50 protein-coding genes (1 of these 50 cut by a window edge) are annotated in these 57,671 nt (G+C 55.4%); 24 read left to right on the top strand and 26 right to left on the bottom strand.

The window, feature by feature from the left end; translation table 11 throughout:
• Positions 1-566: the final stretch of a dihydroxyacetone kinase operon transcriptional regulator DhaR gene (gene dhaR / locus CTZ24_RS17140; protein ID WP_208724163.1), read on the top strand. The gene continues 1,420 nt to the left of window position 1, outside the view; only the last 566 of its 1,986 coding nucleotides appear in the window; the start codon falls outside the window, past its left edge; the stop codon is at positions 564-566.
• 87 nt (positions 567-653) lie between these two features.
• Here dhaR and zwf read toward each other — a convergent pair whose 3' ends face one another.
• Complete coding sequence (gene zwf, locus CTZ24_RS17135; protein ID WP_208724162.1) at positions 654-2,129, bottom strand: glucose-6-phosphate dehydrogenase; 1,476 nt, start codon at positions 2,127-2,129, stop codon at positions 654-656.
• Between the two features lie 365 nt (positions 2,130-2,494).
• Here zwf and CTZ24_RS17130 point away from each other — a divergent pair, with 365 nt between their 5' ends.
• The 4 genes from CTZ24_RS17130 to CTZ24_RS17115 all read left to right on the top strand — a co-directional run bounded on the left by CTZ24_RS17130 (position 2,495) and on the right by CTZ24_RS17115 (position 7,683).
• Complete coding sequence (locus CTZ24_RS17130) at positions 2,495-3,373, top strand: MurR/RpiR family transcriptional regulator (RefSeq protein WP_200864652.1); 879 nt, start codon at positions 2,495-2,497, stop codon at positions 3,371-3,373.
• Positions 3,374-3,479: 106 nt separating this feature from the next.
• Complete coding sequence (gene pyk / locus CTZ24_RS17125; RefSeq protein ID WP_021182967.1) at positions 3,480-4,922, top strand: pyruvate kinase; 1,443 nt, start codon at positions 3,480-3,482, stop codon at positions 4,920-4,922.
• An 86-nt stretch (positions 4,923-5,008) separates the two neighbouring features.
• Positions 5,009-6,241 carry an MFS transporter gene (locus CTZ24_RS17120; RefSeq protein WP_208724161.1) on the top strand — a complete coding sequence of 411 codons (1,233 nt, stop codon included), beginning with the start codon at positions 5,009-5,011 and terminating at the stop codon, positions 6,239-6,241.
• Between the two features lie 503 nt (positions 6,242-6,744).
• Positions 6,745-7,683, top strand: a complete 939-nt coding sequence (locus CTZ24_RS17115; RefSeq protein ID WP_208724160.1) for an omptin family outer membrane protease — start codon at positions 6,745-6,747, stop codon at positions 7,681-7,683.
• Positions 7,684-7,725: 42 nt separating this feature from the next.
• Here the strand turns inward: CTZ24_RS17115 and lpxM are convergent, their stop codons facing one another.
• From lpxM to znuA, 3 genes are all read right to left on the bottom strand, one after another.
• On the bottom strand, positions 7,726-8,700 hold the full coding sequence (gene lpxM / locus CTZ24_RS17110) for a lauroyl-Kdo(2)-lipid IV(A) myristoyltransferase (RefSeq protein WP_208724159.1): 975 nt from the start codon (positions 8,698-8,700) through the stop codon (positions 7,726-7,728).
• A gap of 126 nt (positions 8,701-8,826) precedes the next feature.
• Complete coding sequence (mepM, locus tag CTZ24_RS17105) at positions 8,827-10,161, bottom strand: murein DD-endopeptidase MepM (protein ID WP_208724158.1); 1,335 nt, start codon at positions 10,159-10,161, stop codon at positions 8,827-8,829.
• Between the two features lie 14 nt (positions 10,162-10,175).
• Positions 10,176-11,144, bottom strand: a complete 969-nt coding sequence (znuA, locus tag CTZ24_RS17100; RefSeq protein WP_208724157.1) for a zinc ABC transporter substrate-binding protein ZnuA — start codon at positions 11,142-11,144, stop codon at positions 10,176-10,178.
• 77 nt (positions 11,145-11,221) lie between these two features.
• Here znuA and znuC point away from each other — a divergent pair, with 77 nt between their 5' ends.
• Both znuC and znuB read left to right on the top strand, forming a co-directional pair.
• Positions 11,222-11,977 (top strand): zinc ABC transporter ATP-binding protein ZnuC, encoded by a 756-nt coding sequence (gene znuC / locus CTZ24_RS17095; protein WP_036624966.1) that lies wholly within the window; start codon positions 11,222-11,224, stop codon positions 11,975-11,977.
• On the top strand, positions 11,974-12,759 hold the full coding sequence (gene znuB, locus CTZ24_RS17090; protein WP_208724156.1) for a zinc ABC transporter permease subunit ZnuB: 786 nt from the start codon (positions 11,974-11,976) through the stop codon (positions 12,757-12,759). Before znuC ends, znuB begins: the two co-directional genes overlap by 4 nt.
• Positions 12,760-12,766: 7 nt before the next feature.
• Here znuB and ruvB read toward each other — a convergent pair whose 3' ends face one another.
• The 6 genes from ruvB to aspS form a co-directional block, all read right to left on the bottom strand.
• A complete protein-coding gene (gene ruvB, locus CTZ24_RS17085) occupies positions 12,767-13,771 on the bottom strand; it encodes a Holliday junction branch migration DNA helicase RuvB (protein WP_021182958.1) in 1,005 nt (334 codons plus the stop codon).
• An 8-nt stretch (positions 13,772-13,779) separates the two neighbouring features.
• The gene (gene ruvA, locus CTZ24_RS17080; protein ID WP_013509467.1) at positions 13,780-14,394 is read right to left on the bottom strand and encodes a Holliday junction branch migration protein RuvA; all 615 of its coding nucleotides are present in this window, start codon (positions 14,392-14,394) and stop codon (positions 13,780-13,782) included.
• Between the two features lie 91 nt (positions 14,395-14,485).
• Positions 14,486-15,013 carry a crossover junction endodeoxyribonuclease RuvC gene (gene ruvC, locus CTZ24_RS17075; protein WP_084875399.1) on the bottom strand — a complete coding sequence of 176 codons (528 nt, stop codon included), beginning with the start codon at positions 15,011-15,013 and terminating at the stop codon, positions 14,486-14,488.
• Between the two features lie 37 nt (positions 15,014-15,050).
• The gene (locus tag CTZ24_RS17070; protein WP_021182956.1) at positions 15,051-15,794 is read right to left on the bottom strand and encodes a YebC/PmpR family DNA-binding transcriptional regulator; all 744 of its coding nucleotides are present in this window, start codon (positions 15,792-15,794) and stop codon (positions 15,051-15,053) included.
• Positions 15,795-15,955: 161 nt separating this feature from the next.
• The gene (nudB, locus tag CTZ24_RS17065; protein WP_021182954.1) at positions 15,956-16,387 is read right to left on the bottom strand and encodes a dihydroneopterin triphosphate diphosphatase; all 432 of its coding nucleotides are present in this window, start codon (positions 16,385-16,387) and stop codon (positions 15,956-15,958) included.
• A complete protein-coding gene (gene aspS, locus CTZ24_RS17060) occupies positions 16,387-18,168 on the bottom strand; it encodes an aspartate--tRNA ligase (RefSeq protein WP_036624961.1) in 1,782 nt (593 codons plus the stop codon). The genes nudB and aspS overlap by 1 nt, the downstream gene beginning before the upstream one ends.
• Positions 18,169-18,389: 221 nt before the next feature.
• Between aspS and CTZ24_RS17055 the strand changes: the two genes are divergently transcribed.
• The 3 genes from CTZ24_RS17055 to cmoB all read left to right on the top strand — a co-directional run bounded on the left by CTZ24_RS17055 (position 18,390) and on the right by cmoB (position 20,997).
• Positions 18,390-19,211 carry a DUF72 domain-containing protein gene (locus CTZ24_RS17055; protein WP_208724155.1) on the top strand — a complete coding sequence of 274 codons (822 nt, stop codon included), beginning with the start codon at positions 18,390-18,392 and terminating at the stop codon, positions 19,209-19,211.
• A gap of 92 nt (positions 19,212-19,303) precedes the next feature.
• Positions 19,304-20,032 carry a carboxy-S-adenosyl-L-methionine synthase CmoA gene (gene cmoA / locus CTZ24_RS17050; RefSeq protein ID WP_013509473.1) on the top strand — a complete coding sequence of 243 codons (729 nt, stop codon included), beginning with the start codon at positions 19,304-19,306 and terminating at the stop codon, positions 20,030-20,032.
• Positions 20,029-20,997: a tRNA 5-methoxyuridine(34)/uridine 5-oxyacetic acid(34) synthase CmoB gene (gene cmoB, locus CTZ24_RS17045; protein ID WP_208724154.1), complete on the top strand. Its 969-nt coding sequence runs from the start codon at positions 20,029-20,031 to the stop codon at positions 20,995-20,997. Before cmoA ends, cmoB begins: the two co-directional genes overlap by 4 nt.
• Positions 20,998-21,000: 3 nt before the next feature.
• On the opposite strand, the gene CTZ24_RS17040 is transcribed toward cmoB, so the two are convergent.
• Positions 21,001-21,621, bottom strand: coding sequence for a LysE family translocator (locus tag CTZ24_RS17040; protein ID WP_208724153.1), 621 nt, complete (start codon positions 21,619-21,621; stop codon positions 21,001-21,003).
• 175 nt (positions 21,622-21,796) lie between these two features.
• Here CTZ24_RS17040 and CTZ24_RS17035 point away from each other — a divergent pair, with 175 nt between their 5' ends.
• A complete protein-coding gene (locus CTZ24_RS17035) occupies positions 21,797-22,894 on the top strand; it encodes a glycerol dehydrogenase (RefSeq protein ID WP_208724152.1) in 1,098 nt (365 codons plus the stop codon).
• 38 nt (positions 22,895-22,932) lie between these two features.
• On the opposite strand, the gene CTZ24_RS17030 is transcribed toward CTZ24_RS17035, so the two are convergent.
• Positions 22,933-23,781 carry a hypothetical protein gene (locus CTZ24_RS17030; RefSeq protein WP_208724151.1) on the bottom strand — a complete coding sequence of 283 codons (849 nt, stop codon included), beginning with the start codon at positions 23,779-23,781 and terminating at the stop codon, positions 22,933-22,935.
• A gap of 524 nt (positions 23,782-24,305) precedes the next feature.
• On the opposite strand from CTZ24_RS17030, the gene CTZ24_RS17025 reads away from it, so the two are divergent.
• Positions 24,306-24,494 (top strand): hypothetical protein, encoded by a 189-nt coding sequence (locus tag CTZ24_RS17025; protein WP_021182947.1) that lies wholly within the window; start codon positions 24,306-24,308, stop codon positions 24,492-24,494.
• A 91-nt stretch (positions 24,495-24,585) separates the two neighbouring features.
• Here CTZ24_RS17025 and cutC read toward each other — a convergent pair whose 3' ends face one another.
• Positions 24,586-25,338 (bottom strand): copper homeostasis protein CutC, encoded by a 753-nt coding sequence (gene cutC / locus CTZ24_RS17020; RefSeq protein WP_021182946.1) that lies wholly within the window; start codon positions 25,336-25,338, stop codon positions 24,586-24,588.
• 86 nt (positions 25,339-25,424) lie between these two features.
• On the opposite strand from cutC, the gene CTZ24_RS17015 reads away from it, so the two are divergent.
• Complete coding sequence (locus CTZ24_RS17015) at positions 25,425-26,570, top strand: MalY/PatB family protein (protein ID WP_208724150.1); 1,146 nt, start codon at positions 25,425-25,427, stop codon at positions 26,568-26,570.
• On the opposite strand, the gene CTZ24_RS17010 is transcribed toward CTZ24_RS17015, so the two are convergent.
• Positions 26,567-27,127, bottom strand: a complete 561-nt coding sequence (locus CTZ24_RS17010) for a VOC family protein (protein WP_208724149.1) — start codon at positions 27,125-27,127, stop codon at positions 26,567-26,569. The two genes, CTZ24_RS17015 and CTZ24_RS17010, sit on opposite strands and share 4 nt — an antisense overlap.
• A gap of 314 nt (positions 27,128-27,441) precedes the next feature.
• Here CTZ24_RS17010 and CTZ24_RS26855 point away from each other — a divergent pair, with 314 nt between their 5' ends.
• Together CTZ24_RS26855 and argS are read left to right on the top strand one after the other, a co-directional pair.
• Positions 27,442-27,564 (top strand): hypothetical protein, encoded by a 123-nt coding sequence (locus CTZ24_RS26855; RefSeq protein ID WP_013509482.1) that lies wholly within the window; start codon positions 27,442-27,444, stop codon positions 27,562-27,564.
• Between the two features lie 180 nt (positions 27,565-27,744).
• Positions 27,745-29,475 carry an arginine--tRNA ligase gene (gene argS / locus CTZ24_RS17005; protein ID WP_021182943.1) on the top strand — a complete coding sequence of 577 codons (1,731 nt, stop codon included), beginning with the start codon at positions 27,745-27,747 and terminating at the stop codon, positions 29,473-29,475.
• A 36-nt stretch (positions 29,476-29,511) separates the two neighbouring features.
• Here the strand turns inward: argS and flhE are convergent, their stop codons facing one another.
• The 10 genes from flhE to CTZ24_RS16955 form a co-directional block, all read right to left on the bottom strand.
• Positions 29,512-29,907 (bottom strand): flagellar protein FlhE, encoded by a 396-nt coding sequence (gene flhE, locus CTZ24_RS17000; protein WP_208724148.1) that lies wholly within the window; start codon positions 29,905-29,907, stop codon positions 29,512-29,514.
• A gap of 1 nt (position 29,908) precedes the next feature.
• Positions 29,909-31,996 carry a flagellar biosynthesis protein FlhA gene (gene flhA, locus CTZ24_RS16995; RefSeq protein WP_021182941.1) on the bottom strand — a complete coding sequence of 696 codons (2,088 nt, stop codon included), beginning with the start codon at positions 31,994-31,996 and terminating at the stop codon, positions 29,909-29,911.
• Complete coding sequence (gene flhB / locus CTZ24_RS16990) at positions 31,989-33,143, bottom strand: flagellar biosynthesis protein FlhB (RefSeq protein ID WP_021182940.1); 1,155 nt, start codon at positions 33,141-33,143, stop codon at positions 31,989-31,991. Before flhB ends, flhA begins: the two co-directional genes overlap by 8 nt.
• 187 nt (positions 33,144-33,330) lie before the next feature.
• On the bottom strand, positions 33,331-34,146 hold the full coding sequence (gene cobA, locus CTZ24_RS16985) for a uroporphyrinogen-III C-methyltransferase (RefSeq protein ID WP_208724147.1): 816 nt from the start codon (positions 34,144-34,146) through the stop codon (positions 33,331-33,333).
• 11 nt (positions 34,147-34,157) lie between these two features.
• Positions 34,158-36,761 carry a nitrate reductase gene (locus CTZ24_RS16980; RefSeq protein ID WP_208724146.1) on the bottom strand — a complete coding sequence of 868 codons (2,604 nt, stop codon included), beginning with the start codon at positions 36,759-36,761 and terminating at the stop codon, positions 34,158-34,160.
• On the bottom strand, positions 36,758-40,822 hold the full coding sequence (gene nirB / locus CTZ24_RS16975; RefSeq protein ID WP_437180260.1) for a nitrite reductase large subunit NirB: 4,065 nt from the start codon (positions 40,820-40,822) through the stop codon (positions 36,758-36,760). Before nirB ends, CTZ24_RS16980 begins: the two co-directional genes overlap by 4 nt.
• A gap of 10 nt (positions 40,823-40,832) precedes the next feature.
• The gene (locus CTZ24_RS16970) at positions 40,833-41,621 is read right to left on the bottom strand and encodes an ABC transporter ATP-binding protein (protein WP_208724144.1); all 789 of its coding nucleotides are present in this window, start codon (positions 41,619-41,621) and stop codon (positions 40,833-40,835) included.
• Between the two features lie 12 nt (positions 41,622-41,633).
• Complete coding sequence (ntrB, locus tag CTZ24_RS16965; RefSeq protein ID WP_208724143.1) at positions 41,634-42,509, bottom strand: nitrate ABC transporter permease; 876 nt, start codon at positions 42,507-42,509, stop codon at positions 41,634-41,636.
• An 11-nt stretch (positions 42,510-42,520) separates the two neighbouring features.
• Positions 42,521-43,771, bottom strand: coding sequence for a CmpA/NrtA family ABC transporter substrate-binding protein (locus CTZ24_RS16960; protein ID WP_208724142.1), 1,251 nt, complete (start codon positions 43,769-43,771; stop codon positions 42,521-42,523).
• A gap of 264 nt (positions 43,772-44,035) precedes the next feature.
• On the bottom strand, positions 44,036-45,256 hold the full coding sequence (locus tag CTZ24_RS16955) for a nitrate regulatory protein (protein ID WP_208724141.1): 1,221 nt from the start codon (positions 45,254-45,256) through the stop codon (positions 44,036-44,038).
• A 493-nt stretch (positions 45,257-45,749) separates the two neighbouring features.
• On the opposite strand from CTZ24_RS16955, the gene CTZ24_RS16950 reads away from it, so the two are divergent.
• The 8 genes from CTZ24_RS16950 to CTZ24_RS16915 all read left to right on the top strand — a co-directional run bounded on the left by CTZ24_RS16950 (position 45,750) and on the right by CTZ24_RS16915 (position 54,732).
• Positions 45,750-46,241 carry an SH3 domain-containing protein gene (locus tag CTZ24_RS16950; RefSeq protein WP_200864649.1) on the top strand — a complete coding sequence of 164 codons (492 nt, stop codon included), beginning with the start codon at positions 45,750-45,752 and terminating at the stop codon, positions 46,239-46,241.
• 85 nt (positions 46,242-46,326) lie between these two features.
• Positions 46,327-47,541 (top strand): type IVB secretion system protein IcmH/DotU, encoded by a 1,215-nt coding sequence (gene icmH / locus CTZ24_RS16945; protein WP_021182931.1) that lies wholly within the window; start codon positions 46,327-46,329, stop codon positions 47,539-47,541.
• On the top strand, positions 47,541-49,655 hold the full coding sequence (gene tssM, locus CTZ24_RS16940) for a type VI secretion system membrane subunit TssM (RefSeq protein WP_036625092.1): 2,115 nt from the start codon (positions 47,541-47,543) through the stop codon (positions 49,653-49,655). The genes icmH and tssM overlap by 1 nt, the downstream gene beginning before the upstream one ends.
• Positions 49,656-49,668: 13 nt before the next feature.
• Positions 49,669-50,367: a type VI secretion system-associated protein TagF gene (tagF, locus tag CTZ24_RS16935; RefSeq protein WP_208725578.1), complete on the top strand. Its 699-nt coding sequence runs from the start codon at positions 49,669-49,671 to the stop codon at positions 50,365-50,367.
• Between the two features lie 35 nt (positions 50,368-50,402).
• Entirely contained in the window at positions 50,403-51,521 is a 1,119-nt protein-coding gene (gene tagH, locus CTZ24_RS16930; RefSeq protein WP_021182928.1) for a type VI secretion system-associated FHA domain protein TagH, read from the top strand.
• Positions 51,518-52,294 carry a PP2C family protein-serine/threonine phosphatase gene (locus CTZ24_RS16925; protein WP_021182927.1) on the top strand — a complete coding sequence of 259 codons (777 nt, stop codon included), beginning with the start codon at positions 51,518-51,520 and terminating at the stop codon, positions 52,292-52,294. Before tagH ends, CTZ24_RS16925 begins: the two co-directional genes overlap by 4 nt.
• A 14-nt stretch (positions 52,295-52,308) precedes the next feature.
• On the top strand, positions 52,309-53,259 hold the full coding sequence (locus CTZ24_RS16920; RefSeq protein ID WP_021182926.1) for a hypothetical protein: 951 nt from the start codon (positions 52,309-52,311) through the stop codon (positions 53,257-53,259).
• A gap of 60 nt (positions 53,260-53,319) precedes the next feature.
• The gene (locus CTZ24_RS16915) at positions 53,320-54,732 is read left to right on the top strand and encodes a serine/threonine protein kinase (RefSeq protein ID WP_208724140.1); all 1,413 of its coding nucleotides are present in this window, start codon (positions 53,320-53,322) and stop codon (positions 54,730-54,732) included.
• Here the strand turns inward: CTZ24_RS16915 and CTZ24_RS16910 are convergent.
• Positions 54,729-55,406: a gamma-glutamylcyclotransferase gene (locus CTZ24_RS16910; RefSeq protein ID WP_208724139.1), complete on the bottom strand. Its 678-nt coding sequence runs from the start codon at positions 55,404-55,406 to the stop codon at positions 54,729-54,731. The genes CTZ24_RS16915 and CTZ24_RS16910 overlap by 4 nt on opposite strands.
• A 237-nt stretch (positions 55,407-55,643) precedes the next feature.
• On the bottom strand, positions 55,644-55,874 hold the full coding sequence (gene chaB / locus CTZ24_RS16905; protein ID WP_021182922.1) for a putative cation transport regulator ChaB: 231 nt from the start codon (positions 55,872-55,874) through the stop codon (positions 55,644-55,646).
• A gap of 367 nt (positions 55,875-56,241) precedes the next feature.
• Between chaB and chaA the strand changes: the two genes are divergently transcribed.
• Positions 56,242-57,333: a sodium-potassium/proton antiporter ChaA gene (gene chaA, locus CTZ24_RS16900; protein WP_021182920.1), complete on the top strand. Its 1,092-nt coding sequence runs from the start codon at positions 56,242-56,244 to the stop codon at positions 57,331-57,333.
• Positions 57,334-57,671 lie beyond the last annotated feature (338 nt).

Here is a 57,671-nt window from a genome sequence, read left to right as displayed (position 1 = left end):
ACCAACTGCTGGTACCGTTGGATGTACGGCTAATCACCACCACCAGCGTCGATATTAATCAGTACGTGGATGAAAACCGTTTTCGCCGCCATTTGCTGTATGAATTGCAGTCGTTCGATATCCATATCCCCCCTTTGCGCGAACGCAGTGAAGATATTCCGGCGCTGATTAAACGTTATCTGAAGATCATGAGCCGTGAAGTCGACAGCAATCTGTCGTTGTCAGAGGATGCGCTGCAACTGTTGACGCGTTACAGTTGGCCGGGAAATAACCGCGAGTTACGCAATGTGCTCGAGCGGGCTTTTAGTTACAGCGATGGCGCGGTAATCCGCGTCAAAGATATTCCCCTGGCGCTGATTGAACGTATTCGCGATCTGGCCACGCTCCCGCCGTCGAATGGTTTGCATAGCCTCATCGATATGGAACGTGATGCGTTAATTAAAGCCGCCGTCCAGTGTCAGGGCAAAGCCATAAAGATTACTCAGACGCTGAAGATCAGCCGCACCTCATTATGGCGCAAGCTGAAAGCTTTCAATATTCATCTGGAGGATTATAAATCACGTTGAGTTAAGGCATATTGCGTAGCGGCACGATTTATCGTGCGCGTTTTTCACGCACGAAATTGCGCGAAAAATCGCGCCGCTACCATTCTGTTACTCGAACTCGTTCCAGGAACGACCGTCGCGGGTGATCATCGCCACAGAGGCAACCGGTCCCCAGGTACCTGCCTGATAAGGTTTCGGTGCATCCGCATCGGCGCTCCATGCGTCCATGATGGAGTCAACCCAGGTCCATGCCGCTTCCACTTCATCACGACGCACAAACAGCGCCTGAATGCCACGCATGGTTTCCAGCAGCAGGCGCTCATAAGCATCCGCCAGATGGGACTGATTGAAGGTTTCAGAGTAGCTGAGGTCCAGTTTGGTGGTCTGCAATTTGTGTTTATGATCCAGACCCGGCACCTTGTTCAGGATCTCGATATCCACACCTTCATCCGGTTGCAGACGAATCGTCAGCTTGTTCTGCGGCAATTCAGCGTAGGAATCTTTGAACAGGTTCATTTCCGGGTTCTTGAAGTAGACCACCACTTCAGAACACTTGGTCGGCAGACGCTTACCGGTGCGCAGGTAGAACGGCACGCCTGCCCAGCGCCAGTTGTCGATATCGACACGGATCGCCACGAAGGTTTCGGTCGCGCTCTGCTTATTCGCGCCCTCTTCCTCCAGGTAGCCAGGGACTTTTTTACCCTGGACGAAACCGGCGGTGTACTGGCCACGCACGGTTTTGTCGCGCACGTTGCTCTGGTCGATACGACGCAGCGAACGCAGCACTTTGACCTTCTCATCACGAATCGCATCGGCGCTCAGATCAGACGGCGGTGACATGGCGATCATGGTCAGGATTTGCAGCAGATGGTTCTGGATCATGTCACGCATCTGGCCTGCTTTGTCGAAATACCCCCAACGGCCTTCGATACCAACCTCTTCAGCCACGGTAATCTGTACGTGGTCGATAGTGCGATTGTCCCAGTTATTCACAAAGATCGAGTTGGCAAAACGCAAGGCCAGCAGGTTCAATACCGTTTCTTTACCAAGGTAATGGTCGATACGGAAAACCTGGCTCTCTTCGAAGTATTTACCGACGCTGTCGTTAATCTCCTGAGAGGTTTCCAGTGAGGTGCCCAACGGCTTTTCCATCACCACGCGTGCCGGTTTGGCGTTCAGTTTGGCTGAACCCAGACCTTCACAAATCGCACCAAAGGTGCTCGGCGGCATCGCGAAGTAGTTAATGGTGACGCGATTTTTCTGGTCGAGCATTTTGCCCAGACGAGAGAAATGCGAGGTGTCGTTGACGTCGATGTTACAGAAGTCGAGACGGCTGCTGAGTTTGTCCCACAGCGCTTCGTCGATCTTCTCTTTCATGAAGGTTTCCAGCGCTTCACGTACCACTTTGGTATACGCGTCTTTGTCCCACTCCGCGCGCCCCACACCAATGATCCGTGTGGTTTCGTGAATCTGACCGGCTTTTTCCAGCTGATACAGTGAAGGCAACAGTTTCCGGCGCGCAAGATCGCCTTTGGCACCGAAAATCACCAGATCGCATGCCTGGGCTGTTTGTGTTACCGCCATTTTCCTCTCCTCGTTGCAGGATATACCCGGTCGAGCGTCCTCATTTACCGGGTCCTTATTGTAATTTTCTTACAGCACAATGTACTTTTTTCCCGGTTCCAGGACAACCCGAACGGGGGTGTTGCATCAGATAACTCTGCACGCCATTTGCGACTAACGTGTGTTGTCGCGTGCGCTTTCGGCGCTTTTTTCTGTTTCGCGATTTGTCGGGGAAAACCTGGTGCGCGTCAAAGTATGACAAAAAAATCACGTTTACATTTATCCGCTACTGCGTGCGACCGCAGTTTACACGGTATATTGTTCTGAACAGAGCGCCCTTTCATCCAGGAATGAAATTGGCAAAAGTGGTGAGTGGTCATCGGGTTATCAATATGCTGGAACAGATTAAGGCGCAATTACCGACGCTGAGCAAATCGGAACGAAAAGTCGCAGAGCAAATCCTTGCTGCACCTCAGGAGGCGATGCATTCCAGTATCGCTACGCTTGCGCGTGCCGCACAGGTTAGCGAGCCAACGGTGAATCGCTTTTGCCACCGTATGGGTACGCGCGGGTTTCCGGATTTTAAACTGCAACTGGCACAAGGTTTAGCGAAAGGCCCGAACTGGGTCAGCCGGGGTGTGGAAGAAAATGACAGCGTCGAGCGCTACAGTCAGAAAATTTTTGATTCGGCGTTGGCCGGGTTAAGTCGCGTAAGCCAGCAACTGGATATGGCGGTGATTCATCAGGCGGTAAAGGCGCTGACACGGGCGAATAAGATTGCATTTTTTGGTCTGGGAGCCTCCGCCGTCGTGGCCCATGATGCCACCAATAAGTTTCTGCGTTTTAATCTGCCGGTCATCTGGTCAGAGGATATTGTGATCCAGCGCATGAGTTGCATAAATAGTGGACCAAATGACGTTTTTGTTCTCATATCACATACTGGTCGAACCAAAAATATGATAGAACTGGCTCGCCTGGCGCGTGTAAACGCTTCCACCGTTTTGGCTATCACCTCTCCCGGTTCACCGCTTGCAGCAGAAGCCACGCTGGCGCTGACGCTCGATGTCCCGGAAGATACTGATATCTATCTGCCGATGGTTTCCCGCCTGGCACAATTGACCCTGGTCGATGTCCTTGCAACGGGTTTTACCCTTGAGCGTGGCGCCTCTTTTCGCGAAAATCTGAAACGAGTGAAAGAGGCGCTGAGAGATTCGCGCCTGGAGAAGCATGTGCAGCAGGAAATCAATGCACAGCAAAATAATTAACATCGCATTCACATGTGAGTCGAATCACAGCCCATCGATCATATAGAATAGTGACCACAACGTGTCCAGATGACAGGGACACGATACTTAGTCAACGGAGTCCTTCATGTCCAGACGTCTCAGAAGAACCAAGATCGTAACAACCCTCGGCCCGGCAACCGATCGCGATAACAACCTCGAAAAAATCATTGCGGCAGGTGCGAACGTTGTTCGACTAAACTTCTCCCACGGAACCCCGGAAGATCACCAGCTACGCGCAAATAAAGTGCGTGAGATTGCGGCCAAACTGGGTCGCCATGTCGCCATTCTCGGCGATTTACAGGGTCCTAAAATTCGTGTTTCGACCTTCAAAGAAGGTAAAGTGTTCCTCAATGTCGGCGACCGTTTCCTGCTGGATGCCAGCCTGGGTAAAGGTGAAGGCGACAAAGAGAAAGTCGGCATCGACTATAAAGGTCTGCCGGCGGATGTGGTGCCAGGTGACATTCTGCTGCTGGACGATGGTCGCGTGCAGTTGAAGGTGCTGGAAGTTCAGGGCATGAAAGTGTTCACCGAGGTGACCGTCGGCGGCCCGCTTTCCAACAATAAAGGCATCAACAAACTGGGTGGTGGCCTGTCAGCCGAAGCGCTGACCGAGAAAGATAAGGCCGATATCCTCACCGCAGCAAAAATTGGCGTAGATTATCTGGCCGTCTCTTTCCCGCGTTGCGGCGAAGATATGAACTATGCGCGCCGTCTGGCGCGTGATGCCGGTTGCGATGCCAAACTGGTCGCAAAAGTGGAACGTGCTGAAGCGGTTGCCACGCAGGAAGCGATGGATGACATTATCCTCGCCTCTGACGTTGTGATGGTGGCGCGCGGTGATCTTGGCGTGGAAATTGGCGATCCGGAACTGGTCGGTATCCAGAAGGCACTGATTCGTCGTGCGCGTCAGCTGAATCGTACCATCATTACCGCGACACAGATGATGGAGTCGATGATTACCAACCCGATGCCAACCCGTGCAGAAGTTATGGACGTGGCAAACGCCGTGTTGGATGGCACCGACGCGGTAATGCTGTCAGCAGAAACGGCTGCCGGTCAGTACCCGGCGGAAACCGTGTCTGCGATGGCAAAAGTGTGTCTGGGTGCGGAGAAAATCCCAAGTGTCAATGTGTCCAAGCACCGTCTTGAAGTGCAGTTCGACAACATTGAAGAAGCCATCGCCATGTCTGCCATGTACGCCGCAAACCATTTGCAAGGCGTTACCGCGATTATCACCATGACCGAATCTGGCCGTACCGCGCTGATGACCTCCCGTATCACCTCCGGTCTGCCGATCTTCGCGATGTCACGTCATGAACGCACTCTGAACCTGACTGCGCTTTACCGCGGTGTAACGCCGGTTTACTTTGACAGCAACAATGATGGTGTTGCCGCTGCGCACGATGCCATTAACCTGCTGCGTGACAAAGGTTTCCTCGTTTCAGGCGACCTGGTGATTGTCACCCAGGGTGATGTCATGGCGACCACAGGCACCACCAATACCAGCCGTGTACTGCGCGTAGATTAATTACGCCCTCTGACAGCGGCTGTAACATTATGGACAACGCGACTGCTTCGGCAGTCGCGTTTTATTTTCTCTGACAAGGAGGCCAGATGGCCCGCTATCAACCGATAACTCAACTCACCGGGCGCGTGCTGCTGTTTCCGCTGGCGTTGGTGTTGTTCGAGTTTGCCACCTATATCGCCCACGACATGATTCAACCCGGTATGTTGTTGGTGACGCAAGAGTTTCAGGTCGGCCCGGAATGGGTATCGACCTCACTGACGGCTTACCTGATGGGCGGCGTGGTGTTGCAATGGCTGCTTGGGCCGCTCTCCGACAAATATGGTCGACGGCCCGTATTGCTGTTCGGCATCCTGTTCTTTGCCGCCGCCTGTATGCTGACCACGCTGGTGCAGAACATCGAACAATTCGTGGCACTGCGTTTTATTCAGGGGATCAGCCTGTGCTTTATCGGCGCGGTCAGCTATGCGGCGGTACAGGAGGCTTTCGCTGAAGCGCTTGCCGTGCGCATGATGGCGTTAATGGCCAATGTGGCTCTGCTCGCCCCGTTAGCAGGACCGCTGGCGGGGGCCGCCTGGCTCAGCGTTGGCGACTGGCGCAGCATGTTCTGGTTATTCGCCGCCTGTAGCATCGTGGCGTTTGTGGTGTTGTGGCGCATCATGCCGGAGACGGCCGGTGATCGTAGCCATTCCATTGCCCTGCCGACGCTGGCGCGTGGCTATGGTCGTCTGGCGCGTGACCGCCAGGTGATGTATGGCTCTTTCGCCATCGGTCTGGTTTTTATCCCCATCCTGACCTGGGTAGCGTTATCCCCGGTGATCCTGATGCATGATGAAGGGTTATCTCGCCTGCATTATGCCTTGCTGCAATTACCGGTATTCCTCGCGATGATTGCCGGAAACCTGACGCTCGGTAAGCTGGCCGGTCGGGTGCCGATTGAGCAACCGGTAAAATTTGCCGCATGGCCAATTTTGCTTGGTCTGAGCATTGCGCTGCTGGCGAACCTGCTCAATAGCCACAGCTACCTGCTGCTGACGGCAGGATTGAGTTTGTACGCTTTTGGTGCCGGGATGGTTAACGCCGGTTTGTACCGTCTGACGCTGTATGCCAGCAACGAAGGGAAAGGCAGTATCGCCGCGATGCTCGGGATGATCAGCATTCTTACCCTGGCGATAGGTATCGAGCTGGCAAAAAGTGGTTATTTCAGCGGGGGTACACCGTGGTTCAGCGCGATTAACTTTATCAGCGGAGTGATGTGGTTTGGCCTGGTCACGCTGTTCCTGCGTGAACGTAAACGCCGTAGCCAGCTGGCTGAGGTGTGATTAATCAGGTGTTGAGTATCTGGCAAACATTATTCAACGCCTGAAATTGATCATATTTTCAGCGAAAAATTTCGCTTAAGATAATTGATGAAAAGATTTCATGATAGTGCAGTGAACTTTATTTTTGTGTATTTTATCGCCAACCTTATCATTAACTCAAATAGCCCGTGGACGTGCATAAAAATAAAATTTACTGCACAATGGCCGACTCCAATTAATTCGCAGCGGAAATTAACGCGCCAGGCCCGGTAAAAAAGGTCCTTCCTGCTTCGGGCAAGAAAAACCATCTAACCTTCTGCTTATAAACATAATTATTTAACTACGCCCGTTTACTCATCAGGCGATCGGTTATTATCGTCCCAAAAACACATTTTATTAGTTAATTTTACTGAAGTCTCACCTGACATTTTCTTATCCAAAAACTTACACTTGCCTGACACTTTACTGCGCATTAGGCTGTGCCCGCTGTTTAAGGATTAACGTAATTCAACACGGGATATAAAATGAAAAAAACTACTGTTGCGGTAATGATGATGGCCGCACTTTCAGGGAGCGCTTACGCTGAATCTGCGCAATTTATGCCAAACTTTTCAGCGGATAGCGTAAGTGTTGCAACCTCTATCGGGATGCTGGGCGGGAAATCGAAAGAACTGGTTTATGACACCAGCAACGCACGTAAAATTAGCCAGCTCGACTGGAAAATTAAAAACGTGGCGATCCTGAAAGGTGATTTCTCCTGGGATGCCTTCTCCTTTCTGACCCTGAACGCGCGTGGCTGGACCTCACTGGCTTCCGGTTCTGGCCATATGGATGACTACGACTGGCAGAACGCTAACCAGTCAAGCTGGACCGATCACTCATCACACCCCAGCACAGACGTGAACTACGCCAACGAATACGACCTGAATGTTAAAGGTTGGTTCTTGCAGGGTGATGATTACAAAGTGGGTGCTGTCGCAGGTTATCAGGAAACGCGTTTCAGCTGGACCGCGACCGGTGGTTCCTACAATTACGATAACGGCGCATTCCAGGGCAACTTCCCGAACGGTCAGGCAGGCATTGGCTACAGCCAGCGCTTCTCTATGCCGTACATTGGGTTAGTGGGCCAGTACCGTATCAACGATTTTGAATTCAACGCACAGTTCAAATTCAGTGATTGGGTTCGCGCACACGATAACGACGAACACTATCTGCGTGATTTGACCTTCCGTGAGAAAACATCGAACTCACGTTACTACGGCGCGTCAGTAGATGCGGGTTACTACTTCACTGCGAATGCGAAAGTGTTTGCTGAATTCACTTACAGCAAATATGAAGAAGGGAAAGGCGGTACTCAGGTGATCTACACCCCTACCGGCGAATCAGCCTCTTATGGCGGTGATGCTGCGGGTATCTCCAACAAGAACTATACCGTTACTGTTGGTCTGCAATATCGCTTCTGATGCAATGAACCTGTCGGGAGCACATCCCGACAGGTTTTTCCGTTATTTGCGTGGGTAAAGATCTTTACGCACGTAGGGTTCAATATCCCCCTCTTTGCGCGTCTTCAGTAATTTCAGAATCCAGGTGTACTGCTCGGGATGAGGACGGACAAAAATCTCCACCTCCTCATTCATACGCCGCGCCAGGGTTTTATCATCGGCATCCAGCAGATCATCCATCGGCGGACGGACATAGACCTCAAGACGATGCGTTTCGCTGTTATACACCGGAAACAACGGCACCACGCGCGCACGACACACCTTCATCAGACGCCCAACGGCAGGTAATGTCGCTTTATAGGTGGCAAAGAAATCGACAAACTCGCTGTGCTCGGCACCGTGATCCTGGTCCGGCAGATAATAGCCCCAATAGCCCTGGCGCACCGAGCTGATAAAGGGTTTGATACCGTCGTTACGCGCATGCATGCGGCCACCGAAACGGCGACGCACGGTGTTCCACACATAATCCATCAGTGGATCGCTTTGATTATGGAACATCGCCGCCATCATCTGACCTTCAGACGCCAGCAGCATGGCAGGAATATCAACACCCCAGCCGTGTGGCACAAGGAAAATAACGTTTTCGTTATTGGTCTGTAACTGATCGATAATTTCACGACCATACCAGTCAACACGCTGACGCACGCGCGCCGGGTCGCGGATGCCTAATTCGGCCATCATCACCATCGCCTGCGGCGCAGTGGCAAACATCTGGTCGACAATGGTTTCGCGTTCCGCTTCGCTTAATTCAGGCAGACAGTAATAAAGATTGATCAATGCACGACGACGCGCGCTTTTCGCCAGCTTTCCAGCCAGTTTGCCCAGACCACCCAGCACCGGATCGCGAACTTTAGCAGGCAACATCGCCATGCCAGCAAGCGCCCCAATCGCCAGCCAATTGCCCCAGTATTTCGGCTTTAAAAAAGAACGTTGAAAAACGGGTATAAACTCAATGTTATTTTTTTTACGGGTTTCCATGCACTCGCCTCTGACAATGACCGGTCAATAATAGTGACGATGACTAATTTTGCAATCTTCGTGCGTCAGATAGCAAAAAACCGACGAAGAATCCGTCGGTTTTTACTCACTACTCGCGATAAAGCGTTATTTCAACGCCAGCTGTGGCAGGTACGATTTCACATCCGCCAGATAGCTGGTTCGTTCTTTACCGGTCAAACCTTCCATACGTGGCAGCTTCGCTGTCAGCGGATTCACCGCCTGATTATTGATCCAAATTTCATAGTGCAGGTGTGGGCCGGTTGAACGCCCGGTATTACCGGAGAGGGCGATACGATCGCCGCGTTTCACTTTCTGGCCCGGTTTCACCAACACTTTGCTCAGATGCATGTAGCGCGTCATATACTGACGACCATGTCGAATCGCCACGTAATTACCAGCGGCACCGCCATTCTTTGCCACCACCACTTCACCGTCGCCCACCGCCAGGACCGGCGTGCCAATCGGCAATGCAAAGTCGACACCACGGTGCGGCGCAATGCGACCGGTGACCGGATTCAGACGACGCGGGTTAAAGTTGGATGAGACGCGGAACTGCTTCACCGTTGGGAAACGCATAAAACCACGCGCCAGACCAGAACCATTGCGATCATAGAATTTGCCGTCTTCGGCGCGGAACGCATAGTAATCCTTGCCACCAGTTCGCAGACGAACACCGACCAATTGGCTTTGTGCGCTTTTACCGTTCAGCATTTCACGAGACATCAGCACGCTGAACTGATCGCCAGCACGCAGCTTGCGGAAATCCATCTGCCACTGCAACGCCTTGATCACATTGCTGGTTTCCGCACTGGTTAATCCGGCACTGCGGGCGCTGGCGGCAAAACTGCCACGCACTTCACCTTTCAGCACGCTGTTCTGCCATTCACCCTTTTGCAGCTCCTGCTGCATTTTATAGCTGCCATTCGGCTGGCGCTCATAACGACGGGTTTCACGGCGATCCATTTCCCAGCTGAAGGTCTGCAACTGACCGTCGGCATTCAGTGTCCAGCTCAGCTGCTGTCCCACGCGCAGACCGCGTAGATCTTTGTCGCTGCTGACCAGGGCATTGATGTCGCTCAGATCGATACCGTATTGATTCAACGCGCTACTCAGGGTATCCCCGGAAGATACGGTGTAATCATGGACGTTCGGATTTTCCGGTACGTCTTTATCGATATCATCCGCAGGAATATCTTCTTCCGGTTCCGGCTCAGGCGCGGTCTGATCGATCGGCTCACTGGCTTCCGGCAACAGATGCGGGGATTCGAACTTGTCCAGTGTGATGCTTTTAACAACCGGCGTATCGTCACTGGGATGATAAACATAGGGCCGCCATACTGCGACGGCCAGAGTGATAACAGTTAATGACCCCAGCATAACGCGGTGGGGGCGCGGCAAATTATTAAATGCGAGGGCGACAGAGCGGGCTATCTGCTGCACTTTTACCTATTCCTCTATGCTCCATTCAGGCAGCTTGCATACTGGCTCGACAACTGTGAGAGGAATTTCACGTAGCTGTCTTTGGTTAAGCTGATCCCCATGCCCAACGGATCCAGGGTGCCTTTACGCACATTGGTTCCCCGTGACACTGCATCGATGACTGCTGGCCTGAATTGTGGTTCAGCGAAAACGCATGTGGCTTTCTGCTCAACCAACTGTGTTCGTATCTGATTTAAACGCTGTGCGCCCGGTTGGATCTCAGGATTGACGGTAAAATGCCCTAATGGTGATAAACCGTAATGTTTCTCAAAGTAGCTATAAGCGTCGTGAAAAACGAAGTAACCCTTATTCCGCACCGGCGCGAGCTGCGCGCCAATGTGTTTGTCGGTATCCGCTAATTCTGCCTCGAACTGATGCAGGTTTGCGTCTAGTTTGGCCTTGCTTTGCGGCATAAGTTCCAATAATTTCCCATGGATTGCAACCGCTGATTGCCTTGCTATCTCTGGGGACATCCACAAATGCATATTAAACTCACCGTGATGGTGATGTTCATCAGACACGTCTTGTTGACCAGACTTTACTGATTCCTTACTCAACTCTGCATCATGTTCGTGCTCGTCATCATCGATACCACGAATCAAAAGTGGTTTAACTCCTGCAATATCAGCAATTTCGAGGTTTTTATTTGCCGGAAGTTGCGCCGCCGATTTAGTCAGGAACGCCTCCATTTCAGGGCCAACCCAAACCACTAAGTCCGCGTTTTTTATACGTTTTACATCTGAAGGGCGTAGTGCATAATCATGCTCAGACGCACCATCCGGCAAAAGCACTTCAACCGGCGTGACGCCATCGGCGATCGCAGCGGCAATGAATCCAATGGGTTTAATCGAAGCAACAACCGCAGCCGATGCTGGCAGAGCAAAAGAAGCAGCCATTGCTGCCGCAGGAAGGGTAAAAGCAAGGCGCTTTTTAATGTGTAACATAATGCGTCATTCCATCGTGACCAGTTGATGGAATGTGATATTATAACATCCGAAATTCTGTGCAACCTGTAAATATCATGCCTTCACTTGTTACGCTCGAAAACATCTCTGTGAAATTCGCTCAGCGTCCGGTACTTGCGGGTATCAGCCTCAAACTGGAGCCGGGAAGAATTTTAACGTTACTTGGCCCTAACGGTGCCGGGAAATCGACCCTGGTGCGCGTCGTGCTGGGTCTGCTGACGCCCGATAGCGGCGAAGTGAAACGCGACGCCAATTTACGTATTGGTTATGTGCCGCAAAAGCTGCATATCGACCCTACCCTGCCGATTAGCGTCGAACGCTTTATGCGTTTATCGCGTGGCAGTCGCGCCGATGCCATCCTGCCAGCGTTGAAGCGCGTGCAGGCGGGCCATCTGTTGCACGCACCGTTGCAGAAATTATCCGGTGGTGAAACCCAACGAGTCCTGTTGGCCCGCGCGCTGCTCAGTGACCCGCAATTGCTGGTACTGGATGAACCGACACAAGGGGTGGATGTGAATGGTCAGGTCGCGCTGTATGACCTGATTGACCAACTGCGCCGCGAGCTTAACTGCGGTGTGCTGATGGTGTCGCACGATCTGCATCTGGTTATGGCAAAAACCGACGAAGTGCTGTGCCTCAATCATCATATCTGCTGTTCCGGCACCCCGGAGGCGGTATCGCAACACCCGGAATTCATCGCCATGTTTGGTCCGCGCGGTGCACAGCAACTGGCTATCTATCGCCACCATCATAATCATCGTCACGATTTACAGGGACGCATCGTTCTGCGCAAAGGAAACGGCCCGTCATGATTGAACTGTTATTACCCGGCTGGCTGGGTGGTGTGTTTCTGGCACTGGCCGCCGGTCCCCTCGGCGCTTTTGTCGTCTGGCGTCGTATGTCCTACTTTGGTGACACCCTGGCGCACGCGTCACTGCTTGGTGTGGCATTCGGCCTGCTGTTTAACGTTAACCCCTATTATGCGGTGATCGTGGTCACGGTCTGCCTCGCGTTGGGGCTGGTGTGGCTTGAGCGGCGTCCTCATCTGGCCATTGATACCCTGCTGGGCATTATGGCGCACAGCGCGTTATCGCTGGGCCTGGTGGTGGTCAGCCTGATGTCCGGGGTTCGAGTTGATTTAATGGCGTATCTGTTCGGTGACCTGCTGGCAGTCACACCGCAGGATTTGTGGATGATGGGTGGGGGTGTGGCGATTGTGCTGGCGGTGATGGCATGGCAGTGGCGTTCTTTGCTGTCAATGACTATCAGCCCGGAGCTGGCGCAGGTCGACGGTGTCAATATTCAACGTACACGTCTGATGTTGATGCTGGTCACTGCGCTGACCATTGGCGTGGCGATGAAATTTGTCGGTGCGCTGATTATTACCTCATTGCTGATCATCCCGGCGGCCACCGCACGCCGCTTTTCCCGTTCGCCTGAGCAGATGGCGGGGTCTGCGGTAATCATCGGTATTCTCGCGGTGACCGGCGGTTTAAGCTTTTCAGCGTTGTACGACACGCCTGCCGGTCCTTCGGTGGTGCTCTGCGCAGCCATGCTGTTTATCATCAGCATGGCAAAAAAACCGGCGTCCTGACGCCGGTTTACTCTTCGCGCGAAATGCCGAAGTGACGATACGCATGCTGCGTTGCCATACGGCCACGCGGCGTGCGTTGAATGAACCCTTGTTGGATCAGGAAGGGTTCAATCACATCCTCAATGGTTTCACGCTCTTCACCGATGGCAGCAGCCAGGTTATCCAGCCCCACCGGCCCGCCCATAAACTTATCGATAATCGCCAGCAACAGCTTACGATCCATATAGTCAAAACCCTGGCTGTCGACATTCAGCATATCCAGCGCGCTGGCGGAAACGTCTCCACTCATGTTGCCATTGGCGCGTACTTCGGCAAAGTCACGCACACGGCGCAGCAGACGGTTCGCAATACGTGGTGTACCGCGTGAACGACGGGCGATTTCCAGCGCGCCTTCCTCACTTAATGTCAGGCCAAGACAGGCGGCGCTACGACCCACAATATGTTGCAGGTCAGCCACGTTGTAGAACTCAAGGCGCTGAACAATGCCAAAGCGATCGCGCAGCGGCGAAGTCAATGAACCCGCACGCGTTGTGGCACCAATCAGGGTAAAGGGAGGGAGATCCAGCTTGATCGAGCGCGCCGCCGGGCCTTCGCCAATCATAATATCCAGCTGGTAATCTTCCATCGCCGGATAAAGGACCTCTTCCACCACCGGTGACAGCCGATGGATCTCATCGATGAACAGCACATCATGCGGTTCAAGGTTGGTCAGCATCGCCGCCAGATCCCCTGCTTTCTCCAGCACCGGCCCCGAAGTGGTGCGCAGATTGACACCCATTTCATTGGCGACAATGTTTGCCAGCGTGGTTTTGCCGAGGCCCGGGGGACCAAAAATTAACAGATGATCGAGCGCATCACCGCGCAACTGCGCAGCCTTGATGAAGATCTCCATCTGTTCACGCACCTGTGGCTGACCGACATATTCTGCCAGCAGCTTAGGACGGATGGCGCGGTCAAGACTCTCTTCTTCGTTGACACTGCCGGCCGAGACCAGGCGATCGGCTTCAATCATGCATTACCTCAAATGGCTGCGCGCAGGGCTTCACGGATCAGGGTTTCACAATCCGCATCGGGTCGGCCAATTTTGCTGACCATACGGCTGGCTTCCTGCGGTTTATACCCCAGCGCTACCAGCGCCGCAACCGCTTCTGCTTCGGCGTCGTTGTTCTCTGGTGCCGCAGATGGCGTGGTCAGGGTAAAGGCGTTATCACCACCAAACAGGTCGCCATGCATCCCTTTGAAGCGGTCTTTCATCTCGACAACCAGACGCTCGGCGGTTTTTTTCCCGACGCCGGGGAGTTTCACCAGCACCGCAATCTCTTCTTTTTCCACGGCGGTAACGAACTGCTGAGCCGACATGCCGGAGAGGATCGCCAGTGCCAGTTTTGGCCCCACGCCGTTGACCTTGATTAGCTCGCGGAATAGCGCTCGCTCCTGCTTGCTGTTAAAGCCGAACAGCAGTTGCGCATCTTCACGCACCACGAACTGGGTGAAGATGATGGCTTCCTGATTGAGTTCAGGCAGCTCATAGAAGCAGGTCATTGGCATATGCACTTCGTAACCGACACCGTGCGCCTCAATCAACACCAGCGGCGGCTGTTTTTCCAGAATATTGCCTCGTAGACGACCAATCACCTGAACGCTTCCTTATTTGTATGAACCCGTATGGCGGCTATTTATAACATAAAAAAGGCTGGATGAATATCCAGCCTGATGGGGGTGTTCGTTAGCCCGATCGTAGCCTGCCGCGCGTCAGCACCAGTTTGCTGTCACTCATCCGTGCGGCATTCTGGCTGACGTGGCAGTGAGTGATGGCAATCGCCAACGCATCGGCCGCATCGGCCTGGGGATTCGCCGGTAACTTCAGTAAGGTTCGCACCATGTGCTGCACCTGGCTTTTCTCCGCGCTACCGATGCCGGTAACCGTCTGCTTCACCTGGCGCGCCGCGTATTCAAACACCGGCAAATCGAGATTCACCGCGGCAACAATCGCCGCACCACGAGCCTGTCCCAGCTTCAGCGCAGAATCCGCGTTTTTCGCCATAAACACCTGTTCGATGGCAAAAAAGTCCGGGGAAAATTGGGTGATGATTTCGCTGACGCCAGCGTAAATCAGTTTGAGACGGGAAGGCAGGTCGGTCACGTTGGTGCGGATACAGCCGCTGCCCAGGTAACTGAGCTGGCGGCCGGTCTGACGAATAACACCGTAACCGGTGACGCGCGAGCCGGGATCGATCCCGAGAATTATTGCCATAGCGCGCCTCCGGCAGGTTGCGGTTGAGAAAACGCCATTACAGCGTTTCCGCCACCTCATCAGAAATTTCACCGTTATGGTAAACTTCCTGCACGTCGTCACAATCTTCCAGCATATCAATCAGACGCAGCAGTTTTGGTGCGGTTTCCGCATCCAGATCGGCTTTGGTCGATGGGATCATGGTGACTTCAGCTTCATCGGCTTTCAGGCCAGCGGCCTCCAGCGCATCGCGCACTGCGCCCAACTGTTCCCAGGCGGTGAAGACATCAATCGCACCATCATCGTAGCTCACGACATCTTCCGCACCGGCTTCCAGCGCAGCTTCCATCAGGGTATCTTCATCCTGGCCCGGAGCAAACGAGATCACGCCTTTTTTGCTGAACAGGTAGGAAACGGAGCCGTCTGTGCCGAGGTTGCCACCCGTTTTGGTGAAGGCATGACGCACTTCGCCCACGGTACGGTTACGGTTGTCACTCAGACACTCAACCATGACCGCTGAACCACCCGGCCCGTAGCCTTCATAGATGATGGTTTCCATGTTGGAATCATCTTCACCACCCACGCCACGCGCGATTGCACGGTTCATGGTGTCACGGGTCATGTTGTTGGACAGGGCTTTGTCCATTGCAGCACGCAGGCGCGGGTTAGAACCGGCATCGCCACCACCCAGTTTCGCGGCAGTGACCAGCTCACGAATGATTTTGGTGAAGATTTTACCGCGCTTTGCATCCTGAGCAGCCTTACGGTGCTTGGTGTTTGCCCATTTACTATGTCCGGCCATTTCTCATCTCTCGTCTATTGCACGGGCTATCTTGCTGGCGGTGTACAACCTCGCTGCGCCGATAACGCCCGTCTGTTTAAGTCTGCAATGCAGTTAGACCGCATCGAATAAATAAAAATCTTAAAGAATTTGCCGCCGGAAAAACGCGCGGCGGCTGGCATTCAGATAAATTCTTCAATTGCCTGGCGGTTACTCCAGGACTTGGTCAGGGCTGCTGCATCCGCGGGAGCCAGCCACCGCGCGGCAAGGTGTTCGCTGAGGATCACCTCGCGCTCGGCGGGCAGTGCCAACCTGAACCAGTGCTCGCGGTTGTGGGTGGTACCCGGGGCGTAGCGGTGGCGATAATGCGGGAAGATCTCAAATTCGATCTGTTTGTGGCAATCCACCAGCGCCAGCTGTTCATTCACCACATCAATCGCCAGTTCTTCCTGCACTTCACGCTGAGCGGCCTGAAGCGGGGTTTCCCCGGCTTCGAGGCTGCCGGTGACCGATTGCCAGAAGCTGTCGTCATCACGGCGTTGCAGCATCAACACCCGGCCCGAGTCCTGAGCAAAAATCACCACCAGAACCGAAACCGGATGCTTATAACCCATTATTTATTCTCGAGCTTGTCTTTCTTCGGTGCCAACTGAATCCCCAGATCCGCCAGCGCGGCCGGATTGGCTTCGCTTGGCGCTTCGGTCATCAGACAGGCCGCCGCAGTTGTTTTCGGGAAGGCGATAACATCACGAATGTTGTCAGTGCCGGTCAGCAGCATGGTGACGCGGTCCAGACCGAAAGCCAGACCCGCATGCGGTGGCGTACCATATTTCAGTGCATCCAGCAGGAAGCCGAACTTCTCGCGCTGTTCTTCTTCAGCAATGCCGAGAATGCTGAACACCGCCTGCTGCATGTTGCCATTGTGGATACGTACCGAACCGCCGCCCACTTCATAACCGTTGATCACCATATCGTAAGCGTTGGCGATTGCCTGCTCCGGGTTAGCCGCCAGCTCTGATGCCGTCATCTCTTTCGGCGAGGTGAACGGATGGTGCATCGCCGCCAGACCGCCTTCGTCATCCGCTTCGAACATCGGGAAGTCGATCACCCACAGCGGTGCCCAGGCTTTGTCATTGGTGATTTGCAGGTCGCGCCCCACTTTCAGACGCAGCGCACCCAGCGCATCTGACACCACTTTGGCGCGGTCAGCACCAAAGAAGATCACATCACCATCCTGCGCACCGGTACGCTCCAGGATCGCGGCCACAATCTCAGGACTCAGGAACTTCGCAACCGGGCTTTGAACCCCTTCGAAGCCTTTCGCCAGCTCGTTGACCTTCATCCACGCCAGGCCTTTCGCGCCGTAGATCTCAACGAACTTACCGTATTCATCAATCTGTTTACGGCTCAGGGTCGCACCACCCGGAACACGCAACGCTGCCACACGGCCTTTCACGTCGTTCGCCGGGCCAGAGAACACCTGGAACTCAACGTTTTTCAGCAGATCAGCAACATCTACCAGTTCCATCGGGTTGCGCAGGTCAGGCTTATCGGAACCGTAACGACGCATCGCTTCCGCGAAGGTCATCTGCGGGAAGCTACCGAGATCAACACCTTTGATATCCAACCACAGTTCACGGATCAGACGTTCCATCACTTCACGCACCTGCTCGGCGGTCATGAAGGAGGTTTCAACGTCGATCTGGGTGAATTCAGGCTGGCGGTCAGCGCGCAGGTCTTCGTCGCGGAAGCATTTGACGATCTGATAGTAACGGTCAAAACCGGACATCATCAGCAGCTGTTTGAACAGCTGCGGAGACTGCGGCAGCGCATAGAATTTACCTTTATGCACGCGGCTCGGTACCAGGTAATCACGCGCGCCTTCCGGTGTGGCTTTGGTCAGCATCGGGGTTTCGATATCGAGAAAACCTTCGCTATCCATAAAGCGACGCACGAAGCTGGTGATTTTCGCGCGAGTTTTCAGACGCTGCGCCATTTCCGGACGACGCAGGTCAAGGTAACGGTATTTTAAGCGTGCTTCTTCGCTGTTGACCTGGTTGGAGTCCAACGGCAGCGGCTCAGCACGGTTAATGATGTTCAGGTCGTGGGCAAAGATTTCAATCTCGCCGGTTGCCATGTCGCTGTTTTTATTCTTCTCATCACGCGCACGCACGGTGCCGGTAATCTGAATACAGAATTCGTTACGCAGCTCAGACGCCAGCTGGAAAGCCTCCTGGCGATCGGGATCGAAGAACACCTGCACGATGCCTTCACGATCGCGCATATCGATAAAAATCAGGCTACCCAGATCGCGACGGCGGTTTACCCAGCCGCAAAGAGTGACTTGCTGACCCACATGAGACAGATTGAGCTGTCCGCAATATTCTGTACGCATAACGTATCCTTTTAACTTCGCCGCTGCTGCTGACAACATCAGGCCGCGTAACCTTCTGAGATGCTGCCGCAAAAAAGGCGGCTATTATAATGGAAAAAGCCAGACAGGATAAGTAGAGCCGCGCCAAAGCCAACAAAACATCTGCTTTTGTCACAGCTTGTTATCCCACGGTTGCGAAAACCGGTTAACCTGTGGCGGATTTTACCGCCTGGAGATCATTTTTGACGCTACGTATTGGTTTGCCGCAGTGGCAGCATCCACACTGGAAACAATTTGGCCTGGAGACACTGGCGGATTACGCGCAGTTATTCGATTGTGTCGAAGGCAACACCACCCTCTACGCCCTGCCGAAACCGGAAGTCGTCCAGCGCTGGTACGATATGACCCACGATGATTTCCGCTTCTGCTTTAAATTTCCCGCCAGCATTAGCCACCAGGCTGCACTGCGTCAGTGCGATGACTTGCTGGCTGAGTTTTTCCGCCTGCTGGACCCGTTAGCCAACCGCATCGGCCAATATTGGCTACAACTGCCCTCCACCTTTGCTCCGGCACAGCTGCATGACCTGTGGCAATTTCTGGATAGCCTGCCACGCCGCTTCAGCTATGGCGTGGAAGTGCGCCACGCGGCGTTCTTCGCTAAAGGGGAAGCCGAGCGCGCCCTGAATCGCGGCCTGCAACAGCGTGGGGTAAATCGGGTGATCCTCGATAGCCGCCCGGTGCATGCTTCACAATCGCAAACTGCCGCCGCCATTGAAGCACGCAGAAAGAAGCCGCGCGTACCACCGCATGCAGTGCGCACCGGGCAGCAACCGATGGTCCGTTTTATCGGGAGCGATAGCGTGACCGAAAGCCTGCCGCTGTTTCAACCGTGGCAGAGTAAGCTGGCGGAATGGCAGGTGGAGAGCGATCCACTGCTGTTTATCCATACCCCGGATATGGGCGAGGTTTTCCCGCTGATTCAGGCATTGTGGCCACAGTTGCAGCAACTGGAACCGTGTCTGCCCGCCCTGCCCGTCTGGCCGCAGCAATCGAGCCTGTTCTGATCGCGCAGGCTACACTCATGGGAAACGGGTGCAGCCTGCGGCAGTTTCTGCCAGAATAGCGCCCTTTCCGTTTTCTCTCCGGATATTTCATTATGTCTGACCGCGATACGCTATTTTCCGCGCCCATTAATAAATTGGGTGACTGGACCTTTGACGAGCGCGTGGCTGAAGTCTTTCCTGATATGGTTCAGCGCTCGATCCCTGGTTATTCCAACATCATTTCGATGATTGGCATGCTGGCAGAACGCTTTGTCCAGCCCAACAGCCAGGTCTACGATCTCGGCTGCTCGCTGGGTGCGGCGACGCTTTCGGTGCGCCGCAATATCCATGTGCCGGGTTGCCAGATCATTGCAGTCGATAATTCACCGGCGATGGTGGAACGCTGCCGTCGTCATATCGACGCTTTCCGTGCCGATACGCCGGTTCAGGTGTTAGAAGCGGATATCCGCGATATTCCGATCGAAAACGCTTCCCTGGTGGTGTTGAACTTTACGTTGCAATTCCTCGAACCCGATGCACGCGTGCTGCTGCTGGAGAAAATCGCTCAGGGGTTGAACCCGGGCGGCGCGCTGGTGCTGTCTGAGAAATTCAGCTTTGAAGATGCTGAAGTCGGCGAGTTGCTGTTTAACATGCATCACGACTTTAAGCGGGCCAATGGCTACAGCGAGCTGGAGATCAGTCAAAAGCGCAGCATGCTGGAAAACGTGATGTTGACCGACAGCGTAGAAACCCATAAGGCCCGTCTGAAACAGGCCGGTTTTGGTCACGCAGAGTTGTGGTTCCAGTGCTTTAACTTTGGCTCACTGGTGGCGTTGAAATGATTGATTTTGGCAGGTTCTATCAACAAATCGCGACCGGCCCGCTCGCCAGTTGGCTGGAAGTGTTACCGGCACAGGTTGCGGCCTGGCAGCGTGAAAATTTGCACGGCCACTTTCGCAACTGGGAAAAGTCGGTTGAACACCTTCCGGCGCTGGTGCCGCATAAACTTGATTTACTCCATAGCGTCAGTGCCCAGCAGGATGATTTAACCGAGCGTCAGCGCGCCGGGATTGAGAAACTGCTGCGTAATTTGATGCCGTGGCGCAAAGGGCCGTTTTCCCTGTACGGCACCGAGATCGACACCGAATGGCGTTCGGACTGGAAGTGGCAGCGTGTGTTGCCGCATATCTCGCCGCTGGCGGGCCGTACCGTGCTGGATGTCGGCTGCGGTAGCGGTTATCACATGTGGCGCATGGTCGGTGCGGGCGCGCAGTTGGTGGTGGGCATCGACCCGATGCAGTTGTTTCTCTGTCAGTTCGAAGCGGTGCGTAAACTGTTGGGCGACGATCGCCGCGCGCATCTGCTGCCGCTCGGCATTGAGCAGCTCCCGGCGCTACAGGCGTTCGATACCGTGTTTTCGATGGGCGTGTTGTATCACCGCCGTTCACCGCTGGACCATCTGCTGCAACTGAAAAATCAGTTAGTCAGCGAGGGGGAGTTGGTGCTGGAAACGCTGGTGATTGAAGGTGATGAGAACGCGGTACTGGTGCCCGGTGAACGTTATGCGCAGATGCGTAACGTTTACTTTATTCCGTCTGCCGCTGCACTGAAAAGCTGGCTGGAGAAGTGTGGCTTTGTGGATGTGCGCATTGCTGATTACGCTATCACCTCGGTGGAGGAGCAGCGTCGCACCGACTGGATGACCAGTGAGTCACTGGCCGAATTCCTGGATCCGCACGACAGCAGTAAAACGGTAGAAGGTTACCCGGCTCCGCTGCGCGCGGTGCTGATAGCCCGCAAACCGTAAGCCTTAACGCCGCGACAGCGCCAGCTTCGCGGCGAACCCGATAAACACGCAACCGGTCAGTCGGTCCATCACTTTAATCACCGCCGGACGGCGCAGATGCGCAGCAAAGTAGTGGCTACCGCCAATCAGCACAGCATTCCACACCAGGCCAATCGCCATATGGGTCAGCGCCATCAAGGTACACCACAACGGCACGGAAGCGCCGGCTGGAATAAACTGCGGCAGAAAAGTGACATAAAACACCCCCACTTTCGGGTTCAGCATATTACCGAGTAAACCGCGTACGAAACAGGCGAAAAAGCCTTGATCTTTGGTGGCGCTGGGCTGCCCCTCCAGCGCCTGGGTGCGCGGATTCAGCAGCAACTTCACCCCGAGCCACAGCAGATATAACGCCCCGATCCATTTCAGCAGGTTATACGCCATCTCGGACGCCAGCAGTAACGCACCCAACCCCAGCCCCACCATCACGCCCCAGGCCAGACAACCTAATGTCACGCCAAACGCGGTGGCGGAAGCGCGTTGCCAGCCCTGAGCTGCTGCGGTACGCAGCACCAGCGCCGTATCGAAACCCGGTGTTAAGGTGAGGATGGTGATGGCAAACAGAAATGAAATCAGTAACGTCATGGCCGACTCCCGGTGAATTGTCCTACATCTTAACGTTGTGTCTGCGTGAACACGATAGTTACCTTCCGTGATTAATTGAGAATGATTCTCAACTTGCCACCAAAGGTTAAATTGCCGTCAGGCTTCTGTGTCAGTGTGGTGCCAGTCTCTTTTCTAACCCAAAGGAGTTATGGCTATGAGTAAATTTATTTTCTCTTCACCACGGAAGTATGTTCAAGGCGCTGGCGTGCTGGATGAACTGGGGTCATACATCGCCGAGCTGGGTCATCACGCGTTTCTGGTGGCCGATGATATTGTCTGGCAGCTGATTGGCGAGCGTACCCAGCTGACCTTAAAAGCTGCCAGCGTCGAGTTCAGCCGCCAGGCGTTTAAGGGTGAGGCGTCCAGCAATGAGATCAACCGTCTGACACAACTGGCACAGTCTCAGGGCAGCAACGTGATTGTCGGGCTGGGCGGCGGTAAGACGCTGGATACGGTAAAAGCGGTAGCCGATGAACTGAAGCTGCCGGTCGCCATCGTCCCGACGGTCGCGTCAACCGATGCGCCTTGTAGCGCGCTTTCAGTGATCTACTCCGACAGCGGCGTGTTTGAAAGCTATCGTTTCTACAGCAAAAACCCGGATCTGGTACTGGTGGATACCGCCGTCTGTGCCGCTGCACCGGCGCGCCTGTTCGCCTCGGGTATTGCTGATGGTCTTGCCACCTGGGTTGAAGCCCAGGCGGTGCTCCGTTCACATGCCAAATCAATGGTCAATGGCGATCCCACTATCGCCGGTCTGGCGATCGCCCGCGCCTGTGAAGAAACGCTGCTGACCTGGGGTTTCAGCGCCTGGACCGCCGTGTCGGAGAAACGCGTGACGCCTGCGGTGGAAGCGGTGGTGGAAGCCAATACCCTGCTCTCTGGCCTGGGTTTTGAAAATGCCGGACTGGCGGGCGCGCACGCCATTCATAATGGCTTTACCGCCATCGATGGCGATATCCATCATCTGACGCACGGCGAGAAAGTGGCTTATGGCACGCTGACGCAGATGGTGCTGGAGCAACGCCCGGATGAGGAAATTGCCCGCTATATCCGTTTCTATCGCTCGATCAACATGCCTACCACCCTGAAAGAGGTGCATCTGGAGAGTGAAAGCTGGGAGAATCTGGTGCGGGTCGGCGCGCTGGCAAACAGTGACGGTGATACGCTCAAAAACCTCAATCCACATCTCTCACCGGAAGATATTGCTAACGCCATTTTGGCGGTCGATGCGTTCAGCAAAACGGTGAAATAAGCCTGCCTGCGGCGCGGTTTAACGCGCCGCTAACGAGATTACTGTTCTTCCGTTGGCTTATCCCAATACTGATATTTATATGCCGAACTCAGGTGGCGCTCGATAGTCCCTTTCTCAAACACTTCCGTTTCATGCAAATAACTTAGCGTGCAGTTGCCGACCTCGTCCCATAGCTGACATTCATCGACAGAACGGATGGTGCTGACGGGAGTGCTGGCCGTGCCGTTCAGACGTAACTCACGCCATTGGTTATCGTAGGTGTAGGTATCTTTGCTGCGTGCGCTGGTGGCGCTGGTCACCAGACCTTGTGGATTCCAGTTGTAGACACTCTCGCCGTTGGTCAGCTCATCGCTGCCGCGCGCGATACTGCGCTCCAGCCGAAAGTGTTTGTCATAGCGATAGGTGGTATCGGTGAAGCCATCTTTGCCCATGCTGGTAAATTTATCCGACGAGCTGATGATGTTTCCGCGCTGTCCCATCTGCCAGTTGATGGTACCCTGCCGGTTATCTACCACCACTTCTTTACCTTCTTTCAGCACCTTGACCAGATAAGCATATTCAGCGACCCAGCCGCCCTGCACCCGTGCGATATGTTGCTCCATGCTGAGGACCACATTGCTTTCACTTTTATCGTAACTGATATCTGCCACCATTAAATCACCGCAGGGATCAAACTGCCCCAGAATCCGTTTTTGTGAATCCACATCTTTGCCAAACTCACCGGCAATAACCTGACGTACCGCGCCTTTGGCATTGCCACCCAGCATGATCCAGTTGTTGCTATTGGTGATATTTTTGCTCAGCGGTGGGCATTGCGTGCTGACGGCCAGCGCAGCGCCACTGAGCGGAAAAAGCAGCAGTAAAACGGCACAAGAGATGGATTTCATGATGGTTATCCGTGAATAGCCTTAACGTCAATGTAAGCATCTTTTTCCATGATGCGCTATGGCCTGGTTAAAAGTTGCTATTGCCGTGGAAGGGAAAGACCGCCGCCAGTGCGTATTGATTAACTGTTTGAAATTGAATGATGTGCGGTGCCGGGTGCCTCCCGGTGAGCCGGATAAGCCCCAATCCCGGCCCGCATGACACGTCAGAAACCTTGGCTTTGCCCCTCCGCACAGGGGGATTCACCGCATAACGGCCAAATTACGCAGCGCAAAAGTTTATTTATACTTTGATTTAATTACTTAACCCCAGTCTCACCACGGAAATATCACTTTCGTGATCGATGTTGCATTTAATCCAGCATCCCAATGCAGAACCCTTCTGAATAAAGTCAAGCCTGATTAAGCATCTATTGTTTGGTTACTCACAAGATTACTCTCAAGGACGATCTTCTAAACTCCCCAAGGCAATCTTAATAAAACGAGTAGTACCCTACCTTACCTGACTCGATACTAAGGGGTTGAGCATGATTCAATCAGCAAGTGATATCCAGAAGCGCAGCGACGAAAAACGGGGTGTCAAACCTAAAACCTATAAACTGCCGTTGCAAACCATTGATCGTATCGAGTTGCTGGCAAGTGATACCGGGGTGTCTCAGGCGGCTATCATTGCCACGGCCATTGATATTTATGAGCAGTCGTTAAAGCGCGTTTGATAAAAAGAACCCCAGCAAGAAGACTGGGGTTTGGTACTTGCAAACATCACGTCAGGCTATCGGCGTGCTGTGCGGCAAAAATGGTACGATGTCAGGCGACCCGGATGCTGTTCATTTGCATCATGCTTTTCATGGCTTCAACCACATCACCATCAACGCAATAGCGGCTGAATTCATCGTTTTCCGCTTCTGAACACATCGATACACCCGCTTTACGGTAGCGCATCGGAGAAGCAACTAAGCGGCTGGCCGAGCTGTGAACCTCCTGCAAACCACTATCGAGAAACTTTTGCAGGTTGCTTAAACGGACGCCAGCCCCTGCCATAATAATTGGACCGCTACTCTGTTCATTAAGTTCCCGTAATAATGGAATTCCGGTTTCCGCACTTTGCTGCTGGCCCGAAGTCAGTATCCGCGCGATACCCAGATCAGTTAACACTTCAAGCGCGCGTTTCGGGCTGTGGCACAAATCAAAGGCGCGATGGAAGGTCACCGCCATCCCATCACACAGCGCCATAATCTGCCGCATACGGGCGATATCCACATGGGCATCTTCGTCCAGCATACCAATCACCAGCCCAGGGAAACCCAGCTCGCGTATCAGCGCCACATCCGACTTCATGGTTTCAAACTCACGGTCGGTGTAGCAAAAATCGCCGCCGCGTGGTCGAACAATCGGATGGACCGGAATGGTAATTTCTCGTCGTACGGCTTCCAGCACCCCTGCGGATGGGGTTAACCCGCCTTCGCGTGGCGCGCTGCACAGCTCCAGACGGTCAGCACCGGACAGCTGCGCAGTCATTGCACAGTCGATGCCGTAGCAGCATATTTCCAGTTTCGTCATACTTTTCTCCTTTACATGACAGCTGGCTCGGGAAGATTGCTTAAGTTAGTCTGCTCATTGGAGACAGTTTACGTGGAAAACTCACTATGGCATTCAATTTTGACCAATGGATAGACCGTCGTCACAGCGATAGTTTGAAATGGCACAAATATGGCGATCAGGATGTACTGCCACTCTGGGTTGCGGATACCGATTTTCGCTCCCCTGAATGCGTTATTGAAGCGATAAAGCAGCGCGCTGAGCATGGGGTTTTTGGTTATGGCGACACCCCCAGCGGTTTGATAGATATCACAATATCCCGCCTTGAACAGCGTTATGGCTGGCGCATTCAACCGGAGTGGATTGTCTTGCTGCCTGGCGTGGTATGCGGCCTCAATCTTTCGGTCCGTGCATTTACCGACTCCGAACAAAGCACGGTCGCACCGGCCCCCATTTATCCACCGTTTCGCGCGGCGGCGAAACTGGCTGAACGCGCGCAGATCAGTCTGCCGTTGCGATTAGAAGGTCAGCGCTGGCTTATGGATTTACACACTGCCCCTGAAAGATTGCAGGGCGATGAACGTTTATTGATGCTGTGTAATCCGCAAAATCCCGGCGGCACGGTCTATCGCCGTTCAGAACTGCTGGCGCAACTGGCTTTTGCCCAACAGCACGATATGATTGTCTGCTCCGATGAAATTCATTGTGATTTGCTTCTCACTCCAGGCGTGGAGCATATTCCCTTTGCCACCTTAAGCGAGGATGCAGCCCAGCGCAGCATTACACTGATTTCCCCTTCAAAAACCTTCAACATTGCGGGTCTTGGTGCCTCAATGGCGATCATCCCCAACCCGGAATTGCGCAGGCGCTTTAAACAAACACGTCAGGGGATTGTGCCCGGTGTGGATATCCTGGCATTGGTGGCCGCAGAAGCCGCATGGCGCGGCGGAGATGACTGGCTGGCGGCGCAGATCGCCTATCTGCGCGCCAACCGCGACCGGCTAGTTGAGCAGGTGAATGCGTTGCCGGGACTGAGTATGGTCGCACCCGAAGCGACTTATCTTGGCTGGATCGATGCCAGCGGGCTGGGTGTCGACAACCCGACGGGTTATTTCGAACAGCATGGTCTGGGGTTCTCGCCAGGACACGATTTTGGTGATGGCCGCTTCGTGCGCTTTAACTTCGGCTGTACCCGCGCCACGCTGGAGGAAGCGATCACGCGGCTGCAACGGGCGATCGCTGCACGGCGCTAGTCTTGCTCGCTGGCGACGATCTCTTCCAGCCGCCACGGATGAAATTTGATGGTTGTTTGCCCATCCGTGACCGCCAGGGTCGGATTGGGCAGACGCTCCTTTTCGCCCTGCGGGGCGCTGGTTTTAAAGGAGATGCCAGGCTGCATCAACGCCTCATCGGCCAGCAGCGCCATCGCCCGCATGCCCAGCGTGTCCGGTTCACCACGCAGCACAATTTCCACATGTTCCCAGCCCTCGTGGCGATAAAGTTTTTCCCCCGGCCACGGCAACTCAATCACATCGATCTGCCATCCCGCCAGTTGCAGCGGCTGATGCAGTTTGAACAAACAAATCGGACGACCATTGATCATCGCTTCAGAGAACTGGCTACCGATTTGCAGCAAACCTTGCTTCCAGCGCTCCGCTGTCGCGTATTGATGGCAACGCACGGCCACATGATCGGCGTCGTGTTCATTCAGTTGCAGACCTAAACGTTCAGCAAATTGCTGCAATGCCTGTTCAAAGCGCAGCAGGTCTTGTTCCAAATCCTTCAGTTCTGAAGGAAAAATCATCGTCATGCGTCAATTACTCCGCTATCAGTTTAAATATTTTAATCAATCCAGCACATTGCTTTTCCAGAGCTTCTGACGGCAAAATAGTCAGAATCCTCTGATTTAGCCGCAAAATCCCCGAAAAACCGTATAAAAGTGCCTTTGAATTAGGATTAATCGCAGGCACAGGTCCAGTTGTTACTTTATGAAAGTACCTTAACGACATGTTTAATATAACAATAATTAATACAATGAGATAAGTCTTATTTAGCCTGCGAACAATTGCAGCCTGAAATCCTTTCTTATAAATTTGTGGCTACACAAATTAAAGGAATGGCCCTATGTCTATGCTCATTGTTGTCGCGGTCCTGATTGCATTGATGGGATTTGCTATTTCCCGCCACTGGAAGGTACGTGAAGACAAAAGCGTCAAAAATCCTCGTCGCTTTCAACGGCGCCGTTAATCGGCGCTGGAGTTTCCCTGCCTGATTCCGGCGTCTATCCGATAGCTGACGCACTCTAACATTTCACGTATACTTCCCGTCTTATTTTTTCCGTCCCGCCCGCCCAACAGCGCCTCTGCGGGATGACGACATCGGCTCGCACATGGCAGGCGAGCAATTTCAGCATATGAAGGTAACGCGGTGAATATTCAGGCTCTTCTTTCCGACAAAGTCGGTCAGGCAATGATCGCGGCAGGTGCGCCTGTCGATTGCGAACCACAGGTACGTCAGTCCGCTAAAGTGCAATTCGGCGACTACCAGGCGAACGGTATCATGGCCGTGGCGAAAAAGCTCGGTCAGGCACCGCGTCAGTTGGCTGAACAGGTGATCCAGCATCTCGATCTGCACGGCATTGCCAGCAAGGTTGAAATCGCCGGGCCGGGTTTTATCAACATTTTCCTTGATCACCAGTGGCTGGCTGACCAGGCCGCGCAGGCGCTGAACTTACCGCGTCTTGGCGTCAGCAACGTGGCGGCGCAAACCATTGTCGTCGACTATTCTGCCCCTAACGTCGCGAAAGAGATGCACGTCGGCCACGTCCGTTCCACCATCATCGGTGATGCTGCGGTGCGTACGCTGGAGTTCCTCGGCCATCATGTCATCCGCGCTAACCACGTTGGCGACTGGGGTACGCAGTTCGGCATGTTGATCGCTTATCTGGAGAAACAGCAGAGCGAGCATCATGAAGATATCGCGCTGGCCGACCTCGAAGCCTTTTATCGCGAAGCCAAACGCACCTATGACGAAGATGAAGCCTTCGCGGAACGTGCCCGTGGCTATGTGGTGAAATTGCAGGGTGGCGATGAGTATTGCCGTACCATGTGGAAGAAGCTGGTCGACATCACCATGAGTCAGAACCAGAAAGTTTATGACCGTCTGAACGTCACCCTGACGCGCAAAGATGTGATGGGTGAAAGCCTGTACAACGATATGCTGCCGGGCATCGTTGCTGATCTGAAAGAAAAAGGTCTGGCAGTGATCAGCGAAGGCGCAACCGTGGTGTTCCTTGATGAATTCAAAAACAAGGAAGGCGAACCTATGGGGGTCATCGTGCAGAAGAAAGATGGCGGTTACCTCTACACCACCACCGACATCGCCTGCGCGAAATATCGTTATGAAACCCTTCATGCTGACCGCGTGCTGTACTACATCGATTCACGTCAGCATCAGCACCTGCAACAAGCCTGGACCATCGTACGCAAAGCCGGTTACGTACCGGAATCGGTGCCGCTTGAACACCACGCATTCGGCATGATGCTGGGCAAAGATGGCCGTCCGTTCAAAACCCGTAGCGGCGGCACCATCAAACTGGCCGACCTGCTGGATGAAGCGGTGGAACGCGCGCTGGCGTTGGTGAGCGAGAAAAACCCGGAAATGTCTGCCGACGAGTTACAGGCGCTGGCAGAAGTGGTAGGTATTGGTGCGGTGAAATATGCCGACCTGTCAAAAAGCCGCACCACCGATTACATTTTCGACTGGGATAATATGTTGGCCTTTGAAGGCAACACCGCACCTTACATGCAGTATGCCTACACCCGCGTGCTGTCGGTGTTCCGCAAAGCCGGTATCGATGCCGACAGCCTGCAAGGCAACATCATTCTGTCTGAAGAGCGTGAAGCCCAACTGGCAACCCGCCTGCTGCAATTCGAAGAAGTGATCACCCTGGTGGCACGCGATGGTACGCCGCATGTGATGTGTGCTTATCTTTACGATCTGGCTGGCCTGTTCTCCGGCTTCTATGAACATTGCCCGATTCTGGCGGCGGAAGATGAGCAGGTGCGCAACAGCCGTCTGCAACTGGCGGCGCTTACCGCGAAAACCCTCAAACAAGGTCTTGATACCCTGGGTATCAAAACCGTCGAGCGTATGTAATACGAAAAACCCGCCAACCGGCGGGTTTTTTATTGGCTACTGATAATTCACCGTCACTTCGCTGCTCACCACGCGCAAACCTGGTGGCATCGCTCCCCGGCCATTAAAACCAAACGCCAGATGCAGGGTTTCATCGGCAGCGACATGTGCCAGCCCGCGCGTGGTGCCGCTGGCGCCGTCCAGCAACACGCAACGCTGGTTGGCACACAGCCGAACCACCAGTCCTGACGGGGCGGGACGGCTCAGCTTATAACGCCAACTGACCTGAGAAATAACGCCCTGCACCGGGCCAGCAGCGCGTAGCGGTGGCGAGCTTAGCCAGTTGCCACGCGCCCCGAGACTCGGTCCACTGGCGCTGGCATGCCATGCCCCCTCGGCAGCCACCGCCCACAAGGGCAGCAGCAGAAATAATCCCGGCCACACGCGGCGCATCTTATTTGCCCCCGATGGTGGCGGTCATACGGATCTGACGATTATCCGTCAGCTCCATATTGGAGAGCACCACCAGCTGAGGCAGATTGCGACGCAGGAAGCGTGCCAATAACGCACGTAGCGGATGGTTCACCAGCAGCACCGGCGGTGCTCCCAGCATCTCCTGACGTTGCAGCGCATCCTGCGCCTGATGCAACAGACGGTCAGCCAGACCCGGCTCCAGACCGCCACCGCCCTGCAACGCCTGCAACAGCAGACGTTCCAGCGTCGCATCCAGGCCAATCACCTGCACTTCGCCGTTACCCGGGAACCACTGCTGGGTGATCGCACGGCCCAGCGCCACCCGCACCACGCTGGTCAGCTCCTGCGCATCAGTCTGCACCGGCGCATGCTCCGCCAGGGTTTCAATAATGGTACGCATATCGCGAATCGACACACGTTCGGTCAGCAAATTCTGCAACACCTTGTGCAGCGTGGTCAGGGTGATCACGCCCGGCACCAAATCTTCGGTCAGTTTCGGCATTTCCTGCGTGACACGATCCAACAGTTGCTGCGCTTCCTGACGACCAAACAGCTCGCTGGCGTATTGACCGATCAGATGATTCAAGTGTGTCGCCACCACGGTACTGGCTTCCACCACCGTGAAGCCCTGAATCTGTGCCTGTTCTTTCAGCGCGCTGTCGATCCAGATCGCAGCCAGACCAAAGGCCGGATCGACGGTGGCTTCACCCGGCAAGGTGCCTGCTGCGGTACCCGGGTTAATCGCCATCCAGCGTCCCGGATAGGCATCACCGCTGCCAATCTCTACCCCTTTCATCAGAATACGGTAGCGCGCAGGCGGCAGTTCCATATTGTCGCGAATATGCACCACCGGCGGCAGGAAACCGACCTCCTGCGCCACTTTTTTACGGATACTACGAATACGTCCCAGCAGCTCACCATTTTGCAGGTGATCGACCATCGGGATCAGACGATAGCCTACTTCCATCCCGAGCGAATCTTCCAACTGGACATCGGTCCAGGAGGCTTCCACTGTCGCCGGGGTTTCCTGATTTTTCACCACGCTGGACGCTTCTGGCTGTTTCTTCGGCTGCATTTGACGTCCACGCAGCCACCATGCCAGTCCCAGCAACGCAGCGGTAAACAGCAGAAAGACAAAGTTCGGCATGCCCGGCACCAGGCCCAGCAGACCAATAACTCCGGCACTCAGCATCAGTACGCGCGGATTGTTAAACAGCTGCCCGACCATCTGCTCGCCCACATCCTGATCGGTGCTGACGCGCGTGACAATAACACCGGCGGCGGTAGAGATGACCAGCGCCGGGATCTGCGCCACCAGACCGTCACCGATGGTCAGCAGCGTATAGGTTTCCGCCGCGTGCCCCAGATCCAGACCATGCTGCACCACGCCAACCAGCAGACCACCGATGACGTTAATCACCATGATCATGATCCCGGCGATGGCATCACCACGCACAAACTTACTGGCACCGTCCATTGAGCCGTAGAAGTCGGCTTCCTGCGTCACTTCTGCGCGACGCTTCTTCGCTTCATCTTCACGAATCAGACCGGCGTTGAGGTCGGCGTCGATCGCCATCTGCTTACCCGGCATCCCATCGAGCACAAAACGCGCCCCGACTTCGGCGATACGTCCGGCACCCTTGGTGATGACCATAAAGTTGATGATCACCAGGATGATGAACACCACGATACCGATGGCGAAGTTGCCGCCGACCAGGAAGTGACCAAAGGCTTCAACCACGCGACCTGCGGCGGCCGCGCCGGTGTGACCATCCAGCAGGATGATACGGGTGGAGGCCACGTTCAACGCCAGGCGTAACAACGTAGAGAACAGCAGAATGGTGGGGAATGCGGCAAAATCCAGCGTGCGCTGGGTGAACATCGCCACCAGCAACACCATAATGGACAACGCAATATTGAAGGTGAACAGCAGGTCAAGGATGAACGCCGGTAAAGGCAGCACCATCATCGACAGAATCATCATGATCAGCACCGGCCCCGCCAGTACCTGCCATTGCGTGTCTTTAAAATTGCCCGGTAACCGCAGCTTTTCGGCCAGATTAGCCATCGTTTCTGTTCTCTCCTGGAATGTCCATCTCTGCCGGGACCGACAGATTATGAGGTTTCTTCGGTATCAGGCCGCCTTCACGCTTCCAGCGTCGCAGCTGCCAGACCCACGCCAGCACTTCCGCTACCGCCGCATACAGCGCGCCGGGAATGAACTGACCAATTTCGGTATGGCGGTACAGCGCACGCGCCAACGGCGGTGCCTCAAGAATCGGGACGCGATGTTCCTTGCCCAGTTCACGAATTTTCAGCGCCACTTCTCCGGCACCTTTAGCAACCACCTTCGGGGCGCTCATCTTCTTGTCGTTATATTGCAGAGCCACGGAGTAGTGTGTCGGGTTGGTGACAATCACATCCGCCTTCGGGACGTCAGCCATCATGCGGCGGCGAGCCGCCGCGCGCATGGCCTGACGAATACGCCCTTTGACGTGCGGATCGCCCTCCTGCTGTTTAAATTCATCGCGGATATCCTGGCGCGACATACGTAACTTTTTGAAGTAGCTGTACAACTGCCAGAAAACGTCAAATCCCACCATCGGGATCAAGCCAAGCATCACCAGCGCACAACAGATGGCAATCATGTTCATGCCATGTTCCAGCGCATTCATCGGGGATTCGCTGATTAAACGCAGCATCTCCGGCCAGTGCGACCAGATGTACCAACCTGCGACCGTACCCACTAACACCGCTTTCAGGATCGCCTTCAACAACTCCGCCCAGGTCTGCCCGGAAACCATACGCTTCAGGCCGCTTAACGGGTTGAGTTTGGTGAAATCCGGACTAAGGGATTTGCCGCTGATCACAATGCCGCCCAGCAGCATGGGGGCCGCGATCGCCACCAGCACCAGTCCGGCCATCAGCGGCAGCACGGCCAGTACCGCCTGACCAATCAGACTGCTGATATGCGCCACGATCACCTTGTCATCGGTCACCATGCCATGATCAAAACGAAAACCGGTCGCCACCATCGAAGCCAGACGACGCGCGATGCTGGTGCCGCCCAGCCACAGAATCATGATGCCGGACAACATCATCAATAACGATGTCAGCTCGCGCGAACGCGGAATCTGCCCATCCTGCCGTGCTTTTTCAAGTCGGTGCGCTGTGGGCGATTCTGTTTTGTCCTCGTCGCTACTCTCGTCAGCCACGGCATACCTCTGCTGGCAGGAATTCTGAGCATAGAATGCCAAAAGGCGACGAAGCTAAAGCGTGGATTAAGGGGAGAAAACGTCAGTTTATTTAGCCATAAGGGAAATTGTCACCAGCACGGGTCCCGTAGCGGCGCGATTTATCGCGCATTTTCAGCACGGAAGAAACGCGCGATAAATCGCGCCGCTACGGGCTTATGTGAGTTTCAGTCGCCCGGATGCTGGCTTCTTGATAAAACCGCACCACCTCGCCCACCAGCAATAACGCCGGTGACTGAGGCTGTTCGCGTGCCACCGTCTCGCTTAGTTGAGTCAGCGTCGTGATCAGCACCCGCTGGTCAGCTCTGGTGCCGTTTTCAATGATGGCGACCGGTGTGGCCGCATCACGCCCCTGCGCCATTAACTGGCTGCTGATGCTACTGCTCCACTTCAGCCCCATGTAGAACACCAGCGTCTGGTTAGCCGCTGCCAGACTTTTATCCTCCAGGCATGGCTCGCCGGATTTGCCGTGACCGGTGATCAGACGCAAGGATTGCGCGCAATCACGATGGGTGAGCGGAATGCCACTGGCAGCCGCGCAACCCGCCGCGGCCGTAATGCCGGGTATCACCTGACAAGCAATCCCCGCCTGCTGCAAAAATGCCATCTCTTCGCCACCCCGGCCAAAAATAAAGGGATCGCCCCCTTTGAGCCGCACCACGTTGCGTCCACTGCGCGCCAGATCCACCAACAACTGGTTAATCTGTCCCTGCTTTAATCCATGACTCCCCGGCTTTTTGCCGACGTCGATCGCCAGCGTTCCCGCCGGCACCTCTGCCATCACCTCATCACTCACCAGTCGGTCATACACCACCACATCGGCCACTTTAATCAACCGTAGCGCTTTCAACGTCAGCAACTCGACATCGCCCGGTCCTGCCCCCACCAGCCACACCACCCCATCCTGGCCGGTCGCGCCCTGTGGGTTGAACAGTTTATCCAGCGTCTCAATTGCCTGTGTCATGCGGACCTCCATTACTGCGCCACGGTGTGCGCCGCGATAAGTTGTTTCAGCTCCGGGATACAGGAGCCACAGTTGGTGCCACATTTCAGCGCCGCCCCGAGGGCGGCGGCTGTCTGGCAGCCTTGATCAATGGCGCGGCGGATCGCCAGTTCGCCCACCCCGAAGCAGCTGCACAGGGTACGACCCTGACTCTCCCCCTGTTCCGGTCGTCCACCCAGCAGCGCATGGCGCTGTTGCGCCGAGCCTGGCGGGAGGCTGAATGCCTGTGCCACAAAAGCGTGGTCGATTTCAGGTAGCCAGGGCGCAGCATAGAACGCCCGTTCCAGTACCCCATCGCGCCAGCCCAGCATATGTCGCTGCTGACCGGCGTGCGCCTGCTGCCATTCCAGCTCATCCATGCCGGGCTGCTGATGCAGCCATGCCGCCGGATCCCCCTGACCAGCCAATACGTAACGTTGCACACCGGACTGCGGCACGCGCGACCAATAATCCAGTTGCTGCGGATCGCATCGCGCACGCTGCCACAGCCACCCCTGCCACTGCGGGCGCAGCGGTTGCAGGCGCACCGCGGTTTGCTTCAGCGCCGGTTGCCCGGAGACCGGACAACTGCGCGCCGCCACCAGGCCATCGACATTGGCCTGGGCACTGAATTGACGCGTCCAGTGCATCGGGATAAACAGTTGGCCGCGTGTCAGGCCGTGATCGATCATCACCCGGCCACACCACCAGCCTAATGTGGATTGCACCCGTGTCAGATCACCCTGCCCCAGCCCGTGAGCGGCGGCATCATGCGGATGGAGCAACACAAAAGGTTCGTCATAATGCTGCATCAAGCGTGTGACGTTACCGGTGCGTGTCATGGTGTGCCATTGATCGCGGATACGCCCGGTATTCATCAGGAGGGGATAGTGGCGGGTGGGTGAACTGAGGATTGGGATGCCCACTGGCAACAAGCGGGCTTTACCATCCGGATGATAAAAGTGGCGCGTGGCGAACAAGCGCGACGAGCCATGCGGTGCGGCGGCATTTACCGGCCATTGTACCGGCGTAAGTTGGTCATACTGCTCACGGCTTAAGGTCGCCAGCGCGCTGATATCAAACGCACGGCTACCGGCGTTTTCAAAACCTGATAACGCCGCATGTTCGACAAAGACTTCATGGGGATGCTGCCAGTCAAAGGCTGCGCCATAACCCAATCGCTGCGCCACCTGTGCCAATAACCACCAGTCCGGTTTCGCCTCCCCGACAGGGGCGACAAAACCGCGCTGGCGCGAGATACGTCGTTCTGAATTGGTCACGGTACCGTTTTTTTCGCCCCAGGCCTGGGCAGGCAACAGCACATCGGCAAAGGCGCTGGTGTCGGTCACGGCACTGACCTCCGAGACGATCACCAACGGACAGCGCCGCAGCGCCTCGGCGACGCGGTTGCCCTCCGGCATCGACACCGCCGGATTGGTACCCATGATCCATACCGCTTTTACCTCGCCACGTTCAATCGCCCGGAACAGATCGACCGCCATCAAACCCGGCTGATGCGCTACACGATCGCTATGCCAAAAACGCCCAAGCCGATCAACCTCTTGCGGACTAAACCCCATATGCGCCGCTAACTGGTTAGCTAAACCGCCCACTTCACGCCCGCCCATCGCATTGGGTTGACCGGTCAACGAAAACGGCCCGCAGCCAGGTCGGCCAATTTTACCGCTCAGCAGATGAACATTGAGGATAGCGTTGTTGTTGTCGCTACCGGTTTGCGATTGGTTGATCCCCATACACCATAAGGTCAGTACCCGGGGTTGGGTGGTGAACAGCTGCCAGAAGGCGAGAATGTCAGCGTCTGCTAACTGGCAGGTATGGGCCACCGCCGCAAGATCCCAGTCAGCACAGGCCGCCAGCGTGCTATCCACGTTGGCAAGATGCGGCAACATTGTCTGATCGATCCCGCCCTGAATCGCCAGCCAGTTAAGCAATCCGGCAAACAGCGCGCCGTCGCTGCCGGGGCGGAGCGCCAGATGCACGTCAGCCAGCTCGCAACTGGCGGTACGACGTGGGTCGATCACCACCAGCTTCATCTCAGGACGCTGCTGTTTCGCCTGTACCAGACGCTGCCACGCCACCGGATGCGCCCAGGCGGCATTCGAACCCACCAGAACCACCACATCGGCCTGCTCAAGATCTTCATAACAACAGGGCACCGCATCAGCACCGAACGCCCGTTTATAGCCCACCACCGCCGACGCCATACACAGCCGCGAATTGGTATCGATATTGGCGGCACCGATAAAGCCTTTCATCAGCTTGTTGGCAACGTAGTAATCCTCGGTCAGCAACTGCCCGGAGGCATAAAACGCCACCGCCTGCGGCCCGTGCTGCGCGATGATCGTCTGCAATTCGCTGGCAACCACATCCAACGCGCGATCGATACTCACCCGCTGCCCCCGCACCTGCGGCCACAACAAACGCCCTTCCTGTCCGAGGGTTTCACCCAACGCCGAACCTTTGACACACAGGCGGCCAAAATTGGCCGGATGCTGACGGTCGCCACTCACTGACCTATCCGCTGCGTCGATCTCAACGCCACAGCCCACGCCACAGTAGGGACAGGTCGTTTTCATGATGCCGCCGCCAGCGCCAACAGCGGCTGATTACCCAACCACACCTGACCGCCTTCCAGACGCACCGGCCAGCAACGCAACTGATGCTGCGGATTATCCAGGCTCTGGCCGTCCCGCAACCGGATGCGTTGTTTATACAAGGGGGAAATCACCACCGGCTCACCGGCTACATCGCCCAGGATGCCACGCGACAACACGCTGGCCTGAGTGCCGGGTTCAATATCTTCCAGGGCATAAACGGTGTCGCCGAAGCGGAACAGGGCCACGCGCTGATTGCCAAGCCGGGCACCCATCCCCGCTGAGGCAGGAATGGCGCTTTGCTCACAAATGGCGCTCCACGGCTCCGCAGGCAGGGTTACACTCGGGATAGTCAGCGTCTCCAGCGGCTGGCGCTGCCCCCGCACCTCGGCGTAATGCAGGGTTTCGTCCGGCTGGTCGCTGTTGATGGTGGCGGTGAACAGCGCCCGACGCGAGGGGTTCTCCAGCGTGGTCTGCCATTCGCACTGATAACGATCGACCACCCACTGCATTTCCTGTTCCAGCGTGGCACCCAGGCCGAGCGAGTCGTCAATCACCACCTGACGCAGATAAGCCAAGCCCCCCTCCATGTTGTCCATCCACACGCTGGTGCGTTGCAGCCTGTCAGCGGTGCGTACATAGAACATCAGAATGCGGTCAACGTAGCGGATCAGCGTGGCATCATCCAAATCGCTGGCAAACAGGTCGGCATGGCGGGGTTTCATTCCCCCGTTGCCGCAAACGTACAGATTCCAGCCCTTATCGGTGGCGATCACCCCAATGTCTTTGCTTTGCGCTTCCGCACATTCACGGGTGCAGCCGGAGACGGCCATTTTGATTTTGTGCGGTGCGCGCAGCCCTTTGTAGCGATGCTCGAGGGCGATGGCAAACGCAGTAGAATCCTGTACGCCATAGCGGCACCAGGTCGATCCCACGCAGGATTTCACCGTGCGCAGTGATTTGCCATAGGCATGGCCGGTTTCAAATCCGGCAGCGATCAGCGCTTCCCAAATCGCCGGAAGCTGATCAAGACGCGCACCAAACAGATCGATGCGCTGACCGCCGGTGATTTTGGTGTAGAGACGGTACTGCGCCGCCACCGCGCCAATCGCCATCAAGCCCTCGGGCGTAATCTCGCCACCGGGCACCCGCGGCACCACTGAATAGGTTCCGTCCTTCTGGATATTGGCAAAGTAGCGATCGTTGGTATCCTGCAACGGCAGATGCGCCGGTTTCAGCAGGTAATCATTCCAGCAGGAGGCTAACAGCGATCCGACCAGCGGCTTGCAAATTTCGCAACCGTGACCACGACCATGCTGTGCCAGCAGTTGGTCGAATGTGGTGATATCACCCACCCGAATCAGGTGATACAGCTCCTGCCGTGACCAGGCAAAATGTTCACAAATATCCTTCTTCACCTCGACACCCTGGCTGGCAAGTTGATGCTCCATCACCTGCTTCACCAGCGCGCTACAGCCACCGCAGCCGGTCGCGGCTTTGGTGCAGCTTTTCAGCGCAGCCATATCACCACAACCACTTTGCACTGCAGCGCAAATATCCCCTTTGCTGACATTGTGGCAGGAACAGATCTGCGCGCTGTCCGGTAGCGCCGCCACTCCCAATGCTTTGCCGGGTGCGCCTGCCAGCTGCGGTAGAATCAGACTTTCCGCTGCTTCCGGCAGCGCCATTTTGTTCAGCATCATCTGCAACAGGCTGGCATAGTCGCTGCTGTCGCCCACCAGCACACCGCCAAGCAGGGTTTTACCGTCGTCGGAAATCACCAACTTTTTGTAGATGCCTTTCGGGTTATCCGTCCACTGATAACTCTGGCTGCCCGGTGTACGTCCATGTGCATCACCAAATGACGCCACCTCAACACCGAGCAACTTGAGTTTGGTGCTCATGTCGGCACCGTTAAATGCGGTTGTCTCTTGCGCTAACTGCCCCGCCAGTACGCGCGCCATCTGGTAGCCTGGCGCCACCAGACCAAAAATTTGTCCCTGCCACAACGCGCACTCGCCGATAGCATAGATGTCGCTGACGCTGGTGGCGCAGCCATCATCAATCACGATGCCTCCACGCTCGCCCATGCTGATGCCCGCCGCCCGTGCCAACGCATCACGCGGGCGGATCCCGGCAGAGAACACCACCAGGTCAGTCGCCAGCAGGCTGCCATCCGCAAAGCGTAACTGCACGCTGCCGTCCGGCTGGTTTTCAATCGCTTCCGTCGCCTTGCTGGTGTGTACCTGTACACCTAACGCGGCAATTTTACCGCGCAGCATCTGCGCGCCGCCGTCATCCAGCTGCACCGCCATCAGCCGTGGCGCAAACTCCACCACATGGGTTTCCAGTCCCAATTGTTTTAACGCATTGGCGGCTTCCAGACCGAGCAGACCGCCGCCAATCACCACGCCGCGCGTTGCCTGCCGGGCGCAATCGGCGATCGCATCCAGATCCGCCAGCGTGCGATAGACAAAACAACGCGGATGGTCACGCCCTGGCAGCGGTGGCACGAAAGGCACCGAGCCGGTCGCCAGCACCAGTTTATCCCATGCCAGTTCGCTGCCGTGGCTATCACGCAAGCTGCGGCGTTGCGTGTCAATCGCCAGCACTTCACAGCCGCAACGCAGCTCAATTCCGTGCTGTTCAAAGAAGTTGTCACTGACTAATGACAGGTCATCAGCGCTCTTGCCGTTGAAATACTCCGTCAGGTGTACGCGGTCATAGGCCATCTGCGGCTCATCACCGTACACCACGATATGGTACTGCTGGTGCAGATCGCGGCTGACCAGTTGTTCGAGAAAATGGTGGCCGACCATACCGTGACCAACCAACGCGAGAATCGGTTTGCTCATCATTACCTTTCCTACAGCGCGAGGCTGCGTCTTGTTATTGTCCAGACCGAACAGCGCATTGAGATCCACCGGTTCGGCCCGCTGAAGTCGGGTCAGTAAACGGGAGGCCAGGGTGCTATCGCCAAACAGCAACACCCCCGCCAGCACGCCGTCGCGTAGAAATAGCCGCCGGTAGTGTCCGGACAGCGGATCGAAACTGGTGAGAGAGGGGGCATCGCGGATGTCTCCGGCGCTGAAGACGTCAATACCGCTGACCTTGAGCCGCGTCCCATTCTCCTGATAGTGGAAATCGTCAATCGGTTGCCCGGCCAGACTGGCCGCCAGGACCAAAGCCTGCGCCAGACAGGGGGCGATCAACCCGAAGGTTTCACCGTCGATTTCACAGCATTCGCCGAGCGCGTACACATCGGGAATGGCGGTATGCAGTTGACGATCGACCTGAATGCCGCGCTGACAAGGCACACCCGCCGCCTGCGCCAGCGCGATTTCCGGCTCCACGCCAATGGCGATCACCACCTGTTGTGCTGCCAGACAGCTACCATCGGTCAGCGTGACCTGCTGCGCATCAATCCGTTGCAACGAGACGCCGAGTCGACAATCGATACCGCGCGCCGTCAGATGTTGTTGCAACAACGCTCCCGCCTGCGCATCGAGCTGGCGATCGAGCAGCCAGCAGCGGTGATGCAGCAGCGTGACATCGCGCCCCAGCAACCGCAGGGCCGCCGCCGCTTCTACCCCCACCAGCCCGCCACCGAGGACCACGACCGGTCCCTGCTGGGCCTGCATCCGCTCCACATCGCGCACGGTGCGGAAACCCAATACGTGCGGGCATGCCATACCGGGTAAGGTCGGCATCCGTGGCTGGGAACCACAGGCAAATACCAGCTTGTCCCAGTGCAGACTGCGCTGGTCGGTATGGAGCTGACGCCCGGCGACATCAACGGAACGCACCTCCTCCCCCGCCAGCAACCTGACTCCGTGTTCCTCGTACCACTCTGGCGTATGGATCAGGGTGTCGGCGAAGGTCTTCTCCCGGCCCAGCACCGGCGACAGCAGCACCCGGTTGTAGTTGCCGTGCGGTTCACGGCCTATCACCGTGATGGCGTAGCGGCCCGGTGCTTGCTGCACCAGAGTTTCCACCATGCGCATACCCGCCATACCGTTGCCGATGACAATCAGTTGCTGCATGCCCGGCTCCTTACGCCACTGCCGTCTGCTTTTCATACAGGAAATGCAGTACCTGCTGGCGCAGATGGTGGTAACGCGGCTCCTCCGCCAGCGCCACACGGGAACGTGGGCGCGGCAGGTCAATCGGCAGAATTTCACCGACGCGCGCCGCCGGACCGTTGGTCATCATCAACACGCGATCGGAGAGCAACACCGCTTCATCGACATCGTGGGTAATCAGCACGATGGTGGTGTTCAGTTCCTGCTGGATACGCATCACGCTGTCCTGAAGATGGGCGCGCGTCAGGGCATCCAGCGCGCCAAAGGGTTCATCCAGCAGCAACACGCGCGGCTTCATTGCCAGCGCCCGGGCAATGCCCACCCGCTGTTTCATGCCACCGGATATTTCTCCAGGCCGCTTGTGCAGCGCATGGCTCATCTGTACCCGGCCAAGGTTGTGCTCGATCCACTCCGCCATCTCGCTCCGGTTCATCTTGCCTTTAAACACCTGCTGCACCGCCAGTTCGACGTTCTGATACGCTGTCAGCCACGGCAGCAGCGAATGGTTCTGAAACACCACCGCGCGTTCCGGGCCAGGGCCGGTCACTTCACGGTTGTCGCACAACAGCACGCCGCTGCTCGGGCGCGTCAGACCGGCTATCAGGTTCAGTAAGGTGGATTTGCCACAGCCGGAATGGCCGATCAGGCTGAGGGTTTCCCCCGGATGGATATCGAAGCTGACATTATCAAGCGCGAGGAATTCCCCCTGCGCGGTGGCAAAGCGCTGGCTCACCTGCTGCACACGAATAATTGGATTCATCGTCATGGCTCCTTATTTTTCCCAGCTAAAACGACGGGCCAGTAACATCAACGCCTGTTCGAGCAGCAGCCCGACCACACCGATGATGACAATGGCAATCAGGATGTTTTCCACATTGAGGTTGTTCCACTCATTCCAGATCCAGAAGCCGATCCCCAGACCACCAGTCAGCATCTCGGCAGCGACAATCACCAGCCAGGCGATGCCGATTGAGAGACGAACGCCGGTCAGTACCGCAGGCAGCACCGCCGGAAACAGGATGCGGCGCATCACCGTCCACTCCGAGAGTTGCAGCACCCGCGCCACATTGAGGTAGTCCTGGGGAATGCGCTGCACCCCTTCGGCGGTATTGATCACCATCGGCCAGATCGAGCAGATAAAAATGGTCCAGCTTGAGGCCGGTTCAGCACGCTGGAACAACAGCAAGCCAATCGGCAGCCAGGCGAGTGGGCTGACCGGACGTAGCAGCGCGATAATCGGGTTGAACATGCGTGAGACAAAGGTGAAACGGCCCAGCAGGAACCCTGCCGGAATCCCCACCAGCGCCGCCAGCCCAAAGCCCACCGCCACGCGTTGCAGTGAGGCCAGCACGTTCCAGCCAATACCCTGATCGTTGGGGCCATTGTTGTAGAAGGGATCAGCAAACAAGGTTAATGCCGCCTGCCAGGTGGCCCACGGCGTTGGGAAACCCTTGCTCGACATGGCCGCAATTTGCCATACCAACAGCAGCAACAGGATGCCGCAACTCGCCGGGATCAACCGTTGCAGCAGCGGCCGCAGCCTGGGCTGTCGTACGCCGGACCGGCTTTGGGCCTTAAGGGGGATCACCTGTGCCGTGGGGGCAGCGGCGCTGACCGGTGGTGTCAGGGAACGCGCTTCAGATTTCATGGTAATTCCTCTTAACGGTGAATGGCGAAACTGGCGGCATAGGCGGCGGGGTTACTACCGTCCCACACTTTGCCGTCCATCAGGGTGCTGCTGCGCATGGCGTTGGCGGGCACGGTCACGTTCCCCACCGCCGCTGCCGCCTGTTGATAGATGTCGAGTCGGTTGATTTTTTGCGCCACGCCAAGGTAATCCGGGTCAGTTTTCACTAGTCCCCAGCGCTTCATCTGTGTCAGAAACCACATGCCGTCGGAGTAGTACGGGAAGCTGACTTCACCGTCGTGGAAGAAACGCATCGCATGGGCATCCTGCCATTGTTGACCGAGGCCGTTTTGGTACTGGCCGAGCATGCGTCCCTCGAGGGTTTCAGGTTTGGTATTGATCCATGCCCGTCCGGCCAGGGTTTGCGCTGTTTCGCGCCGGTTGTCATCCGATGCATCAATCCAGCGTGCGGCTTCCAGCACCGCAGCAGTCAGGGCGCGGGCGGTGTTGGGATTCTCCGTCACCCATTGCGCGCGGGTGGCGAGGATTTTTTCCGGGTGATCCGGCCAGATTTGCTGGGAGGTGGCGGCAGTGAAGCCGATGTTGTCGCTGATGGCACGTTGGTTCCACGGTTCACCAACACAAAAACCGCTCATATTGCCGATTTTCATGTTCATCACCATCTGCGGTGGCGGCACCACGACGGTACGCACATCCTCAAAGGGATCGATACCGGCATTCGCCAGCCAGTAGTAAAGCCACATGGCGTGGGTGCTGGTGGGAAAGGTATGAGCAAAGGTGTAAGTGCCTTTGGCGCTGCCTGCGATAAAGGTTTTCAGACTGGCTGCATCCGTCACCTTCTGTTCTTTGAGCTGATTCGACAGGGTGATGGCCTGGCCGTTGTTATTCAACGTCATCAGGTTTGCCATGTCATGTTGTGGACCGGCAACGCCCAATTGAAGTCCATAGATCATGCCGTACAACGCGTGGGCCGCATCCAGTTCGCCAGCCGTCAGCTTATCGCGCACCGCCGCCCAGCTCGCCTCTTTGCTGGGTTGCAGACTGATACCGTATTTTTTGTCGAAGCCTTTCACCGCTGCCATCACCACCGGCGCGCAGTCGGTCAGTGGGATAAAACCAACCCGCACAGTGCTTTTCTCCGGCGCATCGCTACCTGCCGCCCAGACGGCATTGCGTAACCCCGGCAGCAGATAACTCCCCCCAACCGCCGCACTGCCCAGCAAAAAATGCCGACGGGAAATCGAAAACTGCGTTCTGCTCATCCGCATCACCCTGAAAAAAAGGAATAAAAAAAGGCGTCCTCCCACATGCAATCGCATGGGGCCGGACGCCTTTATCCAAAGCACTCGTTCTGCCGCCGTTGGCACAACAAATGCGCAATGTCATAAAGATGTTGCAAAGGGTGTGCCAGGATGGCGGAGGGTGAATTTTCAGCTATTTATCAGCATCAGCTCCCGCGCCCCCCCTTGACACGCACCGCGTTGACGCAAAATACGCACATTCTTTGTGCAGATAACTCCAATGGGTTAGACCTTCAATGTGGCGGCGACAGCGAGAATCGCCTGAGCGATCTCAAGGATGCGTTTGTTCTGGTTCATGGCGCTTTTGCGTAGTGTCTGCCAGGCATCCTGCTCGCTGTAACCATGCTGCTGCATCAGCCAGCCTTTGGCCTGATCAATGACTTTTCGTTCATCGAGTGACGCACGCATACTGGCCAGCTCATCGGCCTGTGCCTGCAAACGCTGCGCCTGTTCACGGATGAGCGACAGGACCGAGCGTCCCAGCTGTGGCGCCAGACCGCTGCTGTCCAGCGTGACATCCTGCCCTGCCAGCCAGTTGGCCCCGGCGACATACAAGGTAAAACCTGCTTCATCCGCCAGCAGGGTGGCATTAGCATCGTGTTGCTGCGTTTCGGCCATTGCCCGGCGGCAGCAGCTCATTAAAGCCGCGCTCAGACCATCTTCGACCTGCTTCATATTGTCCAGACGCGCCGTGAGCAAAGAGAACCACTGCAACACGCCGTTATCACCGCAGTGCGCACCGGTACAGGCGATACGGCGCAGACGTTCGACTTCACTGCCCGCATCACTCATCCGACGCCAGCGTTGCAGATTCTGTGCATCGGCAAACTGACTGAAGGTGGCAAAACTTTGCTCCTGGGCTTCGATCAGCGCCTGAACGCGCTGCCGCTGCTCCGGGGTAAATTGCCCGGCAGCAAAGCCCGCTGAGCCGGTTGCCCGTTCCTGACCAGCCAGCTCTTTGCCCTGCATAAAGCTGAACAACGCGATCAGCGCCCGTGAGATATCCGGTTCGCTGGCGGTATCTGCCGCTTCAAACACCAGATTCAATAAGGTGCGAATGATGTGGTTGAAGGCGTCCATCGCCTGCGCATGGGGCAATTGCAGGCTGCGCACCTGCGCCCGCAGCGCCGGCAGCCCTTCCAGCGCCTGTAATGCGGCGGCAATTAACAGACAGAAACGGCTGTAGCCGGGTTGCGCATCTGCCGCCGGTAACACGGAGAGCATGTGACGCTGTTCTGATTGCACATCTTGCGCACGCGCTTCCAGCTCATCACCAAATACGCGTCCGGTTGAGCATAACCAGATATTGCTGACGCCTCTCTCGCGCTGTAACCGATGAATTAACTCACTGATGGCAGTGATCAATTCACCGGTACGCAGTAGCCGTTGCAGGCTGGCAATTTCACTGGCGCGGCTGGCATTCAGGTAATCTACAGCCTGAGTCATCGCATTCTCCTGGCATTCCCCTTTTGAGTAAAAGTCTTAGCAAAAGCCATGCCGGAACTGGATTTGCAACTGGCTGAATCAGGCACGGATATTCTGAAAGTAAGAAAATTGTTTACTGCCGCAATCTTTTTTTATGATAGAAAATAGATTAATCTTATTTACCAATTTTCTTTGGCGCTAACTTGAGCCAAAAGCGGCTACGCAGCCTTAGGCGCTGAATGGCAACAAATAAGTTAAATTGGCTTAACTATCCCTGAAGGTACGCTTTTTTTATCACCGGCAAACAACGCCGTTTTACCCAGTAGCACGGGATTTCCCACGGTGCAATAGTTTGAATTCTCAAAAGTCTTATGTAGACTGACGGGAGCACTATCTTTCTGTAATCTGACTGTTTTTTTGAAGGCATTCTCACTGCATAATCTGGCCGCCTGCGCCTGATTTTCGCCGTAAAGGGCAATGCATTATGCAGTTAATCTGATGAAATTTGAGGATCATGGTGAATAAGAGTCTTGTGCTAACGCTGCTGGCGGTGCTGACTTTGGCAAGTTGCAAAGCACCACCGCCGCCAGTCACAGATGACACCCTGGTAACCAGTGAAGTGAATGGGGTTAAACTGGTTCATCGTCATGCGGTGGCAGCACCTGGCGAATTCACGCCGGTCAATCAGAGCTTCCGGGCGCTCTATGGCGCTTCAATCATGACCACGCCAGATTACAGCGGCAAAGTGGTACGCTACCTGGAGACGGGTAAAACCTTTGAAGTTCTGGGTCGTGTTGAGCATAGCTGGCTGGCGATTGCTGATGAACCCCAGGGCACGCTGATTGGCTACGTGCCGCCGAAAGCAGGCGTAGAGAGCAGCCGCTATGATGCCACCCTGCGTAGTGACCGCCCCCGTCCTCGCCGCAGCAAACAGGTCTGTGTAGACGTGGGGGGCGCCAGCAAAGCGTGCCGCACCAACGATACCGCGACCTGGATCTTAGACTGATCATGAAATCCGGCGCATATTGCCCGCAGAAGCCTTACTCTCTGCGGGCAGAGGGTTCCACTATTGCCTGGAAGAACGAGATTTAATGACTCAGGAAGCCCTGGCACGAGACGTTACCGTCGCGGGCAATGATAACCTGTTATTGACTGCCGCAGCCCCGATCCTCAATGCCGTCGTTCAGATACGGCAGGCCGCCACACACGATGACCCCGCTGGTTTACGTCAGCTGTTGATCGATGAAATTCGTCAGTTTGAACAGCGCTGTAAAATGTCCGGTTTACCTTTCGAGATGATCATTGGCGCACGCTATTGCCTTTGCAGCTTGCTGGATGAAGCGGCAGCACAGACCCCGTGGGGTACGCGCGGCGTCTGGTCAGGTAACGGTATGCTGGTGACATTCCACAACGAAAGCTGGGGCGGCGAGAAGGTGTTCCAGCTGTTATCGCGCATTTCACAAAATCCGCAGCAACATTTGTGGTTGCTGGAAGTGATCCACTACTGCCTGTTGTTAGGCTACGAAGGACGCTATCGCGGTAGCGAAAATGGCCAGGCGCAGTGCGAAATCATTCGGAAACGTTTGGCGCATCTGATTGCAGAAACCCGACCCGATACTGGCGCTGCCAGCGCCCGACTGGTTGAGGTGCATCCGCTGGTGAGCAGCTTATCTCGCCCGATGGTGCCGCTGTGGGCCTGCATCACCCTGGCGGCGCTGGTGGCGTGTCTGATTTATAGCGGTCTGAACTGGCGTCTCGGCAATGCGGCGGAACCGCTGTTACGTGCCATCTACGAAACCCCTTTACCGCAAATCACCCCAGGGCGTCGCCCAACGTCACCGCAGGCATTGCTTGATTTGCATCAGCGTCTCAATGATGTCATCGCGGCGGGGCAACTTGAAGTGAGCGATGGGGCCTTCGGCAGCAAAGTTATCATCCCGGCTGACAAGTTGTTTATCACTGATGGCACCGTGGTCAATCAGGTGGGACGTGCGCTACTGGCGCATGTTGCCAGTGCCATGAAAACCGTGAAGGGCACGGTGCTGGTGTCGGTTTATACCGATAACAGCCCGGTGGATGGCCGTTTTGCTTCCAGTTACGAATTCTCCTTTGCCCGCGCCCGCGCTGTCGCCCAGTTGCTCAATCCGCAACTGGCTGAGGGACATAGCGTGAAGGCGGAGGGCCGTGGTGACAGTAATCCCCTGTTGCCAAACGACAGCAATGAAAATCGCGCCCGCAATCGCCGGGTAGAAATCACCCTGTTTGCGGCACCGGAAACCCTTAGCAATCATCAGGGAGGCCAATGATGCGCGCATCACTTCAGCATTTATTAACGCACCGTCTGCTGTGGAGTTTTATTGGCATCACTGCACTGAGCTGCGTGTTGTGGATTCTCGGCCCACTGTGGAGCTGGGGCGATACCCGACCACTCGAACCCTTATTGCCACGGCAACTGGTAGTGGGATTGCTCTATTTTTGTTGGGTACTGTTCCAGTTTATCCCTGCCATCTGGCGTGCCTGGTTTAACAGCAAACTTTTGACCCGCTTGCAGCAAGTCAGCAGCGAGGAGCTTTCCGATCGCCAGATGACGGAGACGCTGCTGACTCAACGATTTAGCGAAGCAGCCCAACGGCTGAAACGCACCCAATTTGGCCGCCGTCAGCGGCAAGGCTGGTTGGCGCGCTTCCAGAGTCACTATCTCTATCAGCTACCGTGGTACGTCATTATTGGCGCGCCTGGTGCCGGGAAAACCACCGCGTTGCTCAATGCCGGACTGGAGTTTCCCCTCACCGACAGTCTCGGCAATGCCGCTGTACGCGGGGTTGGCGGTACACGTCATTGTGACTGGTGGTTTACGGACAGTGCAGTGCTGATTGATACCGCTGGCCGGTATGCGTTGCAGGAAAGCCAACGGGCACGCGATGCCAGCGAATGGCATAACTTCATCCAGTTGTTGAAGCGTTACCGTACCCGGCAACCCATCAATGGCGTGATCATGACCATCAGCGTGGCCGATCTGCTGACCGACTCCGCCGAAGCACGCCACGCGCAGGCCACCGCGTTACGCCAGCGGATGGTGGAATTGCACCAGCAAACCGGCATCCACTTTCCGGTATACGTGATGGTGACGAAAACCGATCTGTTGAAAGGTTTTATGAGTTTCTATGGTGGCCTGAATAAACAGCAACGCGATGCTATCTGGGGTTTTACCTTTCCCTGGGAACCGGGTAAACCACACAAGGATGACTGGCACCGCAGCTTCAGCCAACAATATCATCTGCTCGAACAGCGCCTGCATCAGCAGCTGGCAGGTGTGATGGCGCAGGATCGCGACCTGACCCAGCGCGCCGATAGCTTCCTGTTTCCACAGGAATTCAGCTCGTTGCGTCCCTTGCTGAACGAGTACCTTGATGTGGTATTTTCCGGCCATCAGGACGCCGTGGCCTGGTCGGCACGCGGCCTGTTTTTCACCAGCGGCACCCAGGAAGGCTTGCCTTTTGATCGCATTATGGGCGAGCTAAACCGCAAACTTCAGTTGCCGCAAGCAGGCCAGCACACCATCGCCGCCTGGGATAGCGTCAATCGCAGCAGCCCAATCCCCGGCACGCGTGGGCAAAGCTTCTTTATTCGCAACCTGTTGAGCGATTTAGTGTTTCGGGAGAGCGGTCTGGCAGGCAGCAACCGTCACTGGGAGTACCGCAATCGCTTGTTCCACTGGATTGGCTATGGCGTGTTGACCGGCGCTTTGCTGCTGCTTTCCTGCCTGTGGCTCGCCAGCTATCTCCAGAATCAGCGCTATCTTGATCAGGTCGCCGCACGTATCGCACCGATCACCCAGCAGAGCCAGCAAGTTATTCATCAGCCTGCGGATAATATTTTTGATCTGCTACCCTTCTTAAATAATCTGGTGAAGTTGCCGCTTTCGGATCGCTTTTCCCTCGATAATCCTCCGCTAACCATGCGTGTCGGCTTGTATCGCGGTAATCAGGTAAGCGATGCAGCTTGGGTGCTTTATCAAAACGCCCTTAAGTCTTTATTACTGCCGCGCGTGGCCCAGCAGATCACCAATCTGCTGCGCGACGATCCCGGTACTGATAATGAATACAGCCGTAATGCGCTCCGGGCCTATCAGATGCTGTATCAGCCACGCAATTATGATGGCGAGTTTTTGCGTGGCTGGCTGATGCAAAATCTGCAACGCACCCTGCCGGATAACGTCAGTGCACGCGATTTACAGCAGCTGGACTGGCACCTCAGTCAATTGCTGGATCAGCAGATTCAGTCTTCGCCTTATGCCCGCGACAACGCACTGATGATGCGTAAGCTTGCGGAAAATCTGAAAAATGCCGGTCAGAACGGCAATACGCTGACGCTCGCACCGTTAAACGCTGCACAGCGATTGACCGGACACAGTGAGTAATGGTGAGGTAATGATGGCGACACATACCGCCCCTGGCTGGTACGGGAAGTTGCCGACAACCGGTGATTTCCTGCGCCAGCGACTCAGTGAGAATAGCGTGACATCCTGGAGCCATTGGTTTCAGCAAGGTTTACTGCATTGGCATCAGCAGGAGAATGCCACGACCCAGCACTTTCTGGCGGCACCGGTGTGGAATTTTGTTTTACCGATTTCACCGTTGCGCCCCCAGGTACAAATGGGTTGCCTGCTGCCCTCCTGTGACCGTGTCGGGCGCGCCTGGCCGTTGCTGGCGTTGCGCAGTTTTCCCGTGAGCCAGTGGCATCCTGCGCAACTGGCGCTCTCTGGCGACTGGTATCAGGAACTGGGGATGACGTTGTTGCGTGCAGTGCGGGATGCCCAGACCGCAGACATGCTGGAACTGGCTATACAACAGATGTCACCGTTGCTGGTCCCGGAAAAACGTCGTACCGACATCATGGACGTGATCGGCTTCGCTGACCTGCCCAGCTCGTTAAGCTGGCGTGAAGTGGCCGACCATTTTGATCCCCACGAGCATATCAGCTACTGGTGGAGTAACCGCAGTGACGGTTTTGCACACGCCACACATAAACACAGTGGCCCGCTCACCGCGCAGCTTTTTGCATTATTGTTTAACCCGGCGTCAGGTGCGCAGCCGGGACGTAACGGCCTCTATCCGCCCATGTTCGAATAGACCGCGACGTTTGCCCTCTGTAAACGGGAAGACTCATGGAATTTACCATTGTGCAGTGCAATACGGATGTGCCGGCAAAAACGGTGGCCTTCAAGCCGCCAGGCGGCACCATCGGCCGTAGTCAGGATAATGATCTGGTGCTGCCGGATGAATCGCGAGCCATTTCTCGCCTACAGGCACTGGTACATCTGTCGCCCGAAGGCGAATGCCGTTTGACCAACCAGGGCAGCGTCACCTCCGTGGTGCTGAATGGCGTGCCATTGCCACGCGGTGCGCAAGCGTCATTGCAACATGGTGATGCGTTAACGATTGGAGAATACGGGCTCGAGGTACGCGACCCGGCACGCACCACGGCGCAAAAAGACGATCCACTGGCGTTTTTTTCCCCGGCAGAAAGTGACCCGCTTGGCATGCTGGAGAGCATCCAGCATGTCATCCCTGAACCCGCAGCGCCGCGCCCTGAACGTCATAATGATGCACGCCTGGCGATCGACCCACAGGAGAGTTCACCCGCCCTGCCCACGGTGCTGCCCGGTACGGACCAGGATAAGCTGATTATCGCGTTGCTGGAAGGAATGGGGCTGAACAACGGCCATCAAACGCCCATGAACGAAGAACAGATGCGCATCACCGGACGGATGCTGAGTCTGTTTTCGCAGGGCACAGTCGCGCTTCTCTCCTCGCGATCGATTCTGAAACGCGGTGTCAAAGCCGATATGACGATGATCCTCAACGAGGCCAATAACCCCTTCAAAATCCTTCCTTCTGGCAAAACGGTGCTGATGCAGATGTACCAAAGCCAGATGCCGGGCTTTATGCCGCCAGAAACTGCCGTGCGTGATGCCCTGGTGGATTTACAGGCCCATCAATTAGGGATGATTGCCGGTATTCGCGCCATCATCGCGGCGATGCTGCAATCATTCAATCCCCAGCGGCTGGAAGATCAGGCACGACAAGATGGCGTCATGCCAAAAATGCCGTTTGCGAATACACGTAAGGCCGCGCTATGGGACCATTTTTCCCGTCATTATCAACGCACAGCTGGCGAGATTGAGGATGACTTCCACACCCTGTTCGGTGAAGCCTTTCTGCACGCCTACGATATGGAAGTTAACCAGTACAAAGATTCACAGACGCGGACGGAAGACTCATGAAGATGATGTTTGCCAGCCGCTGCCAGCAAGGTATGCGCGATGAAAATCAGGATCGTACCGGTGCGCAACTGGACGATCGCAAGGCTTGTTTTGTGGTGTGTGATGGCGTGGCGGGACTGCCGGGCGGAGATCGGGCGGCACAACTGGTACGTGATACCCTGCTCGACGCAGTACAACAAGATGCGGCCTTCACACCAGCGGTGACTGCCGAGGCAATCAAACTTTGCCAGCGCGTGCTGCTGGAGGAACAGGGAAAGAATCCGAATTTTTCCCGCATGAGCACCACGCTGGCCGCGCTATTTATTGATCGGGAAAAACAACGGGCATGGTGGGCGCACGCTGGTGATAGCCGGGTTTATCACTTTCGCCACGGTTCTCTTTTTCAGGTAACACGCGATCATAGTCTGGCCCAACAATTGCGTGAGGCTGGCTATGAAAATACCGGCATTAACAGTAATTTACTCTATAATGCGCTCGGCGTTGAACCGGCGCGTCCGGCCACTTTTAGCGAGGTAATTGCGCTGGAAGATGGCGATGCCTTTCTGGTCTGTACCGACGGATTCTGGCTCAACCTGACGACTGACGAAATGGAACAGGCCCTGCGCATGGTCAATGCCTGCGAAGAGTGGCTGGCATTGATGGAACAAGCCGTTAACCGCAGCGTAAAAAGCGACAATCTGAGTGCTCTGGCGATCTGGATTGGTGAGCCACAGGAAGCAACGCTGCTTTATTCCCAGGCCGATGCGGCACGTTTTCTGCCGTCACGTTATTGATTCCAAGGATTCATATGAAATTGTGGTTGTCGGGCTTAGCGACGCTGCTGCTGGCCCTGAATGCACAGGCTGAAGATTATCGGGTGGTGTACTCCCCGAGCCTCGCGCTGGAAGTGTATATCGATGACGTGGCAAGTAACGCCCCAAACGACTGGTGTAAAGAGACACTACCGCTGCGTATTGTCTCCGGCAAAGGCACCGACTCCAGCGTGCTCACCAGCTTTTTGCCGCGTGTCGGCACGCTGCTGGCGAATCAGTGCGGCACACTGGATGTGATTCCCTGGCAGATGACCGACAAAGATGGCAACGTGCTGGCTAACGGCAGCGCCACCAAATTACAGAACTGGCGGCCTATTGTGCTGAATGATGCCACCGCCAATGCCAGCGCCAACAATGCTGCTCCTCTCGATTTATCACGCCCGGCAGACAGCAGCCCACTGCAACAATTTGCCTTGCCGGGTGGCTGTCATTTCCGCACCTGGTGGGATGATAAAGGCGCATCGCTGTTTATCCCTGAAATGACGCAGCAGCATTGCTCGTCTGAAGGTTGGCTGGAAGGCAGCAGCGAGCTGACCCAGGTGATCAACGGCCAGCCGCAGCAGTTGGCGGTCAATTTTTACCAGGGTTATCCGATCGCCAATCTCAATGTCAGCGGCCCACCGTTACAGGTGATCGCCGTCAATAACCAACGCATGATCGTGACGCGCCCGGATGCTGCCGACAGCTGGCTGGTGCTGCCCTTCGATGCCAAACAGCACCTCTGGCGTTTTAACGGAACGCTGTTGGTCAAAATGGACAAGACCACGGGACAGGATGCCGATGTGGTTAAAAAACGCGTTGAAACTTTACGTGGCGTCTGGTCGCCGCAGTTTATGCCACAGCAAAAAGTGACTGTGTTACTGATTGACACCCTGCATGCGGATCTCGCGGATCCTGCCATTGGTGCCTGGCGTAACATTAATTAATAGCGGCCGTTGCCCGTGTATTTCCCGGGCGGGCTACAGGACGTGTTCAGAGAGTTCACTATGTCGGCAAACGATAATCTAAAGATACCTAACGCCCTGCCTGCGGGTTACCGGTTCAATGAGTTCGAAATTAAAGATGTGATTGGCGGCGGTGGTTTTGGCATTGTCTACCGCGCCTGGGATCATCAACTGGAACGAACCATCGCCATTAAGGAATATATGCCGGTGTCGCTGGCGGTGCGCGCTGCCGATCTGTCGCTGGAACTGCGTGGCGAACGTTTTCAAAAATTGTTCAACGCCGGTCGCAACAGTTTTATTCAGGAGGCTCGCCTGCTGGCGCGCTTTAATCATCCTGGCCTGCTACACGTTCTGCGTTTTTGGGAAGAAAATGGCACTGCCTATATGGGCACGCTCTATTACAGCGGGATGACGCTTAAAGAGTGGCAAGTCACCAGCCCGGAAAGCATCGATGAAGCCTGGATCCGCCGACTGTTACCACCGCTGTTTGGCGCGATCAATACCATTCACCAGGCGGGTTATCTGCATCGCGATATCTCCCTGGACAACATCCAGATTCAGGAAAATCAGCTGCCGGTGCTGCTCGATTTCGGCTCCGCACGCAAGGAGATTGGTAATCTCTCCGACGAAACCGAAATCATGCTGAAGCCGGGCTTCGCACCGATCGAGCAATACAGTGAAGAAGGTGAAGGCGAACAAGGTCCCTGGACGGATATCTATGCGCTGGGCGCGGTGTTGCACAATCTGATCACCGGCTATGCGCCCCCGGTTTCCGTAGTACGCTGCATTGAAGACAACTATCAGCCGCTGATTGAACGTAAACCTGAAGGTTATTCGTTGCCACTGCTGCATGCGATTGATTGTGCGCTGGCGATGAAGCCAGCAGATCGGCCACAGACCATTGATGCGTTTGCCAGCCTGATCGATCTGCCGGTGAGCGATGTGGAAGCCTTGGTTACCCAGATTACCCCGTTTAACGACACGCCCATCGAGCCAGAAGTACCGATTAGCGTACCCGAACCACAGGTAATGGCCGTTAACCACGCGGCTGCGGTTATTGAACCGGTCACCCCGCGCAATGTACGTCTTTTGTCACCCGGTCTGCTGGCCGTCGCTGCGGTGGCTATTCTGGCGGTGATCGTTGCCGTGTGGAAGGTCAACCATCGCAGCGCTGAACCAGAAATAGCCGCATCAAATGCCGCAGCCTCCGCTGACGCCAGCAAATCTGCCAGCAGTACGCCGGTGTTGGCAACCCTTTATCTGCGGTTGCAGGACGGGGAAAATATTGTGGTGAATGGTAAAGCGCAGAATGTGAAACCCGCCAGTAACGGCTTTGCGTCATTGAGTCTGGCGGCAGGTCAGTATCATATTGAAGTGCACAACGGTAACCAGGTTCACAGTCAGTCACTGACGATTGATAAACCTGGCACCTGGCTGATTAATCCCGGTAATTAAGAGGATACCCGCGCTGTGCACTGTTGCAGCGCTCTGACCTGGGTAGCCAGAACCGTCAGGCCCTCTTCCTGCATGCCGCGTTTTGCCAGCTCCTGCTCCAGCGAGAACAGATATTGCGCATTGGTGCCCAGCGGACCGCTGGCCTGGGCAATTAATGGCGCAATGGTGCCCGGACAGGAGTCTGCTTCAAACAACGGATGACGCGGGTCCATGATAAATACCAGCGCCGACACCCTGCGATCATCATCCAGCTTCAGTTCGCACCAGGTAGGCAGATAGCAACCGGTGATCATTTCCCGCTTCCACAGCAATTCCAGCTCGTCATGCAGACGCACTTCGGGCAGACGAAACGCCAGGCCGCTGGTGCTGCCACCCTCTTTCAACGCGAGCATACGTCCGGGATGCGTTGCCGTTCCACGCCCGGCAATTAACCGCAGGCAGAATGCCCGGTGCCAGCCATCAAGTTGACCAGAAGCGACTTCTTCCGCCTCAAACACCGGGTTCCACATCAGCGAGCCATAACCAAAAATCCATACCGGACTGTGGTCAGGACGGCAGGCAAGCGTGGCGGCAAGCGAAGCAGCTCGCTGTTCGCAACTCCACAGCAACGTCTCTTCGATATCACCGAATGAGGTTTTACAATCTGCTTTTAATAAGAATTCCCGGGTTAGCAATGCGACCTCCTCAACTGCCCTGACATCCTGTCGGTTTAGCTCCTGAGATACTGATTTCGTCACAGCGGATGCTGATGCACCGCCTTATCAGAAGACATTAATGCATTTGTCACAATTTTTTCAAGGTTGATGCCGATCACAAAGGGTAAATTGCCCGTAAATCGCATCGGCTGCCTGGCATGAAACTTGACCGGGGGAGACAGGAAGTGTGAAGCGGGCCGCAATGGCCCGCAGGGATCAGTGTTTAGGGTGCCACTTGTTATCGTCGCCTTTTTGATAATCTTTTTTGACCGCAGCCCAGGCAACTTTGTGGGCCACTTTTTCGCGCGAGTCGTTACCGAAGCGATCATCCTCATCACGGTATTCATCCCAGGCGCTGTTAAATGCTTTCTGGTAGATTTTTTGCGCATGCGCCGGTAGTACGTGGCGTACACTGTCAGGTAGTTCATGTGTTGATGAGTAAGGCATAAATCCTCCTTTTCTAACCACAGGGTAAGTCTGGAACAGATAGTAAAAAACGCAAATCATCACTTTTATCGCGTTAAAGGAATTAAAAGTTCATAACCAGCATTTACTCAAACCAAAACGTAAAAAAAACGCCATATATCCAGATTAAGATGAGAATCAGCAATGATTAACGTAATGAAAATAATGAAATGAAGAGAAATAACCGGATTTTTTAGTGATGAGATTTATTTTTTCTTCTAAAGTAAATAATCGTAAAAACCCGGCACCGAACGTGATGAAAAGTTACACTGCGCAACGCTGTAAAAGTAAGTATATTTATCAGGCACTGACTGCCTGATTTTATTCTTTTTTTCGGAGAGGATGGCGAATGGCTGTACATGAGAAAACCCGTCACACTGAATATTCCCTGATTTTCCCCATCGTCGCACTGGGCGTACTGAGTTTTTTTGGTGCACAAACCAGCCTGCCAGTGGTGATTGGCATTAATTTGCTGGCCCTGGTGGCCATTCTGAGTAGTGCGTTCAGCGTGGTACGCCATGCCGATGTGCTGGCGCACCGACTGGGTGAGCCTTATGGTTCGCTGATACTCAGCCTTTCCGTGGTGATCCTTGAGGTCAGCCTGATATCGGCGCTGATGGCAACCGGCGACGCCGCTCCCGCATTGATGCGCGATACCCTGTATTCGATCATTATGATTGTTACCGCCGGGCTGGTGGGATTTGCCCTGCTGCTGGGTGGACGCAAATTCGCAACGCAATACGTCAATCTGGTGGGGGTGAAGCAATATCTGATCGCCATTTTCCCACTCGCCATCCTGGTGCTGGTGTTCCCGAATGCGTTGCCCGGCGGCAATTTTTCAACTGCACAGGCTTTGCTGATTGCGGCGATTTCTGCCGCAATGTACGGCGTGTTTCTGTTGATTCAGACCAAAACGCATCAAAACCTGTTTGTCTACGAACACGAGGATGAGAGCGATGATGGCGACCCGCACCACGGAAAACCTTCAGCGCACAGCTCGTTATGGCATACCGCCTGGCTGATTGTGCATCTGATTGCGGTTATCAGTGTAACCAAGATGAATGCCAACACGCTGGAGCATCTGTTAACCGAATTAAACGCACCGCAGCAGTTTACTGGCTTTCTTGTGGCATTGCTGATCCTGTCACCGGAAGGACTGGGGGCGATTAAAGCGGTGCTGATGAACCAGGTGCAGCGTGCGATGAACCTGTTTTTCGGTTCAGTACTGGCCACCATTTCACTGACCGTACCGGCGGTAACCATTATAGCCACGCTGACCGGGCAGCAACTGGTGTTCGGTCTGGAACCACCGCATATGGTGGTGATGAGTGCGGTGCTGATCCTGTGCCATATTTCATTTTCCACCGGACGAACCAATGTGTTGAATGGCGCGGCGCACCTGGCGTTGTTTGTCGGCTATTTGATGACGATTATGCTGTAGCGGTGCGATTCATCGCACGCCTTTAACGCTATCGGTAATACCTGCGCGATAAATCGCGCCGCTTGTATCTTGAAGTTGTAACTGGTTAGCTACCCGTTACACGAAACGGAGGCAGCTTGTCGCGCCGCTTAAGACCCGATCTTGTGCCGTAGCTTAAAGCCCTCCGTTTCTCCTTTCACGCCAGCATCTACTCTGAACGGTAACCAGAAGCTCTGACTTCGTATGTACAAGGCAAGATGGCGTGATGGTTCATGTGAAAGGGAGCTGTCTTATGATTTATCTCGGTATTGATGTCAGTAAAAACAAACTCGACCTCTGCCTGTTGCCCGGCAACGGGA

It is taken from the genome of Pantoea phytobeneficialis (assembly GCF_009728735.1).
In the GTDB taxonomy this organism is placed as follows: domain Bacteria; phylum Pseudomonadota; class Gammaproteobacteria; order Enterobacterales; family Enterobacteriaceae; genus Pantoea; species Pantoea phytobeneficialis.
This window is presented reverse-complemented; position numbering and strand designations above follow the sequence as displayed.

What these genes read in the sequence shown, in the direction of transcription:
- cmoB (WP_208724154.1), top strand. Translation starts at nt 20,029, where the DNA reads ATGATTGATTTTGGCAGGTTCTATCAACAAATCGCGACCGGCCCGCTC.
- nirB (WP_437180260.1), bottom strand. Translation starts at nt 40,822, where the DNA reads ATGCAGCAACTGATTGTCATCGGCAACGGTATGGCGGGTATGCGCATG.
- CTZ24_RS26855 (WP_013509482.1), top strand. Translation starts at nt 27,442, where the DNA reads ATGTCTATGCTCATTGTTGTCGCGGTCCTGATTGCATTGATGGGATTT.
- tagF (WP_208725578.1), top strand. Translation starts at nt 49,669, where the DNA reads ATGGCGACACATACCGCCCCTGGCTGGTACGGGAAGTTGCCGACAACC.
- CTZ24_RS16925 (WP_021182927.1), top strand. Translation starts at nt 51,518, where the DNA reads ATGAAGATGATGTTTGCCAGCCGCTGCCAGCAAGGTATGCGCGATGAA.
- CTZ24_RS17035 (WP_208724152.1), top strand. Translation starts at nt 21,797, where the DNA reads ATGAGTAAATTTATTTTCTCTTCACCACGGAAGTATGTTCAAGGCGCT.
- CTZ24_RS16960 (WP_208724142.1), bottom strand. Translation starts at nt 43,771, where the DNA reads ATGAGCAGAACGCAGTTTTCGATTTCCCGTCGGCATTTTTTGCTGGGC.
- lpxM (WP_208724159.1), bottom strand. Translation starts at nt 8,700, where the DNA reads ATGGAAACCCGTAAAAAAAATAACATTGAGTTTATACCCGTTTTTCAA.
- CTZ24_RS17015 (WP_208724150.1), top strand. Translation starts at nt 25,425, where the DNA reads ATGGCATTCAATTTTGACCAATGGATAGACCGTCGTCACAGCGATAGT.
- CTZ24_RS16950 (WP_200864649.1), top strand. Translation starts at nt 45,750, where the DNA reads ATGGTGAATAAGAGTCTTGTGCTAACGCTGCTGGCGGTGCTGACTTTG.
- znuA (WP_208724157.1), bottom strand. Translation starts at nt 11,144, where the DNA reads ATGTTACACATTAAAAAGCGCCTTGCTTTTACCCTTCCTGCGGCAGCA.
- nudB (WP_021182954.1), bottom strand. Translation starts at nt 16,387, where the DNA reads ATGGGTTATAAGCATCCGGTTTCGGTTCTGGTGGTGATTTTTGCTCAG.
- chaA (WP_021182920.1), top strand. Translation starts at nt 56,242, where the DNA reads ATGGCTGTACATGAGAAAACCCGTCACACTGAATATTCCCTGATTTTC.
- ntrB (WP_208724143.1), bottom strand. Translation starts at nt 42,509, where the DNA reads ATGAAATCTGAAGCGCGTTCCCTGACACCACCGGTCAGCGCCGCTGCC.
- CTZ24_RS16980 (WP_208724146.1), bottom strand. Translation starts at nt 36,761, where the DNA reads ATGAAAACGACCTGTCCCTACTGTGGCGTGGGCTGTGGCGTTGAGATC.
- CTZ24_RS16970 (WP_208724144.1), bottom strand. Translation starts at nt 41,621, where the DNA reads ATGAATCCAATTATTCGTGTGCAGCAGGTGAGCCAGCGCTTTGCCACC.
- tagH (WP_021182928.1), top strand. Translation starts at nt 50,403, where the DNA reads ATGGAATTTACCATTGTGCAGTGCAATACGGATGTGCCGGCAAAAACG.
- CTZ24_RS16920 (WP_021182926.1), top strand. Translation starts at nt 52,309, where the DNA reads ATGAAATTGTGGTTGTCGGGCTTAGCGACGCTGCTGCTGGCCCTGAAT.
- CTZ24_RS17010 (WP_208724149.1), bottom strand. Translation starts at nt 27,127, where the DNA reads ATGACGATGATTTTTCCTTCAGAACTGAAGGATTTGGAACAAGACCTG.
- ruvB (WP_021182958.1), bottom strand. Translation starts at nt 13,771, where the DNA reads ATGATTGAAGCCGATCGCCTGGTCTCGGCCGGCAGTGTCAACGAAGAA.
- pyk (WP_021182967.1), top strand. Translation starts at nt 3,480, where the DNA reads ATGTCCAGACGTCTCAGAAGAACCAAGATCGTAACAACCCTCGGCCCG.
- icmH (WP_021182931.1), top strand. Translation starts at nt 46,327, where the DNA reads ATGACTCAGGAAGCCCTGGCACGAGACGTTACCGTCGCGGGCAATGAT.
- zwf (WP_208724162.1), bottom strand. Translation starts at nt 2,129, where the DNA reads ATGGCGGTAACACAAACAGCCCAGGCATGCGATCTGGTGATTTTCGGT.
- tssM (WP_036625092.1), top strand. Translation starts at nt 47,541, where the DNA reads ATGCGCGCATCACTTCAGCATTTATTAACGCACCGTCTGCTGTGGAGT.
- CTZ24_RS17115 (WP_208724160.1), top strand. Translation starts at nt 6,745, where the DNA reads ATGAAAAAAACTACTGTTGCGGTAATGATGATGGCCGCACTTTCAGGG.
- CTZ24_RS16915 (WP_208724140.1), top strand. Translation starts at nt 53,320, where the DNA reads ATGTCGGCAAACGATAATCTAAAGATACCTAACGCCCTGCCTGCGGGT.
- znuC (WP_036624966.1), top strand. Translation starts at nt 11,222, where the DNA reads ATGCCTTCACTTGTTACGCTCGAAAACATCTCTGTGAAATTCGCTCAG.
- cutC (WP_021182946.1), bottom strand. Translation starts at nt 25,338, where the DNA reads ATGACGAAACTGGAAATATGCTGCTACGGCATCGACTGTGCAATGACT.
- ruvC (WP_084875399.1), bottom strand. Translation starts at nt 15,013, where the DNA reads ATGGCAATAATTCTCGGGATCGATCCCGGCTCGCGCGTCACCGGTTAC.
- CTZ24_RS17030 (WP_208724151.1), bottom strand. Translation starts at nt 23,781, where the DNA reads ATGAAATCCATCTCTTGTGCCGTTTTACTGCTGCTTTTTCCGCTCAGT.
- znuB (WP_208724156.1), top strand. Translation starts at nt 11,974, where the DNA reads ATGATTGAACTGTTATTACCCGGCTGGCTGGGTGGTGTGTTTCTGGCA.
- aspS (WP_036624961.1), bottom strand. Translation starts at nt 18,168, where the DNA reads ATGCGTACAGAATATTGCGGACAGCTCAATCTGTCTCATGTGGGTCAG.
- CTZ24_RS17025 (WP_021182947.1), top strand. Translation starts at nt 24,306, where the DNA reads ATGATTCAATCAGCAAGTGATATCCAGAAGCGCAGCGACGAAAAACGG.
- cmoA (WP_013509473.1), top strand. Translation starts at nt 19,304, where the DNA reads ATGTCTGACCGCGATACGCTATTTTCCGCGCCCATTAATAAATTGGGT.
- flhA (WP_021182941.1), bottom strand. Translation starts at nt 31,996, where the DNA reads ATGGCTAATCTGGCCGAAAAGCTGCGGTTACCGGGCAATTTTAAAGAC.
- cobA (WP_208724147.1), bottom strand. Translation starts at nt 34,146, where the DNA reads ATGACACAGGCAATTGAGACGCTGGATAAACTGTTCAACCCACAGGGC.
- CTZ24_RS17040 (WP_208724153.1), bottom strand. Translation starts at nt 21,621, where the DNA reads ATGACGTTACTGATTTCATTTCTGTTTGCCATCACCATCCTCACCTTA.
- CTZ24_RS17120 (WP_208724161.1), top strand. Translation starts at nt 5,009, where the DNA reads ATGGCCCGCTATCAACCGATAACTCAACTCACCGGGCGCGTGCTGCTG.
- CTZ24_RS16955 (WP_208724141.1), bottom strand. Translation starts at nt 45,256, where the DNA reads ATGACTCAGGCTGTAGATTACCTGAATGCCAGCCGCGCCAGTGAAATT.
- chaB (WP_021182922.1), bottom strand. Translation starts at nt 55,874, where the DNA reads ATGCCTTACTCATCAACACATGAACTACCTGACAGTGTACGCCACGTA.
- CTZ24_RS17070 (WP_021182956.1), bottom strand. Translation starts at nt 15,794, where the DNA reads ATGGCCGGACATAGTAAATGGGCAAACACCAAGCACCGTAAGGCTGCT.
- flhE (WP_208724148.1), bottom strand. Translation starts at nt 29,907, where the DNA reads ATGCGCCGCGTGTGGCCGGGATTATTTCTGCTGCTGCCCTTGTGGGCG.